57 protein-coding genes, 1 tRNA gene and 2 pseudogenes (1 of these 60 only partly in view) are annotated in these 54,135 nt (G+C 64.7%); 37 read left to right on the forward strand and 23 right to left on the reverse strand.

The genetic code is table 11. From position 1 onward, the window contains the following. The first annotated feature begins 1,406 nt into the window (after positions 1–1,406). The 9 genes and pseudogenes from AC2A1N_RS02950 to AC2A1N_RS02990 all read left to right on the forward strand — a co-directional run bounded on the left by AC2A1N_RS02950 (position 1,407) and on the right by AC2A1N_RS02990 (position 7,449). Positions 1,407–1,865 carry a hypothetical protein gene (locus AC2A1N_RS02950; protein ID WP_082783347.1) on the forward strand — a complete coding sequence of 153 codons (459 nt, stop codon included), beginning with the start codon at positions 1,407–1,409 and terminating at the stop codon, positions 1,863–1,865. Between the two features lie 505 nt (positions 1,866–2,370). Beyond that, positions 2,371–2,645 (forward strand): annotated as a pseudogene (locus AC2A1N_RS02955) (RHS repeat domain-containing protein); the annotation flags it as partial. Positions 2,646–3,603: 958 nt separating this feature from the next. Beyond that, positions 3,604–3,819 (forward strand): hypothetical protein, encoded by a 216-nt coding sequence (locus AC2A1N_RS02960; RefSeq protein ID WP_154351574.1) that lies wholly within the window; start codon positions 3,604–3,606, stop codon positions 3,817–3,819. Positions 3,820–3,868: 49 nt separating this feature from the next. Then, positions 3,869–4,234: a hypothetical protein gene (locus AC2A1N_RS02965; RefSeq protein WP_242893103.1), complete on the forward strand. Its 366-nt coding sequence runs from the start codon at positions 3,869–3,871 to the stop codon at positions 4,232–4,234. 148 nt (positions 4,235–4,382) lie between these two features. After that, the gene (locus AC2A1N_RS02970) at positions 4,383–4,667 is read left to right on the forward strand and encodes an ankyrin repeat domain-containing protein (RefSeq protein ID WP_134968247.1); all 285 of its coding nucleotides are present in this window, start codon (positions 4,383–4,385) and stop codon (positions 4,665–4,667) included. Positions 4,668–5,321: 654 nt separating this feature from the next. After that, positions 5,322–5,819, forward strand: coding sequence for a hypothetical protein (locus AC2A1N_RS02975; protein ID WP_229298494.1), 498 nt, complete (start codon positions 5,322–5,324; stop codon positions 5,817–5,819). Between the two features lie 394 nt (positions 5,820–6,213). Next, complete coding sequence (locus tag AC2A1N_RS02980; protein ID WP_154351573.1) at positions 6,214–6,480, forward strand: hypothetical protein; 267 nt, start codon at positions 6,214–6,216, stop codon at positions 6,478–6,480. Between the two features lie 88 nt (positions 6,481–6,568). Continuing rightward, a complete protein-coding gene (locus AC2A1N_RS02985) occupies positions 6,569–7,003 on the forward strand; it encodes a hypothetical protein (protein WP_154351572.1) in 435 nt (144 codons plus the stop codon). Continuing rightward, positions 7,000–7,449 carry an adhesin gene (locus AC2A1N_RS02990; RefSeq protein ID WP_154351571.1) on the forward strand — a complete coding sequence of 150 codons (450 nt, stop codon included), beginning with the start codon at positions 7,000–7,002 and terminating at the stop codon, positions 7,447–7,449. The genes AC2A1N_RS02985 and AC2A1N_RS02990 overlap by 4 nt, the downstream gene beginning before the upstream one ends. A 39-nt stretch (positions 7,450–7,488) precedes the next feature. Here the strand turns inward: AC2A1N_RS02990 and AC2A1N_RS02995 are convergent. Beyond that, positions 7,489–7,565 (reverse strand) — tRNA-Arg (locus AC2A1N_RS02995). A gap of 149 nt (positions 7,566–7,714) precedes the next feature. Here AC2A1N_RS02995 and ubiA point away from each other — a divergent pair. From ubiA to AC2A1N_RS03010, 3 genes are all read left to right on the forward strand, one after another. Next, the gene (gene ubiA, locus AC2A1N_RS03000) at positions 7,715–8,608 is read left to right on the forward strand and encodes a 4-hydroxybenzoate octaprenyltransferase (protein ID WP_049454031.1); all 894 of its coding nucleotides are present in this window, start codon (positions 7,715–7,717) and stop codon (positions 8,606–8,608) included. 176 nt (positions 8,609–8,784) lie between these two features. Continuing rightward, the gene (locus AC2A1N_RS03005) at positions 8,785–10,209 is read left to right on the forward strand and encodes a short-chain fatty acid transporter (RefSeq protein ID WP_180869447.1); all 1,425 of its coding nucleotides are present in this window, start codon (positions 8,785–8,787) and stop codon (positions 10,207–10,209) included. A gap of 273 nt (positions 10,210–10,482) precedes the next feature. Then, positions 10,483–10,647 carry a hypothetical protein gene (locus AC2A1N_RS03010; RefSeq protein WP_005414774.1) on the forward strand — a complete coding sequence of 55 codons (165 nt, stop codon included), beginning with the start codon at positions 10,483–10,485 and terminating at the stop codon, positions 10,645–10,647. A gap of 54 nt (positions 10,648–10,701) precedes the next feature. On the opposite strand, the gene AC2A1N_RS03015 is transcribed toward AC2A1N_RS03010, so the two are convergent. Then, the gene (locus AC2A1N_RS03015) at positions 10,702–11,328 is read right to left on the reverse strand and encodes a YiiX/YebB-like N1pC/P60 family cysteine hydrolase (RefSeq protein ID WP_484371465.1); all 627 of its coding nucleotides are present in this window, start codon (positions 11,326–11,328) and stop codon (positions 10,702–10,704) included. A 205-nt stretch (positions 11,329–11,533) separates the two neighbouring features. Between AC2A1N_RS03015 and AC2A1N_RS03020 the strand changes: the two genes are divergently transcribed. The 4 genes from AC2A1N_RS03020 to AC2A1N_RS03035 all read left to right on the forward strand — a co-directional run bounded on the left by AC2A1N_RS03020 (position 11,534) and on the right by AC2A1N_RS03035 (position 16,084). After that, the gene (locus tag AC2A1N_RS03020; RefSeq protein WP_061479739.1) at positions 11,534–12,058 is read left to right on the forward strand and encodes a hypothetical protein; all 525 of its coding nucleotides are present in this window, start codon (positions 11,534–11,536) and stop codon (positions 12,056–12,058) included. A gap of 52 nt (positions 12,059–12,110) precedes the next feature. Continuing rightward, positions 12,111–12,683: a hypothetical protein gene (locus AC2A1N_RS03025; RefSeq protein ID WP_227836791.1), complete on the forward strand. Its 573-nt coding sequence runs from the start codon at positions 12,111–12,113 to the stop codon at positions 12,681–12,683. Between the two features lie 122 nt (positions 12,684–12,805). Continuing rightward, positions 12,806–14,530, forward strand: a complete 1,725-nt coding sequence (locus tag AC2A1N_RS03030; protein WP_484371467.1) for a peptidoglycan-binding protein — start codon at positions 12,806–12,808, stop codon at positions 14,528–14,530. 141 nt (positions 14,531–14,671) lie between these two features. Further along, positions 14,672–16,084 carry a TPM domain-containing protein gene (locus AC2A1N_RS03035; protein ID WP_484371469.1) on the forward strand — a complete coding sequence of 471 codons (1,413 nt, stop codon included), beginning with the start codon at positions 14,672–14,674 and terminating at the stop codon, positions 16,082–16,084. 1 nt (position 16,085) lies between these two features. On the opposite strand, the gene AC2A1N_RS03040 is transcribed toward AC2A1N_RS03035, so the two are convergent. Genes AC2A1N_RS03040 through AC2A1N_RS03050 form a run of 3 tightly spaced genes read right to left on the reverse strand, consistent with a single transcriptional unit; the run spans position 16,086 to position 18,732 of the window. Continuing rightward, on the reverse strand, positions 16,086–16,757 hold the full coding sequence (locus AC2A1N_RS03040; protein WP_072167984.1) for a VOC family protein: 672 nt from the start codon (positions 16,755–16,757) through the stop codon (positions 16,086–16,088). Between the two features lie 54 nt (positions 16,758–16,811). Continuing rightward, a complete protein-coding gene (locus AC2A1N_RS03045; protein ID WP_061479735.1) occupies positions 16,812–17,891 on the reverse strand; it encodes an alpha/beta hydrolase family protein in 1,080 nt (359 codons plus the stop codon). Between the two features lie 13 nt (positions 17,892–17,904). Beyond that, positions 17,905–18,732: an AraC family transcriptional regulator gene (locus tag AC2A1N_RS03050; protein ID WP_061479734.1), complete on the reverse strand. Its 828-nt coding sequence runs from the start codon at positions 18,730–18,732 to the stop codon at positions 17,905–17,907. A 201-nt stretch (positions 18,733–18,933) separates the two neighbouring features. On the opposite strand from AC2A1N_RS03050, the gene AC2A1N_RS03055 reads away from it, so the two are divergent. Both AC2A1N_RS03055 and AC2A1N_RS03060 read left to right on the forward strand, forming a co-directional pair. Beyond that, entirely contained in the window at positions 18,934–21,336 is a 2,403-nt protein-coding gene (locus tag AC2A1N_RS03055) for a TonB-dependent receptor plug domain-containing protein (protein ID WP_484371472.1), read from the forward strand. After that, positions 21,336–22,637, forward strand: a complete 1,302-nt coding sequence (locus tag AC2A1N_RS03060; RefSeq protein WP_484371474.1) for an aminotransferase class V-fold PLP-dependent enzyme — start codon at positions 21,336–21,338, stop codon at positions 22,635–22,637. Before AC2A1N_RS03055 ends, AC2A1N_RS03060 begins: the two co-directional genes overlap by 1 nt. Before the next feature lie 70 nt (positions 22,638–22,707). Here the strand turns inward: AC2A1N_RS03060 and AC2A1N_RS03065 are convergent. After that, positions 22,708–22,911: pseudogene (locus AC2A1N_RS03065) on the reverse strand (PLP-dependent aminotransferase family protein); the annotation flags it as partial. A 183-nt stretch (positions 22,912–23,094) separates the two neighbouring features. On the opposite strand from AC2A1N_RS03065, the gene AC2A1N_RS03070 reads away from it, so the two are divergent. After that, entirely contained in the window at positions 23,095–23,775 is a 681-nt protein-coding gene (locus tag AC2A1N_RS03070; protein WP_242893079.1) for an SCO family protein, read from the forward strand. Between the two features lie 211 nt (positions 23,776–23,986). Here the strand turns inward: AC2A1N_RS03070 and AC2A1N_RS03075 are convergent, their stop codons facing one another. Both AC2A1N_RS03075 and AC2A1N_RS03080 read right to left on the reverse strand, forming a co-directional pair. Continuing rightward, positions 23,987–24,565, reverse strand: a complete 579-nt coding sequence (locus AC2A1N_RS03075; RefSeq protein ID WP_343235621.1) for a DNA breaking-rejoining protein — start codon at positions 24,563–24,565, stop codon at positions 23,987–23,989. Beyond that, positions 24,565–26,331 carry a S8 family serine peptidase gene (locus tag AC2A1N_RS03080; RefSeq protein WP_061479727.1) on the reverse strand — a complete coding sequence of 589 codons (1,767 nt, stop codon included), beginning with the start codon at positions 26,329–26,331 and terminating at the stop codon, positions 24,565–24,567. The genes AC2A1N_RS03075 and AC2A1N_RS03080 overlap by 1 nt, the downstream gene beginning before the upstream one ends. Positions 26,332–26,582: 251 nt before the next feature. On the opposite strand from AC2A1N_RS03080, the gene AC2A1N_RS03085 reads away from it, so the two are divergent. The 3 genes from AC2A1N_RS03085 to AC2A1N_RS03095 all read left to right on the forward strand — a co-directional run bounded on the left by AC2A1N_RS03085 (position 26,583) and on the right by AC2A1N_RS03095 (position 28,845). Beyond that, complete coding sequence (locus AC2A1N_RS03085; RefSeq protein ID WP_229298491.1) at positions 26,583–26,993, forward strand: hypothetical protein; 411 nt, start codon at positions 26,583–26,585, stop codon at positions 26,991–26,993. A 108-nt stretch (positions 26,994–27,101) separates the two neighbouring features. Then, positions 27,102–27,542, forward strand: coding sequence for a DUF2231 domain-containing protein (locus AC2A1N_RS03090; protein ID WP_180870368.1), 441 nt, complete (start codon positions 27,102–27,104; stop codon positions 27,540–27,542). Then, positions 27,535–28,845: a PQQ-dependent sugar dehydrogenase gene (locus AC2A1N_RS03095; protein WP_242893072.1), complete on the forward strand. Its 1,311-nt coding sequence runs from the start codon at positions 27,535–27,537 to the stop codon at positions 28,843–28,845. The genes AC2A1N_RS03090 and AC2A1N_RS03095 overlap by 8 nt, the downstream gene beginning before the upstream one ends. An 89-nt stretch (positions 28,846–28,934) precedes the next feature. Here AC2A1N_RS03095 and AC2A1N_RS03100 read toward each other — a convergent pair whose 3' ends face one another. Continuing rightward, entirely contained in the window at positions 28,935–29,597 is a 663-nt protein-coding gene (locus AC2A1N_RS03100) for an exopolysaccharide biosynthesis protein (protein WP_242893069.1), read from the reverse strand. A 149-nt stretch (positions 29,598–29,746) separates the two neighbouring features. On the opposite strand from AC2A1N_RS03100, the gene yidA reads away from it, so the two are divergent. The 3 genes from yidA to AC2A1N_RS03115 all read left to right on the forward strand — a co-directional run bounded on the left by yidA (position 29,747) and on the right by AC2A1N_RS03115 (position 33,749). After that, positions 29,747–30,580, forward strand: a complete 834-nt coding sequence (gene yidA, locus AC2A1N_RS03105) for a sugar-phosphatase (protein ID WP_021201951.1) — start codon at positions 29,747–29,749, stop codon at positions 30,578–30,580. A gap of 342 nt (positions 30,581–30,922) precedes the next feature. After that, a complete protein-coding gene (locus AC2A1N_RS03110; RefSeq protein WP_242893064.1) occupies positions 30,923–33,241 on the forward strand; it encodes a TonB-dependent receptor in 2,319 nt (772 codons plus the stop codon). 121 nt (positions 33,242–33,362) lie between these two features. Further along, positions 33,363–33,749, forward strand: a complete 387-nt coding sequence (locus AC2A1N_RS03115; protein ID WP_343235620.1) for a hypothetical protein — start codon at positions 33,363–33,365, stop codon at positions 33,747–33,749. A gap of 124 nt (positions 33,750–33,873) precedes the next feature. On the opposite strand, the gene AC2A1N_RS03120 is transcribed toward AC2A1N_RS03115, so the two are convergent. Then, positions 33,874–35,373 (reverse strand): YifB family Mg chelatase-like AAA ATPase, encoded by a 1,500-nt coding sequence (locus AC2A1N_RS03120; protein WP_180870381.1) that lies wholly within the window; start codon positions 35,371–35,373, stop codon positions 33,874–33,876. A 445-nt stretch (positions 35,374–35,818) separates the two neighbouring features. On the opposite strand from AC2A1N_RS03120, the gene AC2A1N_RS03125 reads away from it, so the two are divergent. Then, on the forward strand, positions 35,819–36,724 hold the full coding sequence (locus tag AC2A1N_RS03125; RefSeq protein ID WP_242893007.1) for an Abi family protein: 906 nt from the start codon (positions 35,819–35,821) through the stop codon (positions 36,722–36,724). Positions 36,725–36,784: 60 nt separating this feature from the next. Here AC2A1N_RS03125 and AC2A1N_RS03130 read toward each other — a convergent pair whose 3' ends face one another. After that, entirely contained in the window at positions 36,785–37,273 is a 489-nt protein-coding gene (locus AC2A1N_RS03130; RefSeq protein ID WP_242893004.1) for a cold-shock protein, read from the reverse strand. 45 nt (positions 37,274–37,318) lie between these two features. Next, positions 37,319–37,675, reverse strand: a complete 357-nt coding sequence (locus AC2A1N_RS03135) for a hypothetical protein (protein WP_180870388.1) — start codon at positions 37,673–37,675, stop codon at positions 37,319–37,321. Positions 37,676–38,306: 631 nt separating this feature from the next. On the opposite strand from AC2A1N_RS03135, the gene AC2A1N_RS03140 reads away from it, so the two are divergent. Next, entirely contained in the window at positions 38,307–38,909 is a 603-nt protein-coding gene (locus AC2A1N_RS03140; protein ID WP_242893001.1) for a DUF998 domain-containing protein, read from the forward strand. 54 nt (positions 38,910–38,963) lie between these two features. Beyond that, complete coding sequence (locus AC2A1N_RS03145) at positions 38,964–39,329, forward strand: hypothetical protein (RefSeq protein ID WP_061479716.1); 366 nt, start codon at positions 38,964–38,966, stop codon at positions 39,327–39,329. A gap of 246 nt (positions 39,330–39,575) precedes the next feature. On the opposite strand, the gene AC2A1N_RS03150 is transcribed toward AC2A1N_RS03145, so the two are convergent. Then, complete coding sequence (locus tag AC2A1N_RS03150; protein WP_242892998.1) at positions 39,576–39,950, reverse strand: hypothetical protein; 375 nt, start codon at positions 39,948–39,950, stop codon at positions 39,576–39,578. A 129-nt stretch (positions 39,951–40,079) separates the two neighbouring features. On the opposite strand from AC2A1N_RS03150, the gene AC2A1N_RS03155 reads away from it, so the two are divergent. From AC2A1N_RS03155 to AC2A1N_RS03165, 3 genes are all read left to right on the forward strand, one after another. Continuing rightward, entirely contained in the window at positions 40,080–40,463 is a 384-nt protein-coding gene (locus tag AC2A1N_RS03155; RefSeq protein ID WP_242892994.1) for a hypothetical protein, read from the forward strand. A 119-nt stretch (positions 40,464–40,582) separates the two neighbouring features. Next, positions 40,583–41,002 carry a hypothetical protein gene (locus AC2A1N_RS03160; RefSeq protein ID WP_242892992.1) on the forward strand — a complete coding sequence of 140 codons (420 nt, stop codon included), beginning with the start codon at positions 40,583–40,585 and terminating at the stop codon, positions 41,000–41,002. Between the two features lie 127 nt (positions 41,003–41,129). Continuing rightward, positions 41,130–41,576 (forward strand): DUF4279 domain-containing protein, encoded by a 447-nt coding sequence (locus tag AC2A1N_RS03165; protein WP_242892978.1) that lies wholly within the window; start codon positions 41,130–41,132, stop codon positions 41,574–41,576. Here AC2A1N_RS03165 and arr read toward each other — a convergent pair. Further along, a complete protein-coding gene (gene arr / locus AC2A1N_RS03170) occupies positions 41,569–42,003 on the reverse strand; it encodes an NAD(+)--rifampin ADP-ribosyltransferase (RefSeq protein WP_242892975.1) in 435 nt (144 codons plus the stop codon). The two genes, AC2A1N_RS03165 and arr, sit on opposite strands and share 8 nt — an antisense overlap. Positions 42,004–42,128: 125 nt before the next feature. Then, positions 42,129–42,380, reverse strand: a complete 252-nt coding sequence (ubiK, locus tag AC2A1N_RS03175) for a ubiquinone biosynthesis accessory factor UbiK (RefSeq protein ID WP_005411375.1) — start codon at positions 42,378–42,380, stop codon at positions 42,129–42,131. Positions 42,381–42,533: 153 nt separating this feature from the next. Between ubiK and AC2A1N_RS03180 the strand changes: the two genes are divergently transcribed. Then, on the forward strand, positions 42,534–42,872 hold the full coding sequence (locus AC2A1N_RS03180) for a P-II family nitrogen regulator (protein WP_005411374.1): 339 nt from the start codon (positions 42,534–42,536) through the stop codon (positions 42,870–42,872). 125 nt (positions 42,873–42,997) lie between these two features. On the opposite strand, the gene AC2A1N_RS03185 is transcribed toward AC2A1N_RS03180, so the two are convergent. After that, complete coding sequence (locus AC2A1N_RS03185) at positions 42,998–43,657, reverse strand: RIO1 family regulatory kinase/ATPase domain-containing protein (protein ID WP_242892968.1); 660 nt, start codon at positions 43,655–43,657, stop codon at positions 42,998–43,000. A gap of 436 nt (positions 43,658–44,093) precedes the next feature. Between AC2A1N_RS03185 and AC2A1N_RS03190 the strand changes: the two genes are divergently transcribed. Beyond that, the gene (locus tag AC2A1N_RS03190; protein ID WP_032954620.1) at positions 44,094–44,999 is read left to right on the forward strand and encodes an aspartyl/asparaginyl beta-hydroxylase domain-containing protein; all 906 of its coding nucleotides are present in this window, start codon (positions 44,094–44,096) and stop codon (positions 44,997–44,999) included. A gap of 124 nt (positions 45,000–45,123) precedes the next feature. On the opposite strand, the gene speE is transcribed toward AC2A1N_RS03190, so the two are convergent. Then, a complete protein-coding gene (gene speE / locus AC2A1N_RS03195) occupies positions 45,124–45,978 on the reverse strand; it encodes a polyamine aminopropyltransferase (protein WP_072167936.1) in 855 nt (284 codons plus the stop codon). A 191-nt stretch (positions 45,979–46,169) separates the two neighbouring features. Here speE and speA point away from each other — a divergent pair, with 191 nt between their 5' ends. Then, a complete protein-coding gene (gene speA / locus AC2A1N_RS03200; RefSeq protein ID WP_061480252.1) occupies positions 46,170–48,059 on the forward strand; it encodes an arginine decarboxylase in 1,890 nt (629 codons plus the stop codon). Positions 48,060–48,103: 44 nt separating this feature from the next. Further along, a complete protein-coding gene (locus tag AC2A1N_RS03205; protein WP_049439080.1) occupies positions 48,104–48,424 on the forward strand; it encodes a DUF6122 family protein in 321 nt (106 codons plus the stop codon). Between the two features lie 177 nt (positions 48,425–48,601). On the opposite strand, the gene AC2A1N_RS03210 is transcribed toward AC2A1N_RS03205, so the two are convergent. The 3 genes from AC2A1N_RS03210 to AC2A1N_RS03220 are packed head-to-tail and all read right to left on the reverse strand — an operon-like array spanning position 48,602 to position 50,867. Then, positions 48,602–49,921 carry a sensor histidine kinase gene (locus AC2A1N_RS03210; RefSeq protein ID WP_242892966.1) on the reverse strand — a complete coding sequence of 440 codons (1,320 nt, stop codon included), beginning with the start codon at positions 49,919–49,921 and terminating at the stop codon, positions 48,602–48,604. Further along, entirely contained in the window at positions 49,918–50,577 is a 660-nt protein-coding gene (locus AC2A1N_RS03215; protein WP_154351547.1) for a response regulator transcription factor, read from the reverse strand. Before AC2A1N_RS03215 ends, AC2A1N_RS03210 begins: the two co-directional genes overlap by 4 nt. Then, positions 50,577–50,867, reverse strand: coding sequence for a PepSY domain-containing protein (locus AC2A1N_RS03220; RefSeq protein WP_065198236.1), 291 nt, complete (start codon positions 50,865–50,867; stop codon positions 50,577–50,579). The genes AC2A1N_RS03215 and AC2A1N_RS03220 overlap by 1 nt, the downstream gene beginning before the upstream one ends. Before the next feature lie 151 nt (positions 50,868–51,018). On the opposite strand from AC2A1N_RS03220, the gene AC2A1N_RS03225 reads away from it, so the two are divergent. Further along, a complete protein-coding gene (locus AC2A1N_RS03225) occupies positions 51,019–51,453 on the forward strand; it encodes a PepSY domain-containing protein (protein WP_072167930.1) in 435 nt (144 codons plus the stop codon). Between the two features lie 83 nt (positions 51,454–51,536). Here AC2A1N_RS03225 and AC2A1N_RS03230 read toward each other — a convergent pair whose 3' ends face one another. From AC2A1N_RS03230 to AC2A1N_RS03240, 3 genes are all read right to left on the reverse strand, one after another. Then, positions 51,537–52,019, reverse strand: a complete 483-nt coding sequence (locus tag AC2A1N_RS03230) for a hypothetical protein (protein ID WP_242892964.1) — start codon at positions 52,017–52,019, stop codon at positions 51,537–51,539. Positions 52,020–52,145: 126 nt separating this feature from the next. Further along, complete coding sequence (locus AC2A1N_RS03235) at positions 52,146–53,354, reverse strand: NAD(P)/FAD-dependent oxidoreductase (protein WP_242892961.1); 1,209 nt, start codon at positions 53,352–53,354, stop codon at positions 52,146–52,148. Between the two features lie 12 nt (positions 53,355–53,366). After that, positions 53,367–53,861, reverse strand: a complete 495-nt coding sequence (locus tag AC2A1N_RS03240; RefSeq protein ID WP_053497449.1) for a lipocalin family protein — start codon at positions 53,859–53,861, stop codon at positions 53,367–53,369. Positions 53,862–54,043: 182 nt separating this feature from the next. Between AC2A1N_RS03240 and AC2A1N_RS03245 the strand changes: the two genes are divergently transcribed. After that, positions 54,044–54,135 carry the beginning of a hypothetical protein gene (locus AC2A1N_RS03245; protein WP_061480245.1) on the forward strand. Its footprint extends 157 nt past the window's final position, so only the first 92 of its 249 coding nucleotides appear in the window; it begins with the start codon at positions 54,044–54,046; its stop codon lies off the right edge, out of view.

Here is a 54,135-nt window from a genome sequence, read left to right on the forward strand (position 1 = left end):
CCACCTCGGCAGGCACCGCCAGCTACACCTATCCCGCAACCAGCCACCGGCTGACCGCCGTGGACGGCGAAGCGCGCAACCATGACGCGGTGGGCAATACCACCAGCATCGGCAGCAAGACGTTCACCTACAGCGCGGTATTCGCAGAGTGATCCGATTGGGCTGATGGGAGGGATTGGTACGTACCTGTATGCCTCCGGGAAGCCTCTTTCGAAGATCGATGAAAAGGGGCTGGTCGACGTCTGGGTATGGATGCCGCTCCCCTATGAGGTAGGGCGGCCGAGCTATGGAAAGCTGCATTCCTCTTTCGGGCACATATCGACAACTTCAAATGGTGTCGATTACTCATTTGGCCCTGCGGGCAACTCGATAAGTACAAACTACGTTTCATCTCAGCTTAATTTGCGCACTGGCATTAAGCACACAATAGAACTTACACCGCAGCAGGAGTCAAAACAATCGGCATGTCTCGCGAGGCCGCAGGGGGAGTACAGTGCAATAAATAATAACTGCGGGACGCCGTTGCAGAATTGCATGCGGGAGATTGGCAAGGAGCTTCAGCCTGTGAACATGATTCTTCCGGAATCAATAAACCACCTGCTTTGGTGGATGTCTGATGACTCAACCATTCAACGCGGGAAAAGGTGATGAAATTTATTCCTGGAATCTTTCTTATCTGCTCAGTCTTAACTATCACCTCTTGCGAACACAAGGGTAGAGAAGTTGTGCCGGAGGGCGTGATCGAAGTTTATGATTCTGCAGAGGGCGGGGGCGTAATTGGTACAAGTACTACTCCGATTCCGGTTGTTGGATATGTTTATCCGGATAAGACTCGTTACGTGCTGAAGGTCTGCTATCTGGGTCACATAGGGTATGTGCGGGATGGAATACGAGAGCTAAGATCAACAGTGGGCCGGAGCTCATCCTGCCCGGAAACCGCGAGAAGCGCGGACTAGAGTTAACTAAGCGAGGCGAAACTGAGATCACCAAGCTGGAGACTGTGGCGAAACAGGAGCTGCCACTGCGTGAATTACCTAGTTGGATATGGGCCAGAGCGTACCCAGCGAGGTTGGGAAGACACAGTGATGGCAGGGCACCTTGGTGCGGTGACGTCTGCTGAGGGATGCACGGGGGCTCGGCGCCCCCGCTACACCCTATCCCGCAACCAGCCATCAGCTGACTGCGGTGGATGTCGAGGCGCGCAGCCATGACGCAGCGGGCAACACCACCAGCATCGGCAGCAAGACGTTCACCTACAACGATGCCAACCGCAACTCGGTTGCCAATGGTCGACTTAATCGAGCTGCAGCGCATCCGGGGAACGCCAATCTCTTGCGGGGTGGGTCGAAGATCCTGGGGCCCCTTGGAGCAATCGTGAATTACAGGTCAAACTACAATAAATGCCAATGTCCGGCGAAGTGATTTTCATAAGGTTCATGAAGGGTGCAGCTGCGGCGGGAGCGCTGGGGATCTGTTGCGCGCTGATCGCGTCCATGTTGAGTATGCGCTGTCCAGTCGCTAAGTACTCTCCGGAAGTTATGTTTGCTCTTTTTTTCGCGTTGCTGATGTTGCTCGTATATTCCAAGTTCGAACTGGCGAGAAGGGGAATTCTGTCGATTGAGGTTGGGCAGGTGCGTTTCGCGTTCGCAATAGCGCTCCTGGCCGAGATGCTGATGATTGGGTTGCTCGTCGCCCGCAACCTCGAATGCGATAGCTTCGTTCGCGCGATTCCCATTCCTGGTGCACTACTTGTTTTCTATACAGCTGTCGCATTCTCATTTTTATTCGGTGATATCTATCTTGGTCCTGCGCGAAAAATCATCAGGCTTGGAGCTCGGCCGAGGAAATTCTTGAGGGAGGAATAGTTGGCACTGGGTGGATTCAAAGCTGACGCGCAACGTTCTCGGGCTACCGTTCTGCTTCCCGTATCAGTAGTCGTAAAATTTTGGCGGCCCCATCCTCAACTAATATCGGAAACCCGACCCTGTGGTGGGGTGGCCCCAGCAGAGCGATCCGTTGGTATCGCTGAAGGAGTGGGTAATCGTCAGTCGTTTCGGAGAGCGTGGCAATGAATGGCGAGCCGAAATGAGCTACATAGAGAGGGTCGTTCTGGCGACTCTGTGTTCGACCGTAATCCTGATGGCCTGGTGGGGGGGGGGGCAGAACTTGCAAGGCGTCCTCATCCTCGACTTCGCGATGAAATCCATCGGGCAAGGTTTCCTTTGCTTCCTTGCCAGTACAGTTTTCGGCCGTGCTGATCAAGGATAGGCCGGTGTTGATGTTGCTTCTTTCGCAGGTTCTCTCGATTGTGATCGTGTTTTTTCTCAATGGGGGCCGAGACTTGCTCTAGTCCATCTGTGGATCATTGAACTGGAAAGCTACAGCTACAACCATCGCGGTGAACGCGTGCTGCGTGCCCCGACCGGTGGCGCAGCGCAGGTCACCCTATACGACGAAGCGGGGCAGTCGCTGGGCAACTTTCGGCCATGGGCCAAGCGCAGCAGCAGGCCATCTGGCTGGACAACTACCCGGTGGCGCTGATCAATGTGCTGAGCGCCGGCGTGCCGGAGCTGGCTTACGTCCAGCCAGATCACCTGGGTACGCTACGCGTGGTGATCGATCCGATGCGGAATGTCGCGATCTGGAGTGGAGCAGATTGGGTGGCTTCGCCGCCTTTTCTCACTTGAAGATATGAGGCGAGATAAGGTCGGTGGTGGATCCCTTTCGGTCCCTCCACTGCTTGGAGTTGGGTTTGGCGTCATGTCGGGATCTGGCTACACAGTTCCTGGTCAGATAGCTGCGCCGACTGGAAAAGGATGCGGGTGTCCTTGAGATGAGAAAATACAATCGTTTTTTTTGGGCTTACTACATCATGTTCTTCTGGGCGCTCAGGCTGGTTGCTTGCTTTGGAGTTGCCGTAAATTCAGTGTTCCTTGCCTTTGTGCTGGTTGATATTTCTGATGGTGGACGAGACTACGGATTTGCGGGTTTGGCGTTTGTCGCGCTCTCTCTTTGCACAGCGTTTGCCATGTGGAAAATCGGGTCTGTCGGCCTGCTCCGTCTTCGGCAAAGGAGGGCACCATAGATCTTTCCAGGGATGCTCTGAACAACTGCCGGGGTAGTGCCGGCCGTACGCAGGTGGCGTCCCGTTGTATTTGGTAGATCCACCTGGTCTGTGCCCGTGTGAGTGCGTCGACTACTTGGGCGTGACGTTCGGTGTGGCAGACCTCGCCTTTGGAGGCTTGGAAGCTGTGAATGGCGAAGGAGTCACCATTGCCGGTGTTTTGTCTCCGCAGCCCGAAGTTGCAATCCCCGGATTCCTGGTAATGGTGAATGGTGGAGCAACGGCGTACGATGGAGTGTCAGTGATACAAACCGCTCAGGATGCAAAGGAAAGAGAGTCCATCTATACCGAGGTGGCGGGGGGCAGTTGGCGCGAAGACGGGAGAGCTGTCGTCATTCGGCTTGACGTTCAACGGTCACCTTAAGGCCACACGGAACTGTTGCACTGCGTAGCCCCTGACAAGGATGCGCTGGATGCCATGAAGGCGGTGAAGGATGTTTCGGGTGGGTCTGGGTGCGGTTGCATATAATGGAGGTGATATGCATATGCGCAAGAAAATAATGAATTGGCTTGGTTTGTTGTTATTTGCGCTAGTTTTTTTGAGGTCCTCGTCCTATCTTGTATTGAAGGTGTATGCTATTGGTCACCTTGAGAGCGGTGATTATTTTGTAATGTTGCCTATGGCGCTGGGGTCACTCCTGATTTGCGGCATGTTCATGGCAATTGTGATTAAAGGAATGAAATCCAATCAGTAGGCTGCGCCTGGAGCATCACGCGCGACGTATGGTTCCGACAGATGATTGCATGGGTATCACTATTCACGATTTCCATCTGGTTGGAATTCGTCTTGATCCGCTGTCAGGTGTGACTGTTTCTCTGTTCGATGAATCTTCGCGGGCATCCTATGATTTGGTCTTTGGCCAAGTCAGGAGAGCAAGCGTTGATGGTTTCTCTAGCCAGAATGTCGTGCTCGATCTCAAGGTCTTCAATCGAAAGGATGATTCCTTTGAATTCAAGCGGTGTTGCTTCCTCCTTGGCCTAGATCCAGTGGCTGCCAGGGAAATTGTCGATGGTGACACCTTGGTCTTCATTGAGGCCTCTGTCGGCGCAGAGATTGCACTTCTAGTAGAGGGCACTTGGGATAGCCGGTTGATCCCTGTCAAATCATGATTCCTGATCTGTCGAGCGCATCGCTCCAAGACGCACGCACCGCTTGGCTTGTAGGTCGACAGGGATCTGACGGAGAGATGGATTGTGGGACGGACCACCATCGGGCCAACGCAATGGGCTCTACCGTGCGTGCAGCCCGATGAACATCATGGATCCTGTACTCAGCGAACTGCTTTCCCGGCTCGGTGTCGACACTGACTTCGGCGATACGGTGCTGACCTGTCCGGAGACCCAAGGAGCCTATGAGGACACGCCCCTGCATGTGGTGGCCTATTACAACGATGTGGCCCTCCTCAGCGCATTGATGCCCTTCGTGACCACCATCGATGTGCATGGCGATCTTGATCTGACGCCGCTGGCAAGCGCGGTGGCACATGGCAGCTTCGCGGCTGCGGCCTATCTCCTATGGTGCAGACCCACACGCACGGAATGAGCTTGATCGGACACCACTGGAAATGATGTGCCAGGACCCGAGGTTTGATGATGTGGTGTGTATGGTCGACGCCGCAGATGGAACCTGCTGATGGAAACTTCTGAAAAGAGGTTTTACCGATGCGCCTGATGACCTTCATCTGCCCACTTTGTGGCGCTAGCGGGCAGCGCTTTCCCCTGCGATTTGCTGGAAGGCGTCAAGCAAAGACGTCGTGCCGGGGGTGTCGCGTGGAGCTTCGTTCAGACCCGCGGTTGGGCACGTACACGCTCTATCTTCTGTACACACAGGTCGTCATCCTTGTGGCGGCATTGCCGCTGATCGGGGCCAGTGTCGCGGGTGAATGGGTACGGCTGGGAATGATCTGTCTGGTAGTGCTGATGCTGTGCTGGTTCCCGGGCGTGATCAGGCACGCACGAAGTCCGATCGTGCGCGCCTGCCGGGATGCCGATTACAGCTATGCGCGCAGGCCAGGTGCTTCGACTGCGCACGCTGCCGCAAATCCGGAGCAGCGTAGCGACACGCCAAGTGCCAGCCCATGATAGGGAAGTCAAGAAATGACATACCATCTTGGGCGCGAGGTGCAGTCCCTGAATCGTTTTGCAGAACGGGTTGCAGATGGTAATTAACATTTGGCCGGCCCTTTCTGGGGCTCTCATGTCCATGCCGAAGGCTGGCATCTTGCGTGTAGCGGTGCTGCTCTTGCCAATGCTGGGGGGCTGCAGCATTCATCAGTTTCAACATACGGAATGGAGGTCGGACTGGGTCGATGTTTCGTCCGGTGCGATCTTCCCTGGCAATTCAACGACGCTGCCGCTTGACCGCATTTCCACGCTTGATCCTGATAGTGAGGCAGCCATTGCGAAGTGGATGTTGGAGCATTCGCTGGTCGTTGTCTCGGCATCAGAGGTTGAAGGGAAGATCGGTCCAATGCCGTTGAGTGACCTGAAGCCAGCGCCCGGGGAGAGCGTCTATCTCGTCAGGGCCGCTTCGGATGAAAGTAGGGGCAAGTTCATCGGCTACGTCAACGACAGGGGACTTCTCATCGTGTATGGGGTGATGGGGGGCTGCGGTGAGCAGAAGCAACGGGTGGTTGCCGTGAGCCTTCGGGAGAAGCCCGCCAACGTATTCGGTCGATGCTCGGCGGCGCTATAGTCGAGTGCCATGGTTGGAACGCCACTCCATGGGCGGTGAGCGGGTGGAGCTTGAAGTTGGAAGTCTTTCGATGACTACTCTGATATTCAAAGAGTCGCATTGGGGCAGCAGGAACCACTGGCCTAACATCTTTCCGCCCTGGCCTGCCTCCTCTACGAGATAGGGGGGAGGTTGAATGAAGAAGTGTGATTGCAGATAGGCGTGCACGTGCCGGAGCATCCCATGCGCCGCGTGATCGCTTTGAGCTTGAAGAAGAAGCCCACCCGTGTCTTCGCAGGATGTTCCGCAGCGCGCTGACAGCTCTGTTCGTTGTCGCCGCTCCAGAGTAATCAGCGCAAAGGCTGGAATGGGGCGCGTCATTCAAATGACTTGGTTGAATGGACGGTGATTTACCATGGAGCTTGAAGCGAAAAGGGTAGTTGTCTTTTCTCAACAGGATGAACGGTTCTTCTTCGAGTGGATTGGTCGAATCGGCTGCATCGGTAATGTGGTCGGCAGAGGGGATGTCATCTATCTATCCCTGGATCCAGATGCGGTTCTGGAGGAGGACGTCTGGGAACTGGCCGCATTGTTCAGGAGGTATCGGATTCCACTGGCCCAGCTGCGAACGCTGGAGGCAGGCAGGTACTCTCGAGCGCTGCGCGATGCCTTGCGCGAGTAGGGCGCCAAGCGGGAGGCAAGGTGCATGAGCTCCCGCACTCCTCCACAAAGGAACGCGATCGGGCTGCACGCCCTCGGAGAGGTACAAGATGAAAGCCAGGCAGATTCTTCGGTACGGGCTGGCCTACGCGGTGTCGTGTGGAGCACTCTGGCTGTTCCTGCACTTTGTGGGCAGGGCGCTTTACGCCTTCGACTCACATCAGGTTTTCTTCTGGCTGTACGCCGTCAGCCTTTTGTTGCTGGGAATCTGCGCACGGGTTCCCGGCGCGGGCCGCCTTACGATCAGGCGGCTTGCCAAGGGGGCTGGCTTGGGGCTGCTCGCGGGCCTTCTGGCCCAGGTCGTGGTGCTTGTACTGGAAGCCTATAGATTCAGCGGATTCAGCCCATCGCTGCTCTGGCAGGTACCGGTTTCGCTGACGGTGATGAGCGTCGTGCTGCTCACGCCGCTCTGGGGCGTAGTGCTGGTTGCCCTCACTGCCGAACACCGCCGCGACAACCACCCACGTCAGGCCTCGAACCCATGAAGCACCTGAACGCCTTTTGCCTCGTGGTTGCACTGACATCCTGTGCGGCGCATCCGAACCGCACCACGAAGTGTCCGCCGGCCCATTTCACCTACGTCGGCACCGAGAGCGTCGACGGGCTGACCTACGGGCGCTTCCAGGTCACCCACAACGCTGGTCAGCCGCTTCAGCTGTGGGTGGATGAGAGACGCAGGTTGAACTCAAGGACCGCTCGCGCAGAGATGAGGCGCACAGGCGAGGATGCCTGGCGGCCTTACAACGTGATCCTTGAGGAAATCACACCGGGAGCGATCGGGCTGTCGATCGGGCAGGAAGAACAGCAGAGCGTTCTGTTCGATGGTGATGGCCTGTTCCTGCCCGGCGCATCCAGCGCGGGCGCGAATTACTCCATCGTGGTACAGGACGCTGCCGGTTGCGAGCATCGCTCGGCAACGTTCATTCCCTGACATTTCTGGCGGCGCGCCGGCCAGGCAACGAAGGAAAAATGGCGCGCCCGGAGGGATTCGAACCCCCGACCAATGGCTTCGGAAGCCACTACTCTATCCGGCTGAGCTACGGGCGCGTTGTAGAACCGCCGCGCCGTCGGCCAGTGCCGGGGCGGGCATCGCAGCGCCATGAGGCGGTGCGGGACCGGCATTCTATCCAGTTTCGTCGAACAAATCTCCCCCCACCGGCAAAGCCCTGCCAGAGGGGCAGGAGTATCCTATCGCCATGGCTGATACCCCCCTCACTTCGCCGCAGTCGCCGGCGACGCCGCGTTGGCGGCATTACTGGAGTCTGATGCGCGCTGATCGCCCGATCGGCACGTTGCTGCTGCTGTGGCCCACCTGGTGGGCGTTATGGCTGGCTGCCGGCGGCCTGCCGCCGCTGTGGACGCTGTTCGTGTTCACCGCCGGCGTGTGGCTGACCCGCTCGGCCGGTTGCGTCATCAACGACTACGCCGACCGCTGGCTCGACCCGCATGTGGAGCGCACCAAGGCGCGGCCGCTGGCCACCGGCGCAATCAGCGGACGCGCCGCGCTGGCGCTGTTTGCGGTGCTGATGCTGGTGGCGTTCGGCCTGGTGCTGACCCTGAACGGGCTGACCATCGGCCTGAGCTTCATCGGCGTGTTCCTGGCCGCCAGCTACCCGTACCTGAAGCGCTACACCCATCTGCCGCAGGTCTACCTGGGCATGTCGTTCGGCTGGGGCATCCCGATGGCGTTCGCCGCCGTGCAGGGCGAGGTGCCGATGCTGGGCTGGCTGCTGTATGCCGGCAACATCCTGTGGTCCACCGCCTACGACACCTGGTATGCCATGGTCGACCGCGAGGACGACCTGAAGATGGGCTCGCACTCCACCGCGATCCTGTTCGGTGATCTCGACCTGGTCATCCAGGGCGTGCTGTACGCGCTGTTCCTGGCCACCATGGCGCTGGTTGGCGTGCGCGGCGGGCTGGGGGGCTACTACCTGGCCGGCGTGGCCGTGGCTACGGTACTGGTGGTGTACGAATTCTGGATCTGCCGCAACCGCGAGCGCGGCCCGTGTTTCAGGGCGTTCCTGCACAATAACTGGGTGGGCGCCGCGCTGTTCGCCGGTATCGCCGTGGACCTGGCGCTGCGTTGAGAAGCGCAGCCGAGCGTGCGCTCGGCTCTACAGCTGACAGTGCTTCCGTAGCGCCCGGGCCTACGCTCGGGCGGCGGCGCGCAGCGCCGGGCCTTCCGCCACCTACGACCAATAGGTGGCAGACAGCCCACACCCCACCGCCCAGAATCGGTCCATCGAACCTGGGAGGGTAGGCGATGGCCTCGACGGCAGCAGTACAGGATGGCTGGATGGCGCGCGCAGCGCTGCGCTCGGCCGCCTGGGCGGAAAAGTGGTTCCCCGACGCGTACGTATTCGCAGTGCTGGGCGTGGTCATCGTCGCGCTGGCCGCGATGGGTTTTGGTTCGACCCCGCAGGCCACGGCCAGCGCCTTCGGTGACGGCTTCTGGAGCCTGATCCCCTTCACCATGCAGATGGCCTTCGTGGTCATCGGCGGCTACGCCGTGGCGACCGCGCCGGTGGTCGCGCGCTTCATCGACTTCCTGGCCCGGGTGCCGCGCACCGGTCGCGGTGCGGTGGTGTACGTGGGCCTGGTCAGCATGCTGGCCTCGCTGCTCAGCTGGGGCTTCTCGCTGGTGTTCGGTGGCCTGCTGGTCCGCGCGCTGGCCCGCCGCACCGAACTGCGCATGGACTACCGCGCCGCGGGTGCTTCGGCCTATCTCGGCCTGGGCGCGGTGTGGGCGATGGGGCTGAGCTCGTCGGCTGCACAGCTGCAGGCCAACCCGGCCAGCATGCCGCCGGGGCTGGTGGAGATCACCGGCGTTCTGCCGTTCACCGAAACCATCTTCCTGTGGCAGTCGATCGCCCTGACCGCGGTGCTGATCCTGGTCTCGCTGCTGATCGCCTGGCTGACCGCGCCTGCGGCCGGCAGTGCGCGTACTGCCGAGGAGTTCCCCGGCGCTGCGCAGGCCGAGCCGGAACCGCTGCAGCGACGCACGCGCCCAGGCGAATGGCTGGAATACAGCCCGTTGCTGACCGTGCTGCTCTCGCTGCTGGCGTTCGGCTGGCTGTTCAACGAATTCGCCAACAAGCCGGTGGTCACTGCCATCGCCAACCTCAACACCTACAACTTCCTGTTCATTTCGCTGGGCCTGCTGCTGCACTGGCGCCCGCGCAGCTTCCTCAACGCGGTGGCCAAGGCGGTGCCGAGCACCACCGGCGTGCTGATCCAGTTCCCGCTGTACGGCGGTATCGCGATGATCCTCACCCACGCCGCCGGTGGTGACGGGCAGACCCTGGCGCACCGGCTGTCGAGCCTGTTCGTGCACGTGGCCAGCACCGATAGCTTCGCGCTGGTCATGGGCGTCTACTCGGCGGTGCTGGGCTTCTTCGTGCCGTCCGGTGGCGGCAAGTGGATCATCGAAGCGCCGTACGTGATGCAGGCCGCCAACGAACTGAAGGCGCACCTGGGCTGGGCGGTGCAGGTCTACAACGCGGCCGAAGCGCTGCCGAACCTGATCAATCCGTTCTGGATGCTGCCATTGCTGGGCGTGCTGGGGCTGAAGGCACGCGACATCGTGGGCTTCACCTTCATCCAGTTGCTGGTGCACATCCCGCTGGTGCTGGGCCTGTTGTGGCTGCTGGGCATGACGCTGGCGTATGTGCCGCCGGTGATGCCGTGAGTGCAGGGCTGGCGTCCGTGCGCGAGCAGGACGCCAGCTCCGTTCAGCGCGTGTTTCCGACAGAGCGCGCCATGAATGCGCACAGTCGCGCTGACGGCATGAGCACATGCCGAACCCATATGAATCCTTCATCGGCTTGTGCCGCAAGGGGCTTTGCCCGTTCATTCACGCGCGTACACATCCGTGTAGCCGCCCACCCACGCGCGATTAACTCTCCGCTGCAGACGATGGCCCCGTCCACCGCATTCCGCGCGTGGCTTTCGGAGAACGGACATGGCACAGCAGAACCAGAACCCGAACCAGAAGCAGCAGGGCCAGCAGAACCAGCAGGATCAGCAGCAGGGTCGTGGCCGCGACCAGCAGCAGCAACAGCAGCAGGAACAGCAGCAGCGCAACCAGCGCAACCAGCAGCAGGGTGGGCAGGACGAGGAAGAGTGACTTCGGCACCCACTTCCTGTGGTGCGCGAAGCCCCGCCCCGTGCGGGGCTTCGCTTATTCCAGCACGCCGATGCGTTGCAGCACCGGCGCTGCTGACATGTCGTTCGGGTTGGTGCCCGGCTGATCCTGCGGCACCTCCATGCCCATGGCGCGGTAGAGATCGACCCAGTGCTGTGCGATCTGCCCGGTCTGCGGGTTGCGGAAGTTCATCGGCTGCAGTGCGAACACATGGTGCGCACGGAACGCGCGCTCGATGAAATCCGAACAGTAGTAGCTGTCCTCGTTCAACACATACGACGTGTTGTAGGGCTTGCCCAGCATCGTGCGTGCGGTCGCGACCGCATCCTTGATGGCAGCCTGCTGCGATGCGTGCAGGCGATAGACCACGACCTGCCGCTGCTTGGCCCGGGCGTCCTGGCGGAACTCGACCAGCGATTGCCGGCGCGAGCCTTTCTCGTCCGCATGCAGTACCTCCCAGCCGTCTGGCGCCGCAGCGACCAGGGCCACGTGATCGAAGCTGGGGGCGCCCTGCTTGCCGGTAGCATCGTCGATGGCCGCGCTCAGGCCGGCATGGCCGGCGGTGACGAACAGCAGATCGCCTTCCCGGACCTCCAGCGCGGCCACACCACCAGGCCACAGCATTGGCACCAGCAGGGAGAGGGCAAGCAGGAATGCGCGCATGGGGCCAGGATCGAAGCGTGTGCGGCGTAGTCTAACGGCTGCTGCGATGACGTTGATTTCAGTATTAGTGTGATACTAGTCTCATTTCAGCATGTCGGGATATTCCTGACAGCGGATGTTGAAACTGAATTGACCGAGGCATGGCTATCCTTGCCTCCCTACCGCGCCGGAACCGCGCGCGACCGCCCGGAATCAGGAGGATCCCGTGAACCAGCTCCGCCCCGTTGCCCTGCTTGCGCTTGCCCTGGGGCTTGCGCTGTCCGGCTGCAAGCCTGCGCCCCAGGCGGCCCCCGCTGACGCCGCCGCACCGGCTGCGACCAGCACGGCCGCCGCCACGGCGCCGGCCACGCCGGTTGCCGCGGCCCCGGCAGACGCGTCTGCCAGTTGCCCCCATCCGGTCTTCGACGACTTCCTCAAGCATTTCGGCAACGAGATCGCGCTGCAGGAAACGTCCACTGCCGATCCGCTGCTGGACAGCCACATCGACAGCGAAGCCGAGCCGGAGCCACGCAAGGTGGAAGAGAAGGTGCCGCTTGCCAAGGTCGAATGGCCGGTGATGCCGGACCCGGCCACGCTGCAGCGCCAGGGCCGCGAGATGCAGGTCACCCGCCTGCCCGATGGCCAGGTACAGGTGCAGATGCGCACTCCCGATACCAGCGACCAGCAGATCTACACCTTTGCCCAGAAGCCGTGCTGGCAACTGGTCAAGCGTGAGGACGAATCGATCTGACCCCTGAGCGACCGCCTGCGGGCGGTCGTGTGATCCACCCAAGGAGCCCCGCATGCGTCTGTCTCCCGTTGCCCCCGTGCTGGCCCTGATGCTTGCTGCCTGCAGCGGCCCTGAGGCGGCTGCACCGGCGGCCCCTGCTTCCACTGACCCGGCAGCGACGCCGGCCGCACCTGCGGCTGCCGTTGCGGACCATTCCACCTCTCTTACGCGCGACGAGACCGGCATGCATATCGATTGCCAAGGCACCCGCCTGCACCTGGCGGCCCAGCCCACCCAAGACACGGACGCTTCCCGGCTGACCACGCTGGAAATTGAAAAGGACGGCGCACGCCAGGCCATTGCTGCGCCCAAGGAGATGGACGGCTATACCGCCGTTGGCCTGGCCTGCGTGCAGGACCGCAGCGGTACGCCGTACTTCGTCGTGCAGTACGGTGAACTGCCGTTCGGCTGCAGCTTCTGCGAGTGGTACTACCTGTACGACGCCAGTGGCCGCCAGTTGACCCACAGCACACCGCCGCTGCGCGGCGCGGAAGGCGAGGAGCAGGAGCCCAACAACGACGAGTACGAGAAGTTGATCGACTCGCTCGGCATCAAGCACCCGGAGGTGAACTACATCGAAGACTGAGCGCAGCGGCAGGACGTCGCACGCGCGCTGTGAACGCAGCACTGCAGTACCGCAGTACCAGAAGTACCAGGAGCAGTACCCCTTAAGGAAATCCCCCTTTTCATAGAATGGATAGCACAGACATGGCAGATATCTACCAGGACATGGTCCAGCCCCGCGGGGCGGCCTACAGCAGTGACCGCATCAAACCGTGGAGCCACTACCGCGAGCCGATCGACCAGAGCGACGGCCGCCTGCATGGCAACTCCCGCCGGTGGGGCGATGCGACCCCGGAAGTACAGTCACGGGTGATCGACACGATCATCGAGTCGGCGCGCGAGAAGGGCCTGACCCCGCGCGAAACCGCGCACGTACTGGCCATCGCCCGCGTTGAATCGGGCTTCAACCCCGATGCCGCCGCTGGCACCACCTCGGCCTCGGGCCTGGGCCAGTTCATCGACAAGACCGGCAACCACTACCACCTCAACAACCGCAACCGCTTCGACGTCGGCGCACAGTCCGACGCACTGGTTGACCATTACATCGATAACCGCACGCTGGCGCACAAGCGCGGCCAGGGTGAGGAGTACATCTACAAGTACCACCACGACGGTCCGACCCGCGATTACGGCGGCCTCTCCCTGTCTGAAAAGAAGGTGATGCCGTACGTGGACAAGTACGAGCGGTTCGTGGAGCAGCGCCTGGGACTGACCCACGGCCAGTCCCATGGCAGCCACGCGGCCCCCGCCGTAGCTGCGGCCACGCACGCGCAGGCCAAGCCGGCAGCGGTGCATGCCGAAGGCCAGACCCGCACCTTCGAGCAGACGATGCAGGTGATGCTGCCCCCGCAGAACGGGGTCAAGCCGCACATTACCGGTGAGTTCGGCGAACACCGCGCACACAAGCCGCACGGTGGCACCGACTTCAACTATGTCGGCGGCCAGCACGGCCGTAATCTGCAGCACCCGACCGTCAACGCGCCGATCTCCGGAACGGTGACGTTCGTCGGTGGCGACTACGGTACGGTGAAGATCAGGGATGCACAGGGCAACTCGCACGAGATCCTGCACCTGCAGTCGACCCAGGTGAAGGAAGGCCAGCCGATCAAGGCGGGTGAGCCGATCGGTACCATGGGCGGCCGTGGCCCGGGCGGTGCGGGTCAGTATGCCCAGCACGTGCATTACCAGTTGAAGGATCCGCACGGCAAGCTGATCAGCCCGCAGGACTTCTGGGACCACGGCAAGCTGAAGGAAACCGGCAAGGGTGGCCATTCGCATGACGCCGACCACAACGGTGTGCTGCGCCAGGGAGCCAAGGGCGAGGAAGTGACTGCGCTGCAGAAGGAACTCAACCGCCTGGGCGTGCGCGACGGCCAAGGCAACCCGCTGAGCGAGGACGGCAAGTTCGGTGCCAATACCAGGGACGCACTGATCGCCTACCAGAAGCAGCACGGGCTCTCCGCCGATGGCGTGGCGGGTCCGGCGACGCTGGGCAAGCTGGCCGAAGGCCGCAGCCATGCCGAGGCGGCGCCGAAGGGGCCGCAACTGGGCGACAAGGCGCATCCGGATACGCCGCTGCACAATGCGATCCGCGGCCACATGCCGGGCATGATCTGCAACGAGATGAGCGCGCATGTGACCGCCCAGGCCAAGGCCGCCGGCATCGATTCGCCGGAAAAGCTGCAGGGCGTCACCGTGCAGGATGGCAAGGCCTTCGTCGTGGGCACCGTTCCCGGCTTCCGTACTGCGGTGGACATGACCCAGACGGCACCTAGCCTGCAGGAGACCAGCGCTGCAATGCTGGCCAAGCACGAGCCTTCGCAGCAACACGTGCAGGACGAGCAGCAGCGAGTGGCCATGGGCCGTTGACCGCTGCGTGTGAAGAGGTGTGTGGTAAAGGAGGCCGGCCGGAGTAATCCGGCCGGCTTTTCCGTTCATGGGGCAAGGACATACACGGATGCCGTTTCGCATGATGCACAGCACGCCGCCAATGCAAGGCACGGCGTCCACATGAGCCGGGTGCTGCGGTGGCGCAACGCATGGCAGTGGGGAGGGCTGGCACTGCTGCTCTGCCTGTTGCCGCTGCCAGTGCTGGCGGCGGTCCCGATTCCGGCACTGGACGACCCGGTGGTGGACACCGCCAACGCGCTGTCCGCCAGCACCCGCGCAACGCTGCGCGAGCAGGCATTGCAGCTGCAGGCACGCAAAGGCGCGCAACTGCAGGTGCTGGTGGTGCCCAGTGTTGGCGATGACGGCATCGAAGCCTATGCACAGCGTGTCTTCGACCAGTGGCAGCTGGGCCGCGCCGGTGTCGATGACGGAGTGTTGCTGCTGGTGGCGGTGCAGGACAGGCGCGTACGCATCCAGACCGGCTATGGCCTGGAAGGCACCATTCCCGATGCCTATGCCGCGCGCATCATCGACAAAGCCATCGTGCCGCGCCTGCGCGAAGGAGACCTGGACCAGGGCATGCTGGACGGCAGCAAGGTGCTGGTGGCGCTGATCGATGGCGAGCCGCTGCCGCCCGAGCAGGATTCATCCGCACGCAACCTGTTGCCAGCGGATTGGCGCACAGGGGATTCGGTCGTTGCCCTGACGTTGCTGGTGGGGTTCCTGGCCGGTCTGTGGCGATCACCGCCGCGCCTGCTGGCCACCAGGACCGAGGCCGAGTCCAGCGGTAAACGCCGTGAGCGGCGGCGCAAGGCACTGGCAGCCAATGCGGCAATGCCCAGGCCGAATTGGCCGACATTGCCTGCCTGGGGCAGGCCGTTGCTGGTAACGGCAGTGATGGCCGCTGGGTTGGTTTCGGCGACGCTGCTGCTGCCGCGGCATGTGCTGCCTGCGCTGTTCTTCGTGCTGTTACCGGCCGTACCGGTGGCGGCGCTGCTGGGGTGGTGCTGGCGTCGCAGCCGTGGTGTGCGCATCGTGCTGTCCGGCATGTTGGCCATCAGTATCGGTTTCTTCATGGTGATGCTGGTTCGTGGTCAGTTGCCGCCCAGCCTTGCCCTGCACACGTTGCTGAACCTGGCGGTCGCCATTGCCGCCATGCTGGTGTTCTTCCTGGTGCAGGCCGGCCGCGCGCGCTGGCGGAAGAACCGCAACAGCTTCGCCGTGCGCCTGGTGGTGCTGGTGCTGTTGACCGGCGGCTATGCGCTGGGCGCGCTGCTGGCCATCGACCGGGCCAGCGACGAGAACGCACGCGTGTTGGCGACGATCGTGTCCAGCGCAAGCACGCTGTTCCTGTACTTCATCTGGGTGTTCACCCTGCTGCCCGGCGAAAAAGCACGCAGCGGACGAAGGTCGTCCCAAGGCTACCGTTCCTCGTCCAGCACCTCGTCGTCGAGTTCGTCCTCAAGCAGTTCCGGCGGCTGGTCCGGTGGCGGTGGCCGCAGCGGCGGCGGCGGCGCTTCGGGCAGCTGGTAGTTCAGGCCGCCCACACCCGCCAGCCCAGCGCGGCATCGCGCAGTTCGCCGCTGCCGCTCACATCACCCACCTGCAGCTGCACGCCCTGCGCATTGGGCAGGTCCTTCTGCTCGGGGAACCAACGACGGTCGGCGGCGACGATGATCAGCAGGCCCTCGTCGTCGCCCATCGGCGCGAACTGCGGCGACGGCGGGCTGATCGGCTGCAGGCCGAAGCGCTGGCTGGACTGTTCGCGCACCGCATCGACATCGTGGCTGGGCAGGCCAACCTCGCTCAGGCAGGTCAGCTCGCTGCCATGGAACACGCCTTCGCGCGCGCTGGCCGGCAAGCGACGGCGGCCGATCAGTTCAAGGATCAGGCCGTCCGGGCCGGTGAAGTACACCGACTGTGACTGCCAGCTGCTTTCCAGCGCAAAGTAATCCAGGCCCTCAGGATTACGTTGCAGCGGGGTACGTTCGCGCAACCAGGCCATCGCCTCGCCGAAGCGGTTGTCCGGTACGTTGAAGGCCAGGTGCACGCCACCGACGGGGTGATCACCCGCCGCCTGCAGTTCGATCGTGCTCCAGCCGATGTGCACATGGTTGCCGACCACGCGCTGCTGCAGCACATCGTGGAAATACGCGGCGACGGTGGCGACGTCGGACACCGGCAGGGTGAGGTGAAGCAGGCGCATGACCGATTCTCCATGGACGCGCTCACTGTAGCGCTGGGGACTGCCCGGCGGCCACTAGCGCAGTGACTGGTTGAAGAATCGTATTGCGGCGTCCACTGCCTGCGCGTGGGTCTGCGCCTTCGGCACCGACGTCCTGCACAGGTCCTGCAGCCGCCGCTGTCCGGTCGGGGTGCATGCGGCGAGGAAATCGTAATGGCCGACGCCGGGCAGTACCTGCAGTGCAGCGCCCGCAATCACCGCACGCGCAGCTTCGCCATTGCTCTGCGGTGGCGCAACCGTGTCAGCCTCGCCCAGCACGATCGCCACCGGCTGTTCCAGCGAGGAGAGCTGCTCGGGCGCAAAAGCCTGCACGATTGCCGGTGCCAGCAGGAACACCGCGCGCACGCCGGGAAGGGCGCGTGCGTCGTTGGCGTGGGACATCCACGGCGACAGCTCGGGCGACGCCGCAGCGGCAACGCGCGCCTCCATCGTGTGCGTTGCCGCTTCCTGCTGGGGCCGGCAGACGCCGTCATCCGGATGCGCCGTGCAGAAGGCCAGCAGTCGCTGCAGGTCCGGTCGCGCGCCGGCCGCCAACAGTGCGGTGTAGCCGCCGGCCGAGAACCCGGCGACCCCCAGGCGCTCAGGATCGACATGCGGGCCCAGCACCGGATCAGCTTGCACGGCCGCCAGTGCGGCACGCAGGTCATCGGCGCGCAACCAGGTCAGAAGGCTGCCGGGCAGGGTCATGGTGTCAACGCCGTTGTTGCCTGGATGATCCACCGCAATCACCAGATATCCGGCCCGCGCCAGCGCCGTGCCCAGCCAACCCATCATGCGCGCGCTGCCGCCGTTGCCATGCGAGAGCAGCAGGGTCGGCAGGCGATCACCGGCGACCGGCGCATCCTTGGCCGACCGGCCGACGTGGAACAGCGGCGCGTCGGGTGGACCGATGGTCAGCGCGGTTTCCCGGCTGCCTGCAAGTGCCGGATACCAGACCGTGTAGCGCAGCGCGTCGCGGTGCCCTGCGTCGCGCACGGCGGCGCTGGCCAGCGTCGTCGTGCCGTGGCGCTCGCCGGCCACCCCGCTTTCGCGGGCGGCGCCGACGCTCGCGAACGCCAGCAGCATTCCTCCCAGCACAGCAGCGGTCATGCGCATCTTCAACTCCTTGTCAGTGGTGACGTTCTTCCACCGGCAGCCAGATCTCCACGCCGCCCTGGCCGGTGTGCTCGTCGAACCGGGCGTCGTAGCGCTCCAGATCCGGCGCATCGGCAAGGCTCAGGTTGGACGCAGGAAGATAATGATCCAGCAACCAGAACCAGGTCGAGCGGATGGCCGAGATGTGTCCGCCGTGCCAAGCCACCAGGTAGCGGTGCGCCGGGATGTCCACGCGTCGCCAGTGCGCAGGCACGCTCGGCACCGTGCTTGCCGGTAGTGCCGCAATGTAGTCGAAGCTACCATCGTCATCACTGTTGCAGCACACGCCGAAGCTGACCGGTGCCGGCGTCGGCCACTCGCGGTTGAGCTGGGCCCATTGGCCCGGAATCGCGCCGCTGCTGTCGCGGGTATGCCGCATGCCGACGCCTGCCAGCTGGAACGCGGGCGTATCGAGCAGCCGGGGGGCTTCAATGCAGGCTGACGGGGCCTCGTCCAGGCGGATCGCCTGCACCAGCGTCAGCCCATCGGTGCCCTGTTCGCGTACCCGTTCCGGTGTCTGCCCGAACTGTTCGCTGAAGGCACGGGTGAAGGCAGCATGGGTGGTGTAGCCGGCCCCCAGCGCCACCTGCAGGATGTCGCCGGCGCCGTTGGCCAACTGCTGCGCGGCAGCGGTCAGGCGGCGCCCGCGCAGGTAGCGCACCACCGAGGTGCCGGTGCGGGCCTGGAACAGGCGCGACAGATGGAATGGCGACAGGCCCGCCGCAGCGGCAATGTCGGCCAGCGCCAGTGGCTGGTCCGCGTGGGTTTCGATGTACCACAACGCCTTGCCTGCCGCGCTCATCCTGCCGTTCCTTGAATCCGATGCTGGGCACAGTAGCGGATCGGCAGGCGCGGCGTTTAGCAGTTCTTGCGCCTCTGCGGATTCAAGCTGTCGCACTGACGTCATGCCTCGTTCACAGATCGCGCCGAGACTGCGCGCCTTGTCCAGGCCTGCGATATCCCTGCAGGTGCTGGCCCTGTCGCGCCCTCCCGGAGCCCTGCCGTGCATCGTTCGAAGCTTTCGCGTTCCATCCTCCTTGCCCTTTGCATGGCCAGCGCAGGAGGCGCGATCGCAGCGGAGGCCGATGCGGTCGATGCCGCAGGCGGCAGCCGCGCCGCACCCACCCAGCTCGATGCGATGCTGGTCACCGGTACCCGCGCGTCCAACCGCACCCAGTTCGAAACGCTGGCGCCGGTGGACGTGTTCACCAAGGAAGACATCAGGTCCGTCGAATCCACCGACCTGAAGGACGTGCTGGCGCAGCTGGTGCCATCATTCGTGGTGCAGCGCCTGCCGATGGCGGACGGCCAGGTGTTCGTGCGTCCGGCCACCCTGCGTGGCCTGTCGCCGGACCAGACCCTGGTGCTGGTCAACGGTCGCCGCTTCCATCGCAGCGCGCTGCTCGGCAACCGCGGTGCGCAGGCCGCTGATCTGGCACAGATTCCCACCAGTGCGATCAAGCGCATCGAGGTGCTGCGCGATGGTGCGTCGGCGCAGTACGGCTCGGATGCCATCGCCGGTGTCATCAACATCATCCTCGAGGATGGCCCGGGTAGCGAGATCACCGCCGGCTATTCGCAGTACGCGCAGGGCGACGGTGCCTCGCGCGATTTCAGTGCGCGCACCGGTTGGTCGCTGGGCGACTATGGCAGCCTGGTGCTGTTCGCCGAATCGTCCAACTCTGACGCTACCTCGCGCACGCGCCAGCGCCCGGATGCGATCGCCTTCCAGGCTGCACATCCGGAGCTGGAGGTGCCCAATCCGGTGCAGCGCTGGGGCCAGCCGGAACTGGAAAGCCGCCGCGTCGGCTTCAACGTGAAGGCCCATGCCAACGAGACGCTGGAGCTGTATGCGTTCGGCCTGTACAGCCACAGCGATGGCGTCAGTGATTTCAACTGGCGCAACCCGGATACCACCACCGGCGCCTATCGCACCACCACCATCTTCCCCGGCTGGAACCTGCGCTCGCTGTATCCGGTCGGCTTCAGCCCGCAGTACGGCAACGTCCAGAACGACCTGCAGCTGGTCGGTGGCCTGCGTGGCGAGATCACGCCGAAGCTGCGCTGGGATGTCAGCGCCTCGTATGGCCGCAACGCCATCGACTACAGCCTGAAGAACTCCATCAACGCTTCGCTCGGCCCGGCCAGCCCGACCGCGTTCGATCTTGGCCGCCTGACCCAGACCGAGAAGAACGCCAACGCAGACTTCAGCTACGAGTGGGACGTGGCCGCGCTGTCCCAGCCGGTCAACGTCGCCTTCGGTGGCGAGTTCCGCCAGGAGACCTACCAGGTGCGTGCCGGTGACCCGGCCTCGTACGCGGTGGGTGCGGGCGCGGCCGCGGGCCTGGAGGCCAATTCCAACGGCGCTCCGGGTTTCTCGGCCAGCCAGGCCGGGCAGTGGAGCCAGCGCAGCAAGGCGGCCTACGTGGATATGGAAGTGCCGCTTGGCGAGCGCTGGAGCATCGGTGCGGCCAGCCGCTACGAGGACTTCTCCAGCTTCGGCAGCACGCTGGACGGCAAGCTCTCGGCGCGCTTCGCGATCACCCCGGACGTGGCCCTGCGCGGCACCTTGTCCAGCGGCTTCCGTGCGCCGACGCCGGCGCAGCTCAATACCACCAGCACCACCCAGGGGTTGGATACGCGCACGCTGCAGATCTTCACCAGTGGCCGTCTGTCGCCGAACGATCCGCTGGCGCAGCTGCTCGGCGCCAGGCCGCTGAAGCCGGAAGAATCGCGTACCGCGTCGCTGGGCCTGACCTGGCGCACCGACCTGGGCCTGTCCGGCTCGGTGGATGTCTACCAGATCAAGCTCAGCGACCGCTTCAGCCAGTCGGCCAGTTTCGCCATTCCGGCCGGTACGCCCAATCCGCTGGGCTATACCTCGGTGAACTATTTCACCAACGACTTCGATACCACCACCACCGGCGTGGACGTGGTCGGCAACTACCTGCGCGACCTCGGCGCCGGCCGCATGACGCTGACCCTGGCCTACAACTACAACCGCACCCGCGTGGACAACGGCAGCACCTCGGTGGCCACCAACGAAACCCAGCGCGTGCTGTTCGAGGATCGCCTGCCCGAGCACAAGGGCAGCCTGACCGGGAGCTGGGACATCGGCGCCTGGTCGCTGATGGCACGCATGCGCTACTACGGCGCCTGGACCGATTCCAGCGGCAATGCAGTGGGCGATATCTACCAGCGCTTCGGCGCGATGAGCTTCCTCGACCTGGCCGTCGGCTATCGCATCAACGAACATCACAGCCTGCGCGTCGGTGCCGACAACGTATTCGACCGCTACCCGGATGAGGCCACGTTCCAGGCCAGCCGCGGCCTGGTCTACTCGCGCAACGCGCCGTACGACACCGACGGCGCCAACCTGTACGCACAGTACCGGCTGAGCTTCTGATGGACCCGGCCCGCCGCTCCCTGTTGCGTGCCGGCGCCTTGCTGCCGGCCGCAGCCGCACTTTCTTCACCGCCGGCCATGGCTGCCACGCGTTACGCTGCGTCCATGCAGATTCCCGCAACGACCGTGGTGCCGGACGTGCTGGCCCGCGATGAAAACTACTGGGCCGCCGTGGCCAGCCACTTCGACATCAGCGACGAAGTGAACCATCTGGAGAACGGCTATTGGGGCGCGATGGGCCGCGAGACGCTGGCCAGCTACCAGCGCCACACCGCTGAAGTGAACCGAGGCAATGCCTGGTATGGTCGCCGTGAGTTCCCGGCGCAGTACATGGCGGTGCAGCGGCAGGTGGCCGAACTGCTGGGCGTGAGCGCCGAAGAGATCGCACTTACCCGCGGTGCCACCGAGGCGATGCTGGCGCTGATCGGCGGCTACAACCGCCTGCAGCCTGGCGACCAGGTGCTGTACGCCGACATCGACTACGACAGCATGATCGGCGCGATGCGCTGGCTGCAGCAGCGCCGCGGCGTGCAGGTCGAGCGCATCGCGCTGCCGGCCGTGCCCGACCATGCGCAGATCCTGCAGGCCTACGAGGCCGCGTTCGCGCGGCTGCCACGCCTGAAACTGGTGCTGCTGACCCAGGTCAGCCATCGCCATGGACTGGTGCTGCCGGTGGCCGAAATCGCCGAACGTGCGCGGGCACGCGGCATCGACGTGATCGTTGATGCAGCACACGGGTTTGGCCAGATCGACTACGCGGTGCCGCAGCTCAAGGCCGACTTCGTTGGCATCAACCTGCACAAGTGGATCGGTGCACCGGTCGGCGTCGGCGCGATGTATGTGCGCAAGGGCCGCGTTGCGGACCTCGACCCGTACATGGGCGAGACCGACGATGGCCGCGTGGGCAGCCGTGTGCACACCGGTACGGTCAACTTCGCCGCTTACCTGGCGCTGCCGGAAGCGATCGCGCTGCACCAGCGCATCGGCGCGGCCAACAAGCAGGCGCGCCTGCGCTACCTGCGCGAGCGCTGGACCGTGCCTGCGCGGCAGATGGCGCATATCGAAGTGCTGTCTTCGCCGGACCCGGCGCTGGCCAGCGCATTGGCCAGCTTCCGCCTGCGCGGCCACACCTCGGTAGAACAGAATCAGGCACTGCAGAAGCGCCTGCTGGATGAGCATCGGATCTTCACCACCCATCGCGATGGCCTGGAGTCGGGCGCCTGCGTGCGGGTGACACCGTCGGTGTTCACCCGGCCGGCGCAGATGGATGCGCTGGTGCAGGCGCTGGTGGCATTGGGGTAGTGCCGGCCGCTGGCCGGCAACCTCATGATCCGTGCATGCCGTTGCCGGCCAGCGGCCGGCACTACCAGGCCTATCGCTCGATCGCCGGCAGCGCGTCCGACAACAACAACCGGTCAATCCGCCGCAACGCGCTCTCCAGCTGCCGGCGATCCGCCGCCAGCCCCAACGACAGCCGCACGCCGTGCTGATGCAGCACCCCCGCAGGGCAGAACGCCGATGAAGGAGCGATGGCCAGCCCTTGCAGCTGCGCGGTACGTACCAGCGTAGCGTCGGTCCGCGCTGACCCTGCCGCTGCAGCGGCGCGAGGCGCTGGCGCGTGTACTGGAGAGCGAAGGCCTGCTGGCGATCGAGGATGATCCGTACTGGCCTTGGTGATCCTGTTCATCGTCGTCGCGCTGTCGGTCTGGATCATCTGGAGCATGCACTACCACATGATGATCAACTGAGCCTGCGAACCATGAAAGGCATTGCGTTCCCCCATCGTGGCCTGCGCCTGGCCACAGGCCTGCTGCTCGGCCTGCTGGCCGGCTGCAGTGCGCAGTCGCGCATGGACTTCTACTCCAAGGACATCGCCTGCGAAGAGCTCGGCCAGCAGTGGTCGATGCCCGACAGCCACGGCACCGTGCGTAGCCTGAAGGACCTGCAGGGGCAGGTGACCTATCTGTTCTTCGGTTTCACCAGCTGCCCGGACGTGTGCCCGACCACGATGGTCGAGCTGAGCCAGGTCAAGCACCTGATGGGCAAGGATGCCGATCAGCTGCAGGTGGTGTTCGTCAGCGTCGACCCGGCCCGCGACACGCCGGAGGTTGCACGCACCTATGTGGAAGCGTTCGATCCCAAGGCAATCGCGCTGGTCGGCAACGAAGCGCAGCTGGCGGCGATGGCCAGCGACTTCAAGGCGTTCTACGAAAAGGAACCCGGCCCGGTGCCGGAGACCTACACGATGAGCCACATCGCCGGTGGCTACGTGTTCGACCGCCAGGGCCGCCTGCGCCTGTTCGCGCCATACGGCATGCCGGTGGAAAAGCTGTTCTCGGACGTGCAGCGCCTGCTGCTCGAACCCGGCCACCCGGCCGCCGGCAACGACGCACTGGCGAGCTGCCACCTCAAGCACAGCGGCACACTCGCCGCGCGCTGACGCCGGTGGGTTCCGACCACTGCTCCCGGTGGGGGCCAACCTTGGTTGGCACAGCTGTAGAGCCGAGCCCATGCTCGGCTCAACGCGACACGCGCGCGCCGCGCAGACAGCAGCCGAGCATCGGCTCGGCTCTACATGCTCGCCGCCCCTCGCAGGACCAATCCCCCGGCCGGCCAGGAGAGCCAACCGGCCAGGGGCACCACTCAACGCCTTACTTGGTCTCTTCCCACTGCACCACGTCCGGCTCGGTCGCGCGGATACCGGCGGTGGACAGCAGCCTGGTGGTCGCATCCAGCGCCGCGTTCACCGACGGGTACTCCACGATGGCCTGGCCCGACGCCCTGGAGACCTTCACCACGGTACCGCCAGTGGCGGCGGCTGCGCGCTGGGCCGAGGCCGCATCGGTGAAGAACACCTTGACCCGCGACGTCGCCACCACCGGCGCGCCGTCACGGGAGACCGCCGCCGCGAACTTGCCGGCGCCGGCATCGGCAGGTGCCGCCGTTGCGCCATCCAGCGAACGCTTGGTACGCGCGCTGGTGGTCGCCGCCGTCTGCGGGGTGATCGTGAACTGGCCGCCGCTGGCCTGCTTCACGGTGGCCGAGGGGGACAGTTGGAAACGCGTGCCGCCCACATCGAACGTGCGGCCGGTAGCGGAGGCCTTCAGTTCCTGCGCATCCACGGTCGACAGGGTCCTGGCTGGAGGGGTCTGCCCCGAGCTCTGCGCCCAGGCAGGGGAGGTCATCGCCGCGAAGGCGAGCGTGCTCAACAGAATGGTGGTCTTCATCATCAGTGCCCCAGAACGCGGATCTTGAAGAATTCGAGGTTGCCGCGCGATGCTGCGGTCGCGGCCTGCCCCATGTCGGTCACTTCCAGCGTCCAGGTGCCGCTGGCATTCTCATCCAGGAAGGCATTGCTGGACAGCAGGTCCCAGCTGGTGAAGTTGCTCTGCGCGCCACCCGTGCCTGAACCGATCGCGGTGAACGCCGGTTGCACCACGCTGCGGGTGCCGCTGGGCGACACCAGCACGAACTGCAGCTGGCGCGTGTTGCGGTGGTTGACCCGGAAGCCCAGCTGCACGCTTTCGATGTTGCGCGCGCCGTTGGCCAACTGGAAGGTCAGGCGTGCGGCGGCAGCCGAGGTGTTGCCGATGGCCACGGTACGCGTCGTGTTGCGCCAGCCACTGTCGACCAGCGGGCCCAGCGACTGGAAGTTCTCAGCGACCTGCACTGCACGCGCAGCGTTGACCACGCCGAAGCCATACCAGTTGCTGTAGGCACGGCCGGCAGCATTCACCGTCCAGCCCGGCACCAGCGTGCGCCCGTCGGCCAGCGTCACCGCCGGCTGGTTCGGGTGGTTGCGGGTGGCGGTGGTGGCCAGGATGTACTTCACATCGCGATAGGACAGGTTCGGATTGGCCTCCAGCACCAGTGCCGCCACGCCCGACACCATCGGCGCCGACGCCGAGGTGCCGTTCATCTTGGCGGTGTAGTTGCAGGTGCTGTCGATGGCCGACAGATTGCTGTCCAGGGTGTTCTGGCGGTTGGTGTTCTTGTTGCTGCCCTGCGCGCACCCGGTCACGTCGGTGGTGACGATGGCCGGGTCGTACGCGCGCGCCACCAGGCCGGGCGCAAACTGTGCCTGCAGGCCGTACTCACCACCAAAGGCCGACACCCACAGGGCCGAGCCGGTGGAGGAGTAAGACGAGCGCACGCCATCGGCGCGCACCGCGCCTACCGTGATCACGTTGAACAGGTTGTTGCGCGGATCACGGCCGGCCGGCACGCAGCCGGTGTTGCGGTTCTTGGTGTCGGTGGTGCAGACATCCTGGGTCTGGCTGATCGAGGCATTGTTGAAGTTGTTGCCCGCCGACTTCACGTAGATGCCGCCGCGGCCACCGCGCGTCCCCGACAGTGCCTGCTCATACGAACGAATCGTGTTTTCGCTGTACGCCAGCGGCAGGTTCGGATTGCCCGGGCCGGCGCCCCAGCTGTTGTTGAACACCTGCACGTCGGCCGATTCCGCGCCGTCCCACCAGGCGTACTCGATGTTGCTCTGCTGGTTGCCCAGGGCTGAGCGCGAAATCGGGTTGAAACCCTTCAGCGTCGCCGCCGGGGCCACGCCGCGCACGCCCAGGTTGTTGGCGCCCACCGCACCGGCGATGCCGCCGACCATGGTGCCGTGGTTGTCGACATCGGGATTGGTCGGGGTGGGGTTGTTCGAGCCATTGGTGAAGTTCTTGCCGGCTACAGCGGCCACGTTGGCCGCCAGGTCCGGATGCGCGATCTGCAGGCCGTCGTCGACGATGGCGATGGTGACGCCCTGGCCACGGATGCCATTGCGGAACAGGCCATCCACGTTCAGATCGTTGCCGGCCACCGGCAGCGTGTCGGCCGGGACGGTCTGCCCGGTGTTGAGCAGGTGCCACTGGATTGCCGCCAGTGGATCGGCCTGTTGGGCCTGGGCGGTGACGGCCAGGCTGCCCAGCACCAGGGCAGTGGCGAGGGCCAGGCGCGCGGAGCGCGGTGGCGCGGTGCGTTGCGTGTGTCGCTTCATACACGAATCCTTCTGTTGTGAATCGGCATGGCAGGACGGCGGGGCGGAACTGCCCCATCGCAACGAGCCAAACGCGACACAACGAACAACCCCCTACCTCTTCACACCCGCAATGTGCGAATGTGCCAATTGCGTCACAAACACTTAGTACGTCAAGTTATGACGGGGCACTCGAATGCCTTCACGCCATCATCGCGTGCTTGCTTCGAGGTACGGGAAACGTGGGTAATCGCATGCAGGTGAAGTCACACATGAAGAAGGCACGCCAGCGTGCCCGTGCACGCGCGGACCAGACTCCGCTCTCGGTTGCCGTCATCCGCAAGGTGGTGCTGTCGATGTACCACCGTCGCCATGATTACTGGACCGATGCGGATATCGCCGAGCTGCTGCCGGCGCTCGCCACATTCAATATCACCACGATCAAACAGTTGCGCTTGCTGATGAAGCGGCACCGACGCACGCTGCTGCAGGAGGAAAGAGTGAAGATGCGTAGGGCGCAGACACTGCACCTGCTGGCTGAGGATGGTCCCTGTGGCATCGATGTGCACGCCAATACCAGCTACTACGCCATCGGCGGCCTGGTCCGCACCAGCATGGAACACGAATTCGGCTTCGAGACGATGCTGCCCTTCCACGAGGTGCGCGAGGACGAGCCCGCGTAGTGCGGTGCCTGCCCGGTGGGTGCGGCAGCCCTGCCGGGGCATCATCGCGTGCCCTCACATCGCGCTGTGCTACTACAGCCCGTGCACCCTTCCGCACGGAGCACGATGATGGTCAATCCGCTCGCCCAGGCCCATCGCGGCCTCGGCACCACGCTGTTCAGCCTGTTGAACCCGATACCCTTCGGTTTCTTCGTCGGCGCACTGATCTTCGACGCGATCTACCTCAACAGCGCCGAGGTGATGTGGGGCAAGGCAGCCGCCTGGCTGATCACCTTCGGCCTGCTGATCGCCATCGTGCCGCGCCTGATCAACCTGTTCGCGGTCTGGCGCCGCAACGGCACGGCCACCCGCATCGACCGCATCGACTTCTTCCTCAACCTGGTCGCGGTGGTGCTGGCCATCTGGAATGCCTTCGTGCACAGCCGTGATGCGTATGCCATTGCAGTGCCGGGCACGATCCTGTCGGCGCTGACCGTGGCCCTGATCGCCCTGGGCCTGATCCTGCTGTCACTGCAGCCGCCGCTGCTGCAGGGAGGTCGTCATGGCTAAGCACATCCTGCCCACCGTGGGCGCCCTGGCACTGGCCGTGATGCTGTCGGCCTGTGCCGGCAAGGCCGAGTACCACCCGGCCGACCAGTCGGGACCGCAACCGCCACTGCCCAAGCCGGCCAACTTCCTGATGCCGCCGATGCAGGTGCCCAAGGGCGTCGGCTGGGCTGATGGACAGACCCCCACGGTGGCCGAGGGCCTGAAGATCGAACGCATCGCCGCCAACCTGCAGCATCCGCGGCGGCTGCTGACCCTGCCCAATGGCGATGTACTGGTGGTGGAGGGCAACGGCCCCGGCGAAGAACCGGTCACCACGCCCAAGCAGTGGATCGCCGGCAAGGTGAAGGCGCGCTCGGGCAAGGCCGGCAAGGGCGGCAACCGGGTCACCCTGCTGCGCCGCTCGCCGGGAACGAACACCTGGACCCAGCATGTCTACATCCAGGGCCTGCATTCGCCGTTCGGCATCCAGCTGATCGGCGACACGCTGTACGTGGCCAACACCGGCAACATCATGCAGTACCACTACGTGCCCGGCGAAACCCGCATGTCGGACAAGGGCCGCGAGTTCACCGACCTGCCCAGCACCATCAACCATCACTGGACCAAGGAACTGCTGGCCAGCCGCGATGGCCGCAAGCTGTACGTGGGCGTGGGTTCCAACAGCAACATCACCGAGAATGGCCTGGCCGTCGAATACCGCCGGGCGGTGGTACTGGAAGTGGACGTGGCCATCCGTGGCAGCCGCATCTTTGCGTCGGGCATCCGCAACCCGACCGGGCTGGACTGGGAGCCGAGCACCGGGAAGCTGTGGGCGGTAGCAAACGAACGCGACGAGATCGGTGCCGACCTGGTGCCGGACTACCTCACCTCGGTGAAGGAAGATGGCTTCTACGGCTGGCCCTACAGCTACTACGGCCAGCACGTGGACGAGCGCGTGCAGCCGCAGCGGCCGGACCTGGTGGCCAAGGCGATCGTGCCGGACTACGCCATCGGCTCGCACGTGGCACCGCTGGGCCTGCTGTTCTACACCGGCCAGGCACTGCCGGCCCAGTACCACGGCGGCGCTTTCATCGGCGAGCACGGCAGCTGGGATCGTTCACCACTGAGCGGCTACGAAGTGGTCTACGTACCGTTCAAGGACGGCAAGCCGACCGGGCGCCCGCAGACCGTGGTGAGCGGCTTTGCCTCAAAGGACGAGAAGACGCTGATGGGCGCACCGGTGGGCATGGCCATGGACGCCGAAGGCGCGCTGCTGGTCGCCGACGACGTGGGCGACGTGGTGTGGCGGGTGTCGGCCAAGTAGTTCTGTAGAGCCGAGCCCATGCTCGGCTTACGCGCGCAGCGCGGGGTTTCCGCGTACAGGTTGAAGAGCAGCCGAGCGTGGGCTCGGCTCTACAGTTCCGCGGTACTGCTGCGGAACCCGCTGAACACCGATTCCGCAGCAAACCCCACGCCGCCCAGCAGCACGCCGAAATACACCACCGTGGCCACCACGAAGCCATAACCGGCCGCCACCGCCGCGCCATCGCGCTGGATGAAACCGATGGCGAAGGACATCAGCGCCAGCGCCGGCAGCGTGTTGCTGAAGGGTATCGGCCCGGCCGGCGCCATCAGCAGCAGGGTCGCGAACACCAGCATCAGGTTGTTCAGGCGCATCATCTTCTTCGAGCGCACCATCACCGCCAGCCGCATCGGCCGCGACAGCCGCTCCATGCGGTGCACCCATTTCAGCGCACGGCCGAGGTTGGTCTTCAGCTTGTCGGTGGCGATCTCGCGGCGGGCCAGCTTCTGTGGCACCCACAGCGGGCGGTTGCGCACCCGGCTCAGGCCGATCAGCAGGATCGAGGCGCCAAACACCGTACTCAGCCCGGGAATCGACACCGGAATGATGAAGATGGCTGAGAGCAGGATCACGATCAGCAGCAGGCCCTCATCGCCCAGCGCGCTGAGCAGGGTGCCGACGCGCACCTGGTCGCCGGGCAGCTCGTCGATCATCTGCTCGATCTGCTGGGCCAGGGGCGCGCTGTCATTGGTTTCGGGGGCACGGTAGGTCATGCGTCGCAAGATTCTCCAGGGAAGGGCGGTCAACGGGCCGTCCTGCGGTGGGGGACGCACAGGCTGCCGCAGTATCCCGGCCAACGTGGGCAAAGAGGTGAACCGGGCATGAGGGGGTAAACTGGCGTGCCCCGCACGAGTTGAACGCAATGGACATGGGCCGCCGGCAATCGACCATCGAACTGGTCGCCATCGACATGGATGGCACGCTGCTGGACACGTCGCACCAGCTCACCGCACGCGCTCGGCAGGCCATCGCGCAGGCGCGCGCACTGGGCGTGCACATCGTGCTGACCAGTGGCCGCCCGGTCCCCGGCCTGGCGCCGTACCTGCACGAGCTCGGCATCAACGGCAACGACGACTACTGCATCGCCTGCAATGGCGGCCTGGTGCAGCGCATCGGCACGCGCGAAACCGTGGTCGAGTATCCGCTCAGCTTCGACGACTTCCTGTTCTGCGAGCAGGTCGCCCGCGACCTGGGCGTGCACTTCCAGGCGCTGGACAGCCGGCGCATGTACACGCCCAACCAGGACATCAGCTACTACACCGTGGCCGACTCGCATCTCTCGCGGATGCCGCTGTCGTATCGTCGCGTGGAGGACATGGACCCATCGATGTCCTTCATCAAGCTGATGATGATCGACGCGCCGGACGTGCTGGATGCCGCCATCGCGCGCCTGCCGAGCGAACTGACCGAGCGCTTCGCGGTACTGAAGAGCGCGCCGTTCTTCCTGGAAGTGTTCGACCACCGCGCCGGCAAGGGACCGAGCCTGCAGAAGCTGGCCGAGCACCTGGGCATCGACCGCGCCAATGTGATGGCCATCGGTGACCAGGAGAACGACCTGACCATGCTGCAGTACGCCGGCACCAGCGTGGCGATGGGCAATGCCATCGACGCGGTGAAGGCGGTGGCGCGGTTCGAGACCACCAGCAATGCCGATGAGGGCGTGGCGCGCGCGATCGAGCGTTTCGTTCTGCAGTAACCGCGCGTCCAGTTGCCCAGGTAGGTGCCAACCTTGGTTGGCACACACAAACGGCAAGCGCCGACCAAGGCTATACCCGCGTATAGCCCACCCATCCCCACCGCCATCGGCGCTGTACCACGGTGCAATGGCGGATGCGGCAGCGCGATGCAAGAATTTCGCACGTCGAAATCACGCCATCGAATCCTGCGGCAGATGATCGTCTTCATCTGCTGACCGACGCGCACCGCGCTGTTACCCCCTCAACGCAATCGCACTGCCAGCCAGGGCGCCGACACCGGCGCTGCAACGCGCTGGGCGTGCGCCTGCGCCGCTTTCCCCCTGCACCCTGGATCTGCTGCCATGAACACCCCACCCACGACGCGCCTTGCCTTGGCGATCATCGCGGCCATCACAGCCCCTGCGTACGCCGCAGAAACGCACGATGCCGCGCACGACACGCCCACCACACTCAATGCCCTGCAGGTCATCGCCACGCCGCGTGGCGCCGCCGTGGCACCGACCCAGGTGGTCGGTCCCAACCGCTACATCATCAAGGCCGAAGATCTCGACGCGATGGTCACCGGCAACAACGGCCTGGCGATGCTCAAGCAGGTGCCGGGCGCCAGCTACACCGCCACCGATGGACTGGGCCTGGATATCTCGGCCACCAGCCTGTTCGTGCGCGGCTTCCGCATGAATGAAATGGGCATCACCTTCGAGGGCGTGCCGCTGAACGACAACGGCTTCCTCTCGCTTACCGGCACCAGCGTGGTGAACGTGGGCGTGCCCGATGGCATCGGCGCGATCACGGTCAGCCCCGGTGGCGCACCGGTCAGCGTGTTCTCCAGCAGCGTCAACGGCGGCAGCCTGGAATACCGGCTGCGCGACCTGCAGGACACGCCCAGCCTGCGCGTGAAGCAGGGCGTGGGCAGCAACAGCACGTTGGTCACCACCGTATCCGGGCAGACCGGCCAGCTTGGCGAGCAGGGCCCGAAGGTACTTGTCGACCTGCAGCGCGTGTCTGCCGACAAGTACCAGGGCGAGGGCACGCAGAACTTCCTGCGCGGCGACCTGAAGCTGCAACAGGACGTCGCCTGGGGTGACTTCACCGTGTTCCTGTCCGACAGCAAGGCCAAGGTCTGGGGCTACAACAACATCTCCTTCGACATGATCCGCAAGCTGGGCTGGAAGGCCGACATCTTCTATCCCGATTATGCGTGGGCCTGGTACGTGGCCTCGCCGGAGAACGCGGACAAATCCTGTGGCGCCTACACCTGCGGTGAGCTGTCCGAACTGATTCCGTACGATACCGGCCAGATCACCCGCGACCGCGTGTCCTCGATCAACCACCGCTTCCAGATCACTCCGGCATTAAGTGGCAACGTGCAGTTGTACAACGCCAACAGCCACACCCAGGCCACGCTGACCGACCCGACCGTAGCGTCGCCCAACGGTGCGCCGTTCTCCGAACAGGTGCAGACGCCGCGCCTCAACCGGCTGGGCGGCATGGTCAACCTGCAGTTCGAGACCGGCGCGCACACCTTCACCGCCGGTTTCTGGCAGGAGAAGAGCAAGGCCGCGGCCAAGACCGAGTGGTACCAGCAGCCGCTGCTGGGCGAGGGTCCACCACTGAAGGCCACCGGTCCGTTCGATGTGTATGGCCCCGCGTTCAAGACCGACAACGCGTCGAGCTGGGTGACCCGCTCGCGCCAGTTCTACCTGCAGGACGACATCGTATTGAACGACACGCTGAAGCTGGGTGTCGGCTTCAAGGCCGTGGACTTCCGCACCCGCGGTGGCGGCCTGGGTGATGCCAAGGACCGGCCGGTGAACGGCACGCTGCGCGCGAAGAGCAACTTCCTGCCGCACGTCTCGCTGTTCTGGAGCCCGACCGAATCCACCGACGTCTTCATCGACCTGGCCAACACCATGAACGGCTACCGCGTGGCCCAGCGCGGCAACATCGGCTACACCGCCTCGGCCTGGACCATCACCGACCAGGAAGAGTTCGACCGCGTGGCCGGCACGCTGCGACCGGAGAAGAACTGGAACCTCACCGTGGGCGCGTCGCATCGCTTCGATCGGCTGACGATCACCGGCGACGTGTTCTACAACGACATCCGCAATCGCCTGCTGTCGGCGGCCATCGGCACTCAGTTCGCGCAGATCAACACCGTGCGGCTGATGCCGAAGATGCACGTGATCGGTGCCGACCTTGGCATCACCGCCGACCTAAGCGATCACCTGCAGTTCTACCAAGGCGTGGCCGTGGCCCGTTCGTACTACGACAGCGATTTCGTGGTGGGTGACACGGTGTACCCGATCAAGGGCAACGCCCAGCCGGGCTACCCGCAGATCTCGCTGGTCAGCGACCTGTCCGCCCACTTCGGTGACTGGCGCTTTGGTGCCACCAGCACCTCGTACCTGCGCCAGCCCTTCACCTACGAGAACGACATCCGCGTGCCCACGTTCTGGCAGGTCAACACCTATGCTGCGTATCGATTCGGTGCGGACAGCCCAGTGCCCGGGCTGGAGCTGCGGCTGGACGTGAGCAACCTGTTCAATCGCCACAACATCGGCACCGCCACCATCGCCGGCTCGTCGTTCTCGGGGGACTACCAGACCCTGCAGCGCAGCGCGCCACGGCAGCTGATGTTCAGTACGTCGATGGCGTTCTGAGGCGACGAGGAACGGGGTCAGAGCCCTTTGCACGGCAAAGCGCTCTGACCCCAAAACCCGCCCGGAAGCCCGCCTTGCGCAATCAACAGGGATTTTCTGGCGGCGACGCAAGGTTCCCACAATGTTGCTGGGTCATCCTGTGCGCATGGCACAGCAGACCCCGCCAACCCGGTTATTCGGCATCCGTGGCCCAGGACGGCCCCGGCAGGCGCCGTCCGTGGCGCCTGTGATCGACCTGCAGGCCGAGTTCCAGTTCTGGCACGTCTACGAACGCGTGGTCCGCCCGCTGCCCGGCGGGGGGCTGCGGCTGGCCTGGCTGGTGTGCCAGAAGGTGTACCGGGACCGGTGGCAGTACCCGGACGACAGCGACGAGGCGGCGTTGTCGCGGGTGCTGTTTGGCGGGAACACGACGGCTGACCGGGCGTCGGAGCTGGCGGAGCTGCACGCGCTGGTCAGCCGTCGGGTGGCGTTGCTGGCGAAGCGGGGACGGTTGCATTCGGCAGCCTGATGCCTGCCCTTGGTAGGGTCGACTGTTAGTCGACCGCTCTTCGCATCTACCTCTCAGAAGGCCGCGCTTCGCGCGAGAGTCGACCAACGGTCGACTCTACCAATAGCCAACCCGACCGGCATTTCTAAGGCTTTCCCCGATCCAACTGCCGATAGCCAATCGCCTCAGCCAGATGCGCCGTCTGGATCGTTTCACAACCCGCCAGATCCGCAATCGTGCGCGCCACCCGCAGAATCCGGTGCATCGCACGTGCGGAAAGCTGCAGACGCTCGATGGCCTGCTCCAGCATGTCCTGATCTGCCTCGCTGAGTCGGGTACAGGCTCGCAGCGCCGCTGGCGGCAGATGTGCATTGAGCCCGCCACGTGCCTGCTGCCGGGCATGGGCGGCTTCCACCCGTGCACGTACCGCAGCACTGGGCTCACCCAGCGGCGTGCTCTCCCGCAGCTCCACCGCGTCCATTCGCGTTACGCCGATATGCAGATCGATGCGGTCCAGCAGCGGGCCGGACACGCGCGCACGATAGCGGTTGATGCGCTCGTCGCTGCACAGGCAACGGTTGCTGCGGTCACCGGCCCAGCCGCACGGGCAGGGATTCATCGCAGCCACCAGTTGGAACCGCGCGGGGTACTGCACGCTGCGCGCCGCGCGGGCGATGCGGATGTGGCCGGATTCCAGTGGCTCGCGCAGGGTTTCCAGCGCGCTGCGGTTCCATTCTGGGAGCTCATCAAGGAAGAGGACTCCATGGTGGGCCAGTGATATTTCACCGGGGCAGGGCGGGTTGCCCCCACCCACCAGCGCCGCCGCGCTCGCGCTGTGATGGGGCGCTCTAAAGGGCCGCTGCCGCCAACGTCTTGGGTCCAGCCCTTCGCCACTCACCGAGGCAATCGCGGCCAGCTGCAGCGCTTCACCCTCCTCTGTATCCGGCAACAGGCTGGGCAGGCGCGAGGCCAACAGTGTCTTGCCGCAGCCAGGGCTGCCGATCAACAGAAGATGGTGACCACCGGCAGCGGCGACTTCCAACGCGCGCCGCGCATGCGCCTGCCCGCGCACGTCGGCCAGATCGGGCAGTGGCAACGGCGTCGTGTCCACGCGCTCCACGGGTGGTAGCAGGCGCGGATTGCCCAACCCTGCACAGCATTCCAGCAGCGTGCGGGCCACGCGCACGTCCGCGTGCTCGGCTAATGCTGCCTCCGCGGCATTACCCGGCGGCACCACCAGAATGCGCCCGGCATCAGCCGCCGCAATCGCCGCCGGCAGCGCGCCAGCCACCGGGCGCAGCTCGCCGGTCAGGCCAAGCTCGCCCAGGAATTCGTACTGCAACAGCGACTGTGGATCGACCTGGCCGCTGGCCGCCAGAATGCCCAGCGCGATGGCCAGGTCGTAACGCCCACCTTCCTTGGGCAGGTCAGCGGGCGCGAGGTTGAGCGTGATGCGTCGCTGCGGAAAGTCGAAGCGCGCGCAAAGAAGGGCGGCACGCACGCGCTCACGGGATTCACGCACGCTGGTCTCGGCCAGGCCGACAATCTGGGTGGCAGGCAGGCCACCGGAGAGATGCACTTCCACCCGCACCAGCGGGGCATCGACCCCGGCGCGGGCACGGCTGTGGACCAGCGCCAGGCTCATGTGTGGTTTCCTGCGGAGGGGCGCTTGATGGTGCGGCAGGCGTTCCGCGTGGGATATCGGGGATTTCAGGTGAAGCGGCTAGGGGGATTCCGGCAGACCGTTGGAGTGCGCCTGCGCGCTTCATAGCGGCCGGTGTCCGCGATCGAGTGTCGGAACTCAACCGGTATGACGTGGAACAACGCCGGGGAATAGGCCGTTGCCGCTCGCCCGCGCCGGCCTTTCACCTCACTGGATCTGCGCCCGGGAGACTGCGGAAATCCAAGAAAATTCCCCATGAAGTGCTTTTCGTACAGGCATTTACATTTCACCAGAACTACACACATTTACTTGAAGGTAAGCAAAAGGGGCGCTAAAATTCACCCAACACACCCGCCAAGCCTCTGACGCGCTAGTTCGCGACATGCTCAAATTGGCGGGTTTTTTTTGCCTGCTGATTGGAGTCGGGATGACCCACTACCGCAAACCGCCCCTGTCGATTCAGGAACAGTTGGATCTGCTCCAGCAGCGCGGGCTTGCCATTGGTGATACCGCCAATGCCAATCGATACCTGCAGCGTGTCGGCTACTATCGTCTTATGGGCTATCTCTACACACAGCGTATGCCCGGTAGCGACAATTTCCGCGATCAAGCGACATTCGAAGAAGCGATAAGCCTCTATGAGTTCGATAGAGCGCTTAGAGACCTGGTGATGGAGGCCGTCGGCCATATCGAGGTCGCAACGCGGACCGTGCTCACGTACCACTTTGCGCATGCGAGCGGCGCCTTCGGCCATCTGGAAGCGTGTAATCTGACCTTCGCTGGACAGGAGCATGCAGATTGGCTGGATGGCGTCGAAAGTGAAGTGGTACGCTCCAGGGAGACGTTCATTCGGCACTACCGGGACAAGTACACCTCACCGGCGTTTCCCAAAGTACCGGTTTGGATGGCAACGGAAGTCATGTCGCTGGGGTCGCTCTCCCGCCTCTACAAAGCGCTTCGTACCCGTGAGCAGAAAGCTGTTGCGGGTGAGATGGGCCTGGCAGCCCCCGTCTTCGCGAACTGGCTGCATGTCACCAGCGTGGCGCGAAACGTCGTTGCACACCACAGTAGGTTATGGAACAAGGAGCTTGGTGTTTCGGCGGTTCGCCCTCGGTCGGCGGGATGGTCTGAGCGTGAGGCGCCGTATGCACCGAATCGCTGCTTCTTTCTGTTGCTCCTGCTTCGCAAACTTCTGGAAGCGACGACCGCTGATTTCAGGGATTGGCGTGAACGTGTCGATACCCACCTCTCGGCTGGCCTGACGACCGAAGTCCGAACGAGAAGCATCGGGGCTGCGACTGGATGGCAGGACCATCGCCTTTGGCGCGGGTAAGTCCCAGGAGACGCCGCTTCCTCCAGACATTTGTTGCGAATGGGGCGGTCAGGGGGACGGTCAATGGCGGCCCAGCATCCCAAACAGACACCGCTGCTCATCCAGCACCAGCCCATTGAAGCGCCCAAACCACGCCTCAACCCACGAAGGCCCCGCACTTTCCACCAGCAACCGCCCCTGGCTCTGATGCAGATCCAGCCAGCGCTCGAAGCTGGTGCGCAGACGCTCGATGTCCGGCGCCCGCCACCGTGCATCGGCGGGCATGCGGATCAGCACGCGCGAGGGCGCATTCTCCACCTCCATCACCAGCACGCCCTTGCATCGGATCTCGAAGGACGCTGCTCTGGCATGGCGTGTATGCAGTTCAAAACCCTCGTGGGCCTTCGCGGTCACGAAGCCGAGCGCATCACTGTGCAGCAGGCGGTAATCGGCCGGCTGCAGCTTCTGGTAGGCCCACACCTGATCGCCCGCGAGCTCAGGCCACTCCACCCACATCGCGCCGATCACCGCGATGCACACCGCCGCAGCGGCAAGGCCTTGCATCTTCATTCGTCACCCCGCACACAGGCAGAAAGGTCCGCGCCATAAGCGCGCTCAGTCCTTGGGTCGCATCCGCTCGTGGATGAAGGCGGTGAGTGCCAGATCGGCCATCACCAGCCCCTCCATCACCCGGTCGCCGACGTACTGTTCGGGCTCACCGTTCTGGCGCGTGCGCTCGGCCGCGAGCAGGATCTCCTGCACGACGCGCTGGCCGGTGAGTGCGCAGTCGGCGTCGGACAACGCCATCTGCCGGCTGCGCAGGTGGTGCCGCTCGGGCCAGGGCTGGCCGTCGGCCGCAGCGCCCGCGCCGATGGCGTGCAGGATGGCGATGAGGCTGTTGGGATCCAGGGCTGGCGCGGCCGAGGGTGCTTCCTGGATCGGGCGCGGGGGCGGGGAGTGCGGTGTGGTCATGGCGGGCTCCGTGCAAGCAGGCGGACGCCGCCACCGATAAAGGTGGCGGGCAGAGCGTGGCTCGAAAACCGGGCTATTAGGAAGAAACCGGCGGGCACAAGGCCCCCACGCCCCGCCCGCCATAGCCGGCAGACGGAATGCCAGCCGACACCGCGCAAGGCGATGCCGGCTGGCAAGTGCAAACAACATCCTAATAGCTCGGGTTTTCGAGGCCCGGCCACCCGTTTTCGGTGGCGATACCAGAGTTGCCTGACGTAGTTGGGAATGCCAAGGGGTAGGGGTCAATGCCGCCAAAACCCGAGACGTTTTTGGCATTGTCGCATAGCGAGGAAAGCGGCGAGAGCCTTGGCGTGCTTGGCGCAGCAGCACTTCTGGGACGGAGTCGTCAGAACCTTCCGCCAGAGACGCAGGGAGCGGCAAATGCGACAACATTGGTCCGACGGTCGCTGATGGATGCCGCGTATTTCGCCTCCATGCGTGAGTGACTTTCTGCCTATTGACCCCACGGGGCGCCACGCAGAATCTGACTACCGCTGTAGTCACTCGGAACTGTTCTGCCCGCAGCAGGAAGGTTCTGCGGCGTTTGAACGGACTCCACCCACTGGCGCAGGCCGCTACAAGGATCACTGTCGTGTTACGCCGCAATCGACTTCTTCTGTCTGCGGGTCTGCTCCCGCTCCCGTGGTTCCTGTTCTGGACCAGCGTTGCCGCCGTGTTCGCGCCGGGCTACAACCCGCTCGCACAGCACGCCAGCGAGCTGCTGCAGGCGCCGACGCTCGCAAGCATCTGCGCCAGGATCGCCACCATCGGCTCTGGCGTAGGCTTCGTGGCGTTCTCCATCGGGGTATGGAGGGAGTCCGGTCGCCGGATTGCAGTAGGTGCAATCTGCTGGATGGTCTTTGGCGTCTCCATGCTGACCAACGGGCTCTGGCCCATGGGCCATCCGATGCACGGCTTTTACACCATCGGTATCGCAAACATCATTGCACCGGCAATGTCGCACATCGAATTGAGCGCATGGTCTGCCAACCGAAGGGCGTACGCCGTGACCGCGTTGGTGAGCATCGCGAGCATCGTCTATCTCTGGTTGAACTTGGTGGGAGCGGACCCGGAGGGCTGCCGGGGGCTGACCCAGCGCCTGTTCTCGTCGATCAACTCGCTGTGGCCGTTCCTGGTTGGGCTGTACCTGCTGCGCAGGGATTCAAGCGCGCTGAAGGCGAAGCCGGCGCATTGATGGAAGGGTATGCTGCACTTGGGCGATGATTGAGCGTGCGGAGTTGAGAGCAAGATGAGAATTTTTCGCCGCCAGCTGATCTACGTCCAAGTGCACCAGGACCATTTTATTGCGCGCCTGGTCGGTGGAGACAGGACCATCCGCCGCCAGTGTCACGCCCTTGGCAATCGCGCGGGTCCGATCAAGGACTTTTCGAATATCCGGCCCCTGCTCAAGGCGATCTTCTCGGAACTCATGCCTGGGTTCTCTCTCGTCAAGCCGTGGGGGATTCTGCACTTTGATCCGGTTGAGTACCCGGTCACGAAGGAAGAACTGGCCGGGTTCCAGAAGACTGCCATGCGAAGTGGTGTGAGCTTCTGTTTTCTCTCCACGTGGGAGCAGCGGCATGCAGACAAGGATCTGTTGGAGATGTTCAAGTAGGGGCCGGCTCGATACTTCTTTCACAGCCGAGCCGCTTTTGTGATTGGACGACGGATCGCTTCAATCGCTACCGGGACTCGAATTGAGTGGCAACCGAAACTCTGCAATGGATAGTGTTGGAGCCAGCCTTGCGGGCGCAGCTTCCTGCTGGGCCCGATCACTGCTGAGCAGCGGCGCAACACTGACTGCCCGCTGTTGTGCGCAATGCGAAGAGGAGGTGTTGGTACCGACAACGTCCGAGACGTTCTACTGGTAGTAGGTTTCACGAACGATTTCGTTGCACGTCGGGTCGACATCAACGTGGAAAGATTTCAACCCGTCGCGGGGCAGGAGCACTTTCAGATCATCCAGGTACTGCACAGCGAACCCTCGATCCGAATTTCCGGAGCCTTCCTCCTCGATGCGGTACAACGTCCTGTCCCATCCCCTCGAGTCCTCAACATGCTGCTCGATCAGCTGCAGGCAGCGCTCATGCCTGGCTTGGCCTGGTTCACTTCCGTGGCAGGCTGGGGCAATGAAGCCGAGCGTTGCGAGCAACCAGGATAGTTTGAACAGACGCATGCTCAATTCCCATTTGGATGAAGCTTTCAGATGCTCATCAGTGGCAGGAGGATCGTCCATGGTTGCACTGTCTGGTGCAAGATTGGCAAGGGCGCACGATAGGGGCTGTTTCGCGGCAGGCGGCTGCGCGACACGGAGAATGGAGACAATGACCAAGGTGACCGGTGCCAGGATAAAGGACCACACGCGATGAAACTACCGGCCCGCTTCTGGGTGCATCTTTTCAGCCATCTGGGGTTCGTCGCAATCATGGCCGCGCTCTTGGCCGACTGGGTCGGGGTGTTCTTCGAAGCTCTTGTCAGCCAATCCCACGCCCCCGCCGACGTGGCCCGGGTGGGTCATGTCGGAACGGTGTTCGGGTTCTGCATGCTCGCCCTGCTGCTGTTGGGGGCGCTGAGCATCCCGAGTGAACTGTCGGGGCTGGTCAGGCCGTACGGCCGCAAGGCGCCCTATCGGCAGCAGGCGCAGGTGATGCATCGGAAGGTGCTGCTGATCACCATCGCGGTACTGTCCTGGGCGGCGCTGGCGTCGGCGTTTTTCATTGGATCGTTGCTGCGTTCCGGCCAGGCGTGAATGCCCTTGCTTGTGGAAATGGTGCTCCCTAAGCTCGGGCGACGAAAGGAATTGTTGGCCGGCCACCGCACTACGGCAGGTCCTCCCCATCCACGCCTTGGCTGGATCTCATGACAAACATGGATATCGGTTCCCCGCCCGCGCGGGAACGTGCACTGCGCAGCATCACCCCGGAGACGGCGAAACAGCATCAACTGCTCTTGCGAGCGATCTTTCGCGAGGAGATCGACTACCGTCAGCGCGACGAGGATCAGGCGTACTTCGAGAACCTCTATTGGTGTGCCTATCTGCTGTTCCATGTGGGAGATCTGGCCGATGTCGAGTCCATGTGGATTGCCAAGAATCTGAACATGGATACCGGTTCTGGCTTCGACGTCGAGAACATGGTGGGTGCCGGTGTGGAGCAGACGATTGAGTACCTTCTGGAAAGATCTCTCGACGATGCTGCGGATTACATTGACGAGTGCTTGCCAGCTCACTCGCAGCAGGAAATCGAGGAATGGTCCCGCTCCCGTCGTAGCTACTTCTACGACGTCTGAGTGATTTCATCGACAGCTGCAGTCGAGCTTGTGCCACTTGCGTGTCCATCGCACGTTGATCCCGGGCTGCGGATCTTCGCTCCTGGCCGATAGCCAACATCAACAGAACGCGCGCAACTGGAATCTAATGACCATATTCCATCACTCCCTGTTAACCCTCCGGCTCTTCGGGGATGACCTCAATCCAGCCGAGATCACTGCCTTGCTGGGCGCGAATCCAACCGCCGCGCATCACAAGGGCCAGCAGCTCACAGGCAACCAACCCGACGCCGTGCGTATCGCCAGGACCGGCAGCTGGCAACTTGATGCGGAGCGTCGTGAGCCTGAAGATCTGGAAGCGCAGATCTTCGAGATCCTCGATCAGCTCACCGGCGATCTCGCCGTATGGCAGTCATTGGCACGGTTCCGGCCTGACCTGTTCTGCGGTCTTTTCATGGGCAGCAGCAATGACGGTGTCTCGCTTTCGCCCCGCGTGCTGCTCGCTCTGGGAGAGCGCGGCATCGAGCTCGGGCTGGACATCTATGAAGCCGATGAAGAGGTGCGCAACGCTCAACGCAAGCAGGCCCTCAATTGATGATCTCCCCACTCCCCGAAGCAACAAACGCCTTCAACTGCCGAACGAATTCCGCGTCATACGGCTCCCACTCCACAATCTCCCCCACCACCCGCAACGGCTGCGCACTCCGATACGACCGCGTCGGGTTCCCGGGAAACTTCTTGTTGGTCACATTCGGGTCGTCCTCAAACGGCCCGGTCGGCTCCACCACATACACGCGCGGTCGCCCCTCACCCCGGGCCATCTCCGCAGCCAGCCCGGCGCCCTTGGCAATGGTGGTGAAGTAGATGTGGTTCATCACCACGCTGTCGCGGTAGTTGGAGCGGAAACCGGCACTCAGCAGCTCGCCCACCGCCAGATCAGCGCGGGTGCCGTGATAGAACGGCCCGGCGACCTGGTCGCAGGTGTCATGCGAAACGGGTGTCCATTCGGTGTCCTGCGCCATCGGCACTGCCCCTGCGTGTCCTGCCGGATCGACAGGCCGGCGAGTCTAGGGCGCCCGGTGGGCCTTGCTGCAAGGCCCCATCCGGGAAATACTCTGTAGTGGGAGGCGCAGTGCGCCTCCTTTTTTCATTCTGCGGCGCCGCGCCCTTCCAGCTCGCGCACGGCGGTTTCCAGCGCATCCAGCTTTTCGCGGGTCTTCAGCAGCACGGCGCGCTGCACTTCGAACTCCTCGCGGGTGACCAGGTCGAGCTTGGCCAAGCCGGCCTGCAGCGCGCTCTTGAAGGTGGCCTGCAGTTCCTCGCGCGATTCGCGCAGGCCCGGCGGCACCAGGTCGCTGAGGCGACGGGCGAGGTCATCGATTTGATTCAGGTCGATCATGGGGTGCTCCGTGGGGGGGGGCGTGCATCCGGCGCGGGCAGGCCGTTCGGGCACAAGGATACTGCTGGCACCCACTGCCCGGACAGGCGGCAGCGGCTTCGCACGGGCCGCGTTCAGGCGCTATCCTCCACGCCGGAAGACAGGAGATAGACGATGAAGATGGTCATGGCGGTGATCAAGCCGTTCAAGCTCGACGACGTGCGCGAAGCGCTGGCCGAGCGAGGGGTTACCGGGATCACGGTGACGGAAGTGAAGGGCTTTGGTCGCCAGAAGGGCCATACCGAGCTGTACCGTGGCGCGGAGTATGTGGTCGATTTCCTGCCGAAGGTGAAGCTGGAAGTGGCGGTAACCGATGACCAGGTGGAGGCGGTGGTTGAGGCCATCGTGAAGGCCGCTGGCACCGGCAAGATTGGGGACGGCAAGGTGTTCGTGTACGACCTGGGCAGCGTGGTGCGTATTCGTACCGGTGAGCTGGACGCGGACGCGTTGTAACCCGTTTGGCGGGATGTTGTAGAGCCGAGCCCATGCTCGGCTGCTGTTCCTGCATCGCGCGAAATGCAGCCGAGCATGGGCTCGGCTCTACAAAGAGCGGTAAAGCGGTCGAGCAAGCTCGACCCCTACCGGCGCTTCGCCCACTTGTAGAACCGCTTCCAGCCCTGGCGCACCGCGGCCACCCAGCCCGGGTCGGCCACCAGCGCGGCCTGCGCGGCACTCGGGGCCTGGCCGGTCACGCGCTGGCGGATCTTCAGCAGGTTCTTCATGTCGCTGCGGCGCATCTGCCGGCTCAGTGGATTGCGGCGCAGCCAGCGCGGGGCGCGCCAGGCGGAGGTGAAGTCCAGCAGCACCGGCACGCCGCCGCTGACCACCACGTTGGTGCCATGCAGGTCGTTGTGGGTGATGCCGGCGGCATGCAGGCGGCTGAGCGCGTGCTGCAGCTGCTCGAACACTTCATTGCCCACGGCCTGCGCGGTGCTCAGGGTCTGGCCGGGAATGAACTCCATGCCCAGTGCCAGGCCACCCAAGGTGCCAAGCAGCGCGGGGGCATGCTTCCAGCCGCCCAGGCGCTGCAGCATGCGGGCCTCACGGCGCACCATCAGCCGCGCGATCAGTGAAACGGGGGTGCCGCGGTAGCGGGAATAGTCCTTGATGACCGCCTCGCGCCCGTCCAGGCAGGTGCGGTAGACGTCGGGGGCCAGGAAACGTTCGCCGCGCTTGAGCAGCAGCGGGGAGGCGGCGTCATTGCCGCAGGAGGAAGGGGGCAGGGCAGGAAGATGCATGTCGGGGTCTCGGACGACCCGGTGGGTGGCGCAAAGCGTCAAGCGAACCGGTGTTACAGGGAGTTACTAAGTTTTCGTTAATTTTAGTACTCGCCAGTTCGCTATTCCACGATTTGTCGGAGAAATGTCGGGGCCGTGGCTGGAACAGTTCGTCACGCAGAATCGGACAATTATGTCTCACTTATTCCAGTTGGCCTTCAGCATCAACAGCTTGCGCGCTCCGCCCTACGCCTCGTTCACAACCGGCTGAACGCGGCGCACGGGCAACTTGACCCCGGCGCACGGCCTGCCGACCATAAGCTGTTAACCCGCGACATTGGCGGCCGCCCCCCTCCGGCACGTCCCCGTCCCCTGCCGCGTTCCCCACCGGTGCTGGCCGCCTGGCCGTGCATCGCCCCGTTTCCCGTTCCGGCCGCGGCTGGAGGAAAGTGCTTTGATCATCAAAATCGTCATTGCAGCGCTGTTCGTGGCCTGCGTGCTGTACATCCACTTCCGTGGCAAGGTCCGCGCGCGCTGGTCGCGCCAGCTGCTGGACCACTCCAGTTTCATGGCCCCGATCAACGTGGTCATGTACATGTTCTCGAAGGTGCCGACCACGCCGTTCCTGGACCCGGGCAAGGAGTTCCCGCAGCTGGAGCCGCTGCGCCAGAACTGGCAGATGATCCGCGACGAGGCGCTGGCGCTGCGCGACGCGCAGAAGATCGCCGCCTCCAGCACGTTCAACGATGCCGGCTTCAATTCGTTCTTCCGCCGAGGCTGGAAGCGCTTCTACCTGAAGTGGTACGGCCCGTCGCACCCGTCGGCGAAGACGCTGTGCCCGAAGACCACGGCGCTGATCGAGTCGATCCCGGATGTGCGTGCGGCGATGTTCGCGCAGCTGCCGCCGGGTAGTGAGCTGCGCCCGCACCGCGACCCGTTCGCCGGCTCGCTGCGCCTGCATCTGGGCCTGAGCACACCCAACGACGATGCCTGCTACATCGAAGTGGACGGCATCAAGAAGAGCTGGCGCGACGGCGAGTGGATGATGTTCGACGAGACCTACATCCACCATGCACACAACGAGACCCAGCAGGATCGCGTGATCCTGTTCTGCGACATCGCCCGCCCGCTGCGCTTCGGCCTGCCGGGGCTGTTCAACCGCGCGGTGGCGGCCACGCTGCTGGCCGGTGGCGCCTCGCCGAACCTGCCGGGTGACCCGACCGGTGGCGTCAACAAGGCATTCGGCAGCGTCTACAAGGTGCGCCTGAAGGCCAAGGCACTGCGCGAGCGCAGCGTGGTGGCCTACCAGCTGATCAAGTGGGGCCTGGTGGTGGCGGTGATCGCGGGTATCTGGGCGCTGTGACTGTAGAGCCGAGCCCATGCTCGGCTTGGTCTACCGCAACCTGTCCGAAGAGCAGCCGAGCGTGGGCTCGGCTCTACAGAAAGCAGAAAACCCGCGCTGTCGCCAGCGCGGGTTTTTGTTTGGATCAACCCTTCAATGCCGCCTGCACGAACGGCGGGGTCACCAGTACGCCGGTGTGCAGCGCGGCGGTGTAGTACAGGGTGTTGAAGGTCTTGGCGGCCGAGTCGGCCTGGCGGAAGTCGAAGCTGCTGTCGCCCTTGCGCGCCATGGTCACGCTCCACCAGCCGGTGGGGTAGCACGGCTGCGGGAACGGCAGGGTCTTGAACGAACCGAAGCCGGCCTTGCCCATCTCGGTGCGCATCTCGTTGATCAGCGCCAGCTGCATCAGCGGCGACTCGGACTGCTGCACCAGGATGCCGTCGTCCTTCAGGGCCTTGAAGCAGCTCTCGTAGAAGGCCTTGTTGAACAGGCCCTCACCCGGGCCGACCGGGTCGGTCGAATCGACGATCACCACGTCCACGCTGCCGGCCGGGCAATTGGCCATGTAGGCCACGCCGTCATCGAACAGCAGCTCGGCGCGGGCGTCATCGTTGGAGTCGCACAGTTCCGGGAAGTGCTTGCGCGCCATCACGGTGACCTGCTCGTCGATATCGCACTGGGTCACGCTCTCCACGCCGGTGTGCTTGAGCACTTCGCGCAGGGTGCCGCAGTCGCCGCCACCGATGATCACCACGCGCTTGGGCGCGGCGTGGGTGAACAGCACCGGGTGGCTGATCATCTCGTGGTAGAAGAAGTTGTCCTTGCTGGTCAGCATGATGGCCCCGTCGATGGTCATCAGGTTGCCCCAGTCGGTGGTCTGGAAGATCTCGATCTTCTGGAACGGCGACTGCACCTCGTCCAGCTTGCCGGTGATGCGGTAGCCGATGGCCGAGCCGGTGCGCTCGAAGTGTTCGATGTACCAGTTGTTGCTGTCAGTCATGGGAAAACAGTCCTGTTCGGAGGGGTGGAGCCGGGCTGGCGGGCGGGGCCGCGTGGCACAGATGCCACATCCGGACGGATCGGCCCGTTCAGGTTGGAACCTGTCACGGGCGCGGGCGCGCATGATAACGAACCTGTGGGCACATAGGCGTTATCATGCCCCCCCTTTTATTGCCAACAAGGCCGACTGAAATGACCGATTGGTCCCTCGACCAAGCCCGCAAGACCTACTCGATCCCGCATTGGGCGGACGGTTACTTCGACGTGGATCAGGCCGGGCACATGGTGGTGAGACCGACCGGGGCGGACGGCCCGGTGGTGTCGCTGCCCAAGGTGGTCGATGCGGCGCGCGCGGCGGGCGCCAAGCTGCCGCTGCTGGTGCGCTTCCCGGACATCCTCGGCCAGCGCCTGGGCAAGCTGCAGGCGGCCTTCGCCCAGGCCCAGCAGGACTGGGAGTACAGCGGCGGCTACACGGCCGTGTACCCGATCAAGGTCAACCAGACCCGCGGCGTGGCCGGCACCCTGGCCAGCCACCACGGCGAGGGCTTCGGCCTGGAAGCGGGCAGCAAGCCCGAGCTGATGGCCGTGCTGGCGCTGTCGCGCCCGGGCGGGCTGATCGTCTGCAACGGCTACAAGGACCGCGAGTACATCCGCCTGGCCCTGATCGGCCGCAAGCTGGGCCTGCAGACCTTCATCGTCATCGAGAAGCCGTCCGAGCTGAAGCTGGTGCTGGAAGAGTCCAAGGCGCTGGACGTGAAGCCGGGCCTGGGCGTGCGCATGCGACTGGCTTCGCTGGGCGCCGGCAAGTGGCAGAACAGCGGTGGCGACAAGGCCAAGTTCGGCCTGTCGCCGCGCCAGCTGCTGGACCTGTGGAAGTCGCTGCGTGACACCGAGTACGCCGACTGCCTGAACCTGCTGCACTTCCACATGGGCTCGCAGATCTCCAACGTGCGCGACATCGCCAACGGCATGCGCGAAGCCACCCGCTACTTCGTGGAGCTGTCGCGCCTGGGCGCGAAGATCACCCACGTCGACGTGGGCGGTGGCCTGGGCGTGGACTATGAAGGCACCCGTTCGCGCAGCTTCTGCTCGATCAACTACGGCCTGCATTCCTACGCCAGCAACATCGTGCAGCCGCTGGCCAATGCCTGCGAAGAGTTCGGCCTGACCCCACCGCGCATCGTCACCGAGTGCGGCCGTGCGATGACCGCGCACCACGCGGTGCTGATCGCCAATGTGTCGGAAGTGGAAGAGGCGCAGGAAGGCCGCGTGCCGGACCAGCACGACGACGAGCCAGCGGCGATCCGCCACCTGCGCGAGATCCACGACGAGCTGGACGTGCGCCCGGCGGTGGAACTGTTCCAGGAAGCGCAGCATTTCCATGCCGAAGGCCTGGCCAGCTACGCGCTGGGCCAGATCGACCTGCCGCAGCGCGCGCGCATCGACGACCTGTTCTACGCCATCGCCCACGGCGTGCGTGCGCGCCTGAGCTATGACGAGAAGAGCCACCGCCCGGTGCTGGACGAACTGAACGAGCGCCTGGTCGACAAGTACTTCGTCAACTTCAGCGTGTTCGAATCGATCCCGGACGTGTGGGCGATCGACCAGGTGTTCCCGATCGTGCCGATCGAGCGCCTGGACGAGACCCCGGACCGCCGCGGCATCATCGCCGACATGACCTGCGACTCGGACGGCATGGTGGAAACCTATGTCGAGAACGAGAGCCTGGACAGCTCGCTGCCGCTGCACAAGATGAAGCCGGGCGAGAGCTACCGCATCGGCTTCTTCATGGTCGGCGCCTACCAGGAAATCCTGGGCGACATCCACAACCTGTTCGGCGATACCGACGCGGTGGAAGTGCTGGCCGATGCCGATGGCTACGCCATCACCCAGCAGCGCCGCGGCGATACCACTGACGTGATGCTGGATTACGTGGGTTACCGCCTGGACGAACTGCGGGCGACCTATGCGCAGCGCGTGGCTGCAGCGCAGCTGTCGCCGGAACGCGCGCAGGAACTGTCGGACGCGCTGGAAGCCGGCCTGACCGGTTATACCTACCTCTCCGACGAGCCGTTGGTCTGAGGTAAACGGGAATGCCGGGCATAGGCCCGGCGCTACCGGCCCCGATGAGCGCGCGCGCGATCTTCCACCTGTTCCTGCATGCCGCCGTGCCAGCGTTGCTGGCATGGCTGTTCTGGCGCAAGCGCTTCGCCTCGGCGTGGTTGTTGATGCTGCTGGGCTGGATCATCGACCTGGACCACCTGTTGGCCGATCCGATCTACGCACCGAACCGCTGCAGCATCGGTTTCCATCCGCTGCACACCGCACCGGCAATTGCCGTGTATGCAGGCCTGTGCGTTCCGAAGAAAACGCGGTTGTTCGGCATCGGTCTGATCATCCACATCGCGCTGGACGCAATTGATTGCTGGTGGATGCATCACCGTTGATGCTTGATGCGTGTCGACCAAGGTTGACACCTACCGGGTGCACGCTGGCCGGTCGGATTGGCGCTTGGTAGAGCCGGCCGCTGGCCGGCTTCCGCAGGGCGGCTTCCGCAGGGCGTTCCCGGTGACCACGTGGTTGCCGGCCAGCGGCCGGCACTACCCACCGTCAGGTTGGTCGTTTCACCCCACCGGCAGCCACAACGTCGCGCGCAGGCCCGGCTGTACATTCTCCAGCGCCACGCGTCCGCCATAACTGGCGGCGATATCTCCGACGATCGCCAGCCCCAATCCACTGCTGCCCACGCGCTCATCCAGCCGCACGCCACGCTGGGTGACCCGTTGCAGGGCGTCCGCGGCCAGGCCGGGGCCGTCGTCGCGGACCTCAATGCGCAACTGGCCGTCGTCGGCTTCCGCGCTGACCTGGACCTGCCGCTGTGCCCAGCGCCCGGCATTGTCCAGCAGGTTGCCCAGCATCTCTTCCAAGTCCGCACTGGCACCGGGGAACTGCAGCGCCGGATCGATACCGGCCGCCGTGAACGTGATGCCACGTTCGCCATGCACGCGTGCCATCAGCCGGCACATCGCCTGAGCGACGGCCGCCACGCCGGTGCGCTGGCGATGGTCGGCGGCCAGTCCTGCAGCCAGGTAACGGTCGACACTGGCCTGCATACGCGCACTCTGCTCGCGCACGGTGGCCCGCCAGTGCGTGCCATCGCCGTCGGCTTCGGTGGCCAGTACGCTCAGCGGGGTTTTCAGCGCATGCGCCAGATCCTGTGCACTGGTGCGCGCGCGCGCGACCATGCGTTGCTGGTGGTCCAGCAGCGCGTTGAGTTCTTCGCCAAGCGGCGCAACCTCTGCCCCCAGTCCCTGCGTGTCGATGCGTTGCGCGTCGCCGCGCCGTACCTGTTCCAGCTGCGCACCGAGGCGATGCAGCGGGCGCAGGCCGAAGTGCACCTGGCTGGCCAGCACCGCCAGCCAGGCGGCGACCAGCACGCCCAGCGCGATGGCGGTGCGCTTGCGGAACGCGGCGACATCCGCATCCAGCGCACTGCGATCAGTGGCAACCACGGCCACGAACGGTTCGCTGGCGCGCGGCAGGCGCACCTGCTGCACGCGTGCGCGCAGGGATTGCTGCAGCGGCCCGGGCAGGTTGCGGGTGGCCGGCCCGGCAACCGGCGCCGGCAGGGTTTCGTCCCACAGCGAGCGCGACTGCAGCAGCACGCGGCCATCGGCACCGGCGATCTGCCAGTAGGCACCGGAGAACACGCGCTGGAAGCGTGCGTCATTGGGTTCCTGGCGCAGGCGCAGCTGTCCGTCCGCATCCACTTCGGCCTGTGCCAGCAGGGTCAGCATGTCCTGCTGCAGTTCGTGGTCGAGGCGGTCGCGCGCGCTGCGCTTGAACAGCTCGCCCAGCAGCGCGCTGGCCAGCAGCGAGACCAGCAGCAGGCCGACGCCGCCGGCCAGCAGCAGGCGCCGTCGCAGCGATGGTTGCCGGCTCACGGCGCGGCCAGCCGCCAGCCCTGGCCGCGCACGGTCTGGATCAGGTCGATGCCGAGCTTGCGTCGCACGCGTCCGAGCAGCACGTCCAGTGCATTGGAGTCCGGGTCGTGGCCACCGTCGAACACCTGCTCGCCCAGCCGGTCGCGGCCGATCACCTGTCCGCTGTGATGGATGAAGTAGCTGAGCAGGCGGAACTCCTGCGGACTGAGCGGCAGCGCCTGCCCATCCAGCTCGAAGCGGCCGGCGTTGACGTCCAGCTGCAGCGGACCGCAGTGCAGGCGCGGGCTGGCATGGCCATGGCTGCGACGGATCAGTGCGCGCAGCCGCAGCACCAGTTCGTCGGCCTGGAACGGTTTGGTCAGGTAGTCGTCGGCGCCGGCATCGAAGCCGGCCAGCTTGTCGTGCCAGCGCCCGCGTGCGGTCAGCACCAGCACCGGAAAGCTGCGGCCATTGCCGCGCCAGCGCTCGATCACGCTCAGGCCATCCAGCCCGGGCAGGCCGAGGTCGACGATGGCGGCCTGCAGGTCTTCGACCTGGCCGATCTCCTCGGCCTCGCGGCCGTCGGCGACCACCGCCACCACATAGCCGGCCTGTTCCAGCAGAGGCACCAGGCGCTGTGCCAGTGCGGCATCGTCTTCGGCCAACAGGATGCGCATCAGTCGTCGAGCTCCGTCTTCAGCAGCTTTCCGCTGCGCGCATCATAGTCCAGCTCCACTACTACGCCGTCGCCGCGCAGGATCTCCACTTCGTAGACGCCGTCGTCCAGCTCCACTTCCAGCAGCTGGCCCGGGTAGCGCTTGAGTGCGTCGCGGACCACGCTTTCCAGCGGCACGTAGCGGCCCTGCTGCACGGCGCGACGCGCGACCTGCTGCGCCGGGTCCTGGACGGGCGCGGCGGCGATCGGGGCGTTGGCCAGGGCCAGCAGCAGGGGCAGGGTGGAGAGCATGCGGGTGCAGAAAGAAGGAGGGGGTCAGGCGCGAGTGTGCCGGGGATGACTAACAGCCGGCTAACAGCCACGGCTAAGGCGCTGTTAACCGAGGCATGCATCGTGGCGTTGCCGGGATGGTCCGGCCACGAACACGAACAGGAGAACCCCCATGTTGAAGTCGCTCACCCTCGCCACCGTTGCCCTGCTGGCCATTGCACCGGCCGCACAGGCCGCACCGCTGGGCATGGCCCAGGTCGAACAGACCCTGCGCAAGGCCGGCTACACCCAGATCCACGAGATCGAACGCGATGACGGCCTGTGGGAAGCCGACGTGAGCCGCGCCGATGGCCGCTTCAGCGAAGTCTACGTGGACCCGAAGACCGGCGAGATCTTCGATGAGCACAGCGGCCGCGCGCTGCTGACCACCGAGCAGGTGCTGGCACGGGCGCAGTCGCATGGCCTGCGCGAGATCCATTCGCTGGAACGCGATGGGGCGACCTGGTCGCTGGAAGCCCGCAATGCCCGCAACCAGAAGGTGGAGGTGCGCCTGAGCGGTTACGACGGCCGCATCCTGCACAGCGAGCGCGATGGCTGGCTGGATTGACGTTGGCCTCTGTAGAGCCGAGCCCATGCTCGGCTTTGCGGCCAACCGTAGCCGAGCATGGGCTCGGCTCTACAGAGGCTGCCCTACCAGCCGTACGGCGGCGGGTAGTCCCAATAGCCCGGGCCGCGGCCGTAATAGCCGCCATACGGGCCGAAGAAGCCCGGGCCCTTGCCCTCGCTCACATGGATGTTGAGGTTGACCCCGTGGGTCTTGCCCTCATCGGTGGTGTAGTTCTTGCTCAAATTCAGCGTGGCCGCGTTGTAGTGGCTGTTGCCGCCGTTCTTGGAATAGCCGATGCCAGTGGTGAAGCTGCCCGACACCTTGACCTTGTCGTCGGTGACGTCGGCGATCCTGGCGTCGTCGTGCACGCGCGGGCCGCTCTTGTCACCGTAATAGGTGCCGGGCGGGTCCTGCTGCAGGGCCGGGTCGTTGAGGTAGCGCAGCGGCGCCTGCGGCAGCGTCAGGTCCAGGCCGGCAGCCTGCGGCGCGGTAGCGCCAGCGGCGGACTGGGCCAGCACGGTTCCCGGCAGGGCCAGGCACAGCAGCAGGGTCAGGGGGCGGATCATGACGGCGCTCCAGCGGACAGGTGGCCGCGCAACACGCGGCGGTACAGGCCGACGCTAGCAGGGGTTGCTTGAATGATGCCTGTCGGCGCACGCTTGCGGTAGAGCCGGGCCATGCCTGGCTGCACGCTACAACCGCCCGAACCCGAACAGCCCTTCCAGTGCATGCTTGCGCCGCTCGATCCGGGCCCGCAGCAGCTGGGCGCCGATCATTGAATAGGTGATGCCGTTGCCACCGTAGGCCATGGCGAAATGCACCCGCGGGCCCCACTGCGGGTGCGGGCCGAAGAAGGGCAGGCCGTCGGCGGTTTCGGCGAAGGTGCCGGCCCAGGAAAAGGCGGGCACCGGGTCCAGCCGCGGGAACCAGTGCAGGAGCTGATCCATCAGCTTTTCGGCCTTGCGCTGCACGCGCCGGTCGCGCCGCGCCGGGATATCGATGGCGTCGTCCAGCCCACCCACCAGCAGGCGGCGGTCGCCGGTGGCGCGCAGGTACAGGTACGGGCGTGCGCTCTCCCACACCATCGTGCGCTGCAGCCGGCCCAGCGTGTCCGCATCGATCGGGTCGGTGATGAAGGCGTAGCTGCTGCGGTTGCGCGCGACCCGCTGTTCAAGCCAGCGCTGGTTGGCGTAGCCCATCGCCAGGACCACGTGGCGGGCGCGGACCGTGGCGCCGGCCTCGGTCATCGCGGTTACGCCCTGCGCGCCAGGCTTCAGCGTGTGCAGCACGGTGCGGTCGTGCACATGGCCGCCGCGGCGGCGCACGCGTTTGAGCAGGCCGTAGGTGAGGCAGTAGGGATCGACCCGCGCCGCCTGGCGGGTCAGCAGGGCGCCGCCGGCATCCACGTCGAAGCGTTCGCGCAGGGCTTCGCGGTCCAGCCAACGCGCGTCCAGTCCAATATCACGGCGTGCAGCTCCTTCGGCCATCAGGCGCGGCACGTCGCGCCGCCGGCTGGCCAGGTACAGGCTGTCCATCTGCCGGAAATCCACCTCCTTCAGACCGCGTGCCACTTCAGCCAGTGCCGGGATCGCGTCGGCACAGGCAAGGTAGGCCTGGGCGGCGGCATCCCTGCCATAGCGCTCGGCCAGTTCCAGCAGATGGGTATCGATCTCGTACTGCAGCAGCGCGGTGCTGGCCGCCGTGCTGCCCCAGCCGATGTCGCGCTGCTCGATCACCGCCACCTCGTGGCCGTGGGTGGACAGTTCGTCGGCGATCAGCGCACCGGTGATGCCGCCACCGACCACCAGCACGTCGCAGCGCAGATCCTGCTCCAGCAGGGGAAAGGCCTGCAGCAGTCCGTTGCGCACTGCCCACCAGGGGTAGCCACTTTTCAGGTCCATGCGTGGTCGTGCTCAGGCGGTGGGCTGGCCGGTATGCGGGGTCTGGATCAGTTCGGACAGATCGAAGCCCTGCAGGCGGGCCGCGGCCAGATAATGGTCCTGCACGGTCGCGTCCAGGCGTGGCTCGCGCGCCAGCAGCCACAGGTACTTGCGATCCGGGCTGCCGACCAGCGAGACGCTGTAGTCCGGGGCGACCTGGATCACCCAGTAGTCGCCCTTGGCGAACGGCAGCCAGCGCAGGCCCTTGGGCAGGAAACTGACCTCCAGCCGCGCGCTGTCGTTGTCGACGGCGCAGGCCTCGCCGGTGGCCTCTTCGATCTCGCCGTCCATGCGGCAGCGGTTGGTGACGCCGACGTTGCCGTTGTCGAGCAGGGTGTAGTGCGCCGACACATCGGTGCAGCCTTCCGGCTCGTGGCGCATCGGCAGGCGCGCGATCTCGTACCAGGTGCCCAGGTAGCGCGGCAGCTTGAGGTCGGCGACGGTCTTCAGCGGCGGGTGCTCGGTCATCGGTCATCGTGGCAAGGGCGGGCCTCCACGATGCCGATGGGCTCGCCATGGGCGGGTGAAGCCGGGGCGACGGCCGCGTCCAGAACGATCCGTCGCCGCTGCGACGTGCCTGTTGTCACCGGCATGGCGGTATCCTGCCGCCAGCGCCGTGTTTTCCTGATCCAACCAAGGTGGAGGTGCCGATGTACCAGGTGATCCTGTTGAAGAGTGAATCCGCGTTCGCACGCGAACAGTGGCCGCAGGTCGACGACCTGGTCGACTACGAGGGCGTGGC

The sequence above is a fragment of the Stenotrophomonas maltophilia group sp. SKK55 genome (assembly GCF_057179845.1).

What these genes read in the sequence shown, in the direction of transcription:
- AC2A1N_RS03185 (WP_242892968.1), bottom strand. Translation starts at nt 43,657, where the DNA reads ATGCATCTTCCTGCCCTGCCCCCTTCCTCCTGCGGCAATGACGCCGCC.
- AC2A1N_RS03025 (WP_227836791.1), top strand. Translation starts at nt 12,111, where the DNA reads ATGCGTCTGTCTCCCGTTGCCCCCGTGCTGGCCCTGATGCTTGCTGCC.
- AC2A1N_RS03110 (WP_242893064.1), top strand. Translation starts at nt 30,923, where the DNA reads ATGAACACCCCACCCACGACGCGCCTTGCCTTGGCGATCATCGCGGCC.
- AC2A1N_RS03095 (WP_242893072.1), top strand. Translation starts at nt 27,535, where the DNA reads ATGGCTAAGCACATCCTGCCCACCGTGGGCGCCCTGGCACTGGCCGTG.
- AC2A1N_RS03125 (WP_242893007.1), top strand. Translation starts at nt 35,819, where the DNA reads ATGACCCACTACCGCAAACCGCCCCTGTCGATTCAGGAACAGTTGGAT.
- AC2A1N_RS03080 (WP_061479727.1), bottom strand. Translation starts at nt 26,331, where the DNA reads ATGAAGCGACACACGCAACGCACCGCGCCACCGCGCTCCGCGCGCCTG.
- yidA (WP_021201951.1), top strand. Translation starts at nt 29,747, where the DNA reads ATGGACATGGGCCGCCGGCAATCGACCATCGAACTGGTCGCCATCGAC.
- AC2A1N_RS03240 (WP_053497449.1), bottom strand. Translation starts at nt 53,861, where the DNA reads ATGACCGAGCACCCGCCGCTGAAGACCGTCGCCGACCTCAAGCTGCCG.
- AC2A1N_RS03155 (WP_242892994.1), top strand. Translation starts at nt 40,080, where the DNA reads ATGAAACTACCGGCCCGCTTCTGGGTGCATCTTTTCAGCCATCTGGGG.
- AC2A1N_RS03220 (WP_065198236.1), bottom strand. Translation starts at nt 50,867, where the DNA reads ATGCTCTCCACCCTGCCCCTGCTGCTGGCCCTGGCCAACGCCCCGATC.
- AC2A1N_RS03090 (WP_180870368.1), top strand. Translation starts at nt 27,102, where the DNA reads ATGGTCAATCCGCTCGCCCAGGCCCATCGCGGCCTCGGCACCACGCTG.
- AC2A1N_RS03235 (WP_242892961.1), bottom strand. Translation starts at nt 53,354, where the DNA reads ATGGACCTGAAAAGTGGCTACCCCTGGTGGGCAGTGCGCAACGGACTG.
- AC2A1N_RS02970 (WP_134968247.1), top strand. Translation starts at nt 4,383, where the DNA reads ATGGATCCTGTACTCAGCGAACTGCTTTCCCGGCTCGGTGTCGACACT.
- speE (WP_072167936.1), bottom strand. Translation starts at nt 45,978, where the DNA reads ATGACTGACAGCAACAACTGGTACATCGAACACTTCGAGCGCACCGGC.
- AC2A1N_RS03040 (WP_072167984.1), bottom strand. Translation starts at nt 16,757, where the DNA reads ATGCGCCTGCTTCACCTCACCCTGCCGGTGTCCGACGTCGCCACCGTC.
- AC2A1N_RS03075 (WP_343235621.1), bottom strand. Translation starts at nt 24,565, where the DNA reads ATGATGAAGACCACCATTCTGTTGAGCACGCTCGCCTTCGCGGCGATG.
- ubiK (WP_005411375.1), bottom strand. Translation starts at nt 42,380, where the DNA reads ATGATCGACCTGAATCAAATCGATGACCTCGCCCGTCGCCTCAGCGAC.
- AC2A1N_RS02975 (WP_229298494.1), top strand. Translation starts at nt 5,322, where the DNA reads ATGTCCATGCCGAAGGCTGGCATCTTGCGTGTAGCGGTGCTGCTCTTG.
- AC2A1N_RS03115 (WP_343235620.1), top strand. Translation starts at nt 33,363, where the DNA reads ATGTTGCTGGGTCATCCTGTGCGCATGGCACAGCAGACCCCGCCAACC.
- AC2A1N_RS03035 (WP_484371469.1), top strand. Translation starts at nt 14,672, where the DNA reads ATGAGCCGGGTGCTGCGGTGGCGCAACGCATGGCAGTGGGGAGGGCTG.
- arr (WP_242892975.1), bottom strand. Translation starts at nt 42,003, where the DNA reads ATGGCGCAGGACACCGAATGGACACCCGTTTCGCATGACACCTGCGAC.
- AC2A1N_RS03230 (WP_242892964.1), bottom strand. Translation starts at nt 52,019, where the DNA reads ATGATCCGCCCCCTGACCCTGCTGCTGTGCCTGGCCCTGCCGGGAACC.
- AC2A1N_RS03005 (WP_180869447.1), top strand. Translation starts at nt 8,785, where the DNA reads ATGGCCTCGACGGCAGCAGTACAGGATGGCTGGATGGCGCGCGCAGCG.
- AC2A1N_RS03225 (WP_072167930.1), top strand. Translation starts at nt 51,019, where the DNA reads ATGTTGAAGTCGCTCACCCTCGCCACCGTTGCCCTGCTGGCCATTGCA.
- AC2A1N_RS03045 (WP_061479735.1), bottom strand. Translation starts at nt 17,891, where the DNA reads ATGCGCATGACCGCTGCTGTGCTGGGAGGAATGCTGCTGGCGTTCGCG.
- AC2A1N_RS03165 (WP_242892978.1), top strand. Translation starts at nt 41,130, where the DNA reads ATGACCATATTCCATCACTCCCTGTTAACCCTCCGGCTCTTCGGGGAT.
- AC2A1N_RS02965 (WP_242893103.1), top strand. Translation starts at nt 3,869, where the DNA reads ATGGGTATCACTATTCACGATTTCCATCTGGTTGGAATTCGTCTTGAT.
- AC2A1N_RS03030 (WP_484371467.1), top strand. Translation starts at nt 12,806, where the DNA reads ATGGCAGATATCTACCAGGACATGGTCCAGCCCCGCGGGGCGGCCTAC.
- AC2A1N_RS02960 (WP_154351574.1), top strand. Translation starts at nt 3,604, where the DNA reads ATGCATATGCGCAAGAAAATAATGAATTGGCTTGGTTTGTTGTTATTT.
- AC2A1N_RS03130 (WP_242893004.1), bottom strand. Translation starts at nt 37,273, where the DNA reads ATGAAGATGCAAGGCCTTGCCGCTGCGGCGGTGTGCATCGCGGTGATC.
- AC2A1N_RS03070 (WP_242893079.1), top strand. Translation starts at nt 23,095, where the DNA reads ATGAAAGGCATTGCGTTCCCCCATCGTGGCCTGCGCCTGGCCACAGGC.
- AC2A1N_RS03015 (WP_484371465.1), bottom strand. Translation starts at nt 11,328, where the DNA reads ATGCGCGCATTCCTGCTTGCCCTCTCCCTGCTGGTGCCAATGCTGTGG.
- AC2A1N_RS03120 (WP_180870381.1), bottom strand. Translation starts at nt 35,373, where the DNA reads ATGAGCCTGGCGCTGGTCCACAGCCGTGCCCGCGCCGGGGTCGATGCC.
- AC2A1N_RS03135 (WP_180870388.1), bottom strand. Translation starts at nt 37,675, where the DNA reads ATGACCACACCGCACTCCCCGCCCCCGCGCCCGATCCAGGAAGCACCC.
- AC2A1N_RS03215 (WP_154351547.1), bottom strand. Translation starts at nt 50,577, where the DNA reads ATGCGCATCCTGTTGGCCGAAGACGATGCCGCACTGGCACAGCGCCTG.
- AC2A1N_RS03160 (WP_242892992.1), top strand. Translation starts at nt 40,583, where the DNA reads ATGGATATCGGTTCCCCGCCCGCGCGGGAACGTGCACTGCGCAGCATC.
- speA (WP_061480252.1), top strand. Translation starts at nt 46,170, where the DNA reads ATGACCGATTGGTCCCTCGACCAAGCCCGCAAGACCTACTCGATCCCG.
- AC2A1N_RS03060 (WP_484371474.1), top strand. Translation starts at nt 21,336, where the DNA reads ATGGACCCGGCCCGCCGCTCCCTGTTGCGTGCCGGCGCCTTGCTGCCG.
- AC2A1N_RS03145 (WP_061479716.1), top strand. Translation starts at nt 38,964, where the DNA reads ATGAGAATTTTTCGCCGCCAGCTGATCTACGTCCAAGTGCACCAGGAC.
- AC2A1N_RS02990 (WP_154351571.1), top strand. Translation starts at nt 7,000, where the DNA reads ATGAAGCACCTGAACGCCTTTTGCCTCGTGGTTGCACTGACATCCTGT.
- AC2A1N_RS03180 (WP_005411374.1), top strand. Translation starts at nt 42,534, where the DNA reads ATGAAGATGGTCATGGCGGTGATCAAGCCGTTCAAGCTCGACGACGTG.
- AC2A1N_RS02950 (WP_082783347.1), top strand. Translation starts at nt 1,407, where the DNA reads ATGTCCGGCGAAGTGATTTTCATAAGGTTCATGAAGGGTGCAGCTGCG.
- ubiA (WP_049454031.1), top strand. Translation starts at nt 7,715, where the DNA reads ATGGCTGATACCCCCCTCACTTCGCCGCAGTCGCCGGCGACGCCGCGT.
- AC2A1N_RS03150 (WP_242892998.1), bottom strand. Translation starts at nt 39,950, where the DNA reads ATGGACGATCCTCCTGCCACTGATGAGCATCTGAAAGCTTCATCCAAA.
- AC2A1N_RS03010 (WP_005414774.1), top strand. Translation starts at nt 10,483, where the DNA reads ATGGCACAGCAGAACCAGAACCCGAACCAGAAGCAGCAGGGCCAGCAG.
- AC2A1N_RS03205 (WP_049439080.1), top strand. Translation starts at nt 48,104, where the DNA reads ATGAGCGCGCGCGCGATCTTCCACCTGTTCCTGCATGCCGCCGTGCCA.
- AC2A1N_RS03100 (WP_242893069.1), bottom strand. Translation starts at nt 29,597, where the DNA reads ATGACCTACCGTGCCCCCGAAACCAATGACAGCGCGCCCCTGGCCCAG.
- AC2A1N_RS03050 (WP_061479734.1), bottom strand. Translation starts at nt 18,732, where the DNA reads ATGAGCGCGGCAGGCAAGGCGTTGTGGTACATCGAAACCCACGCGGAC.
- AC2A1N_RS03085 (WP_229298491.1), top strand. Translation starts at nt 26,583, where the DNA reads ATGAAGAAGGCACGCCAGCGTGCCCGTGCACGCGCGGACCAGACTCCG.
- AC2A1N_RS02985 (WP_154351572.1), top strand. Translation starts at nt 6,569, where the DNA reads ATGAAAGCCAGGCAGATTCTTCGGTACGGGCTGGCCTACGCGGTGTCG.
- AC2A1N_RS02980 (WP_154351573.1), top strand. Translation starts at nt 6,214, where the DNA reads ATGGAGCTTGAAGCGAAAAGGGTAGTTGTCTTTTCTCAACAGGATGAA.